Genomic DNA, 57,671 nt, shown 5'->3' with positions numbered 1-57,671 from the left:
AGCTACCCACACATTCGAGTTGCCCGTCGACCTCACCCAAGCCGCACGGTGCGCGTGAGGCCATGTTGACCGTGCCGGTCTCCGAGTAGTTGATACCGGCCATCAACGAACCGCGGTCTGACGTAATACCCCAAGCGAAATCGAACGACTTCTCTTCGCCATCACTTTCGAAGGTCTGTCCGTACCGCACCGCCGCCTCGGCACCGTCATAGTTCTTCTTGGTGATGATGTTCACCACGCCCGCCACGGCATCGGCACCGTAGATGGCTGAGGCGCCGTCCTTGAGGACCTCGATCCGCTCGATCAGCGCTACCGGGATAATGTTCAGGTCGACCGAGCTGTTGGCGCCGGTGCCACCATTGACCACACGACGGCCATTGAGCAGAACCAGCGTGCGGTTGATGCCCAGGCCGCGCAGATTGACCTGGGTAGTGCCGTAGCCGTTCTCGGCCCAGTAGGCATTGGATTGGCTGCCGGCGAAACCGGCCGAGGCCGGCAGGCGCTGCAGCAGCGTCTCCACCGACGTGGCGCCGGAGCGCTCGATGGCTTCGGCATCAACCACGCTGACCGGACCAACACCGGAGAGCTGCAGTCGCTTGATATGGCTGCCGGTGACCTGGACGGTGTCCAGCGTCTTGGCCGACTCGCTCGTGGCGCCCTGTTCAGCCTGCTGAGCCAGGGCCACCGTGGAAAAACCGGCGCACAGAAGGGCACCGACGGATACCGCCAAAGGATTGCGCTTGAAGTACATGGGTTCTCTCTCCCCCGAAGGGCAATGCATGCGTATGACCCTGGTGCCCCAGACGTGGGGGCCTATGCGACATCAGGGCGTGCGTAGACGTCGCCAATCAATGGCGACCAAGCAGCATTAGCCGATGGGAGGTCGGAACAGCCGGGATACCTGTCGTCGCAGCGGCGGCAACTCAGGCGTAGGTAGGTAGGTGCTCGTCAGGGCGTGCTGGGCGGCAAAGATGACCGGCACACGCCCGGCGAAGAAGGTGAGCACACAGCTGCAGTCGCAGGAGGTGGTGCTGCAGTCGCACTGATGATCGTTCTGATCACCCTGCCCGGCTTGCTTGCCACCGGGAAGAATTTTGTTGCAATCGTTACTAATTTTGGCGCGTTCATTAACACGCGCACCGCCATGCACCGAGTGAGTGCCGTTCACTGCACCTGGCGGAGGAATGTGCCGCACGGCCATCCGCGTAGTGGCCTGCGCGCTCAGGATCCCATCCGCGCAGAGCACGAGGATCAGGAACATACGCAGTAGCACGCGAAGCGACGGCATGACCGTGTGGCGAACCCGCAGGTTGTCTATACCACAGCAATAGCACGAGGAAATTCTTAGTGTCAACTGCTTGTGCAGCACAGCATCGAAAGTGGTTGGACTGGTTGTATAGACATGTAATGCTTGGGCCATGGACGAACCCAAGCCGCACTACCAGAAGCTCAAGCACTTCATCCTGCGTCACATCACCAACGGCGACTGGCCCGCGCGCAGTCGCGTCCCCAGCGAGAACGAACTGACCGCCAAGTTCGGCTTGTCTCGCATGACAGTGAATCGAGCGCTGCGCGAGTTGACCGATGCCGGCGTGCTGACCCGGGTTCAAGGTGTCGGCACGTTCGTCGCCGGCCCCAAGGCCGAATCGGCGATGTTCGAGGTGCGCAACATCCGCGAAGAGATTCAGTCCCGTGGCCAGACACACTCGGTCCAGGTACTGATCTGCGAAACGGTCGAGGCGCGCTCCAGTGTGACGACCAACTTCGGCCTGACACCCGGCACGGAGCTGTTCCACAGCCGCCTACTCCACCACAGCGATGACAAGCCCGTGCAGTTGGAGGATCGCTTTGTGCAACCCAGCGTGGCACCGGACTACCTGGACATCGATTTCCACACCGAGATTCCGCACCAGTACCTGATGCGCGTTGCGCCGCTGGAACGCGCCGAACATGTGATCGAAGCCGAGACGGCCAGCAAGCGTCTGGCCGCGCAACTGAAGATCAACGAAGGCGATCCGTTGCTGGTGCTGACCCGACGTACGTGGTCGCGCGGACAGGTGGCCAGCTTTGTGCGGTTGATTCACCCGGCATCTCGTTACCGCTTTGTGGGCACCTTCCAGGTTGGCGCCCCCCTGACTCCCTGAGGATTTGATGGATACCTTGGAACGCTCCGCTTCCCCTGCGCGTACCGTGCGCGCTCCGATCGGCACCCAGCTGCACTGCAAGAGCTGGCTGACCGAAGCGGCCTACCGCATGATCCAGAACAATCTGGACCCCGATGTCGCCGAGCGCCCGGAAGACCTGGTGGTCTACGGCGGCATCGGTCGTGCTGCGCGCGACTGGAAAAGCTTTGATCGCATTTTGGAAACGTTGCGATCGCTTGAGGACGACGAATCGCTGTTGGTCCAGTCGGGCAAGCCCGTCGGCGTGTTCCGCACGCACCCCGATGCACCTCGCGTGCTGATCGCCAACTCCAACCTCGTACCCCACTGGGCGACCTGGGAGCACTTCAACGAGCTCGATAAGAAGGGCTTGATGATGTACGGCCAGATGACGGCCGGCAGTTGGATCTACATCGGCAGCCAAGGCATCGTCCAGGGGACGTACGAAACCTTCGTGGAGTTGGGGCGCCAGCATTACGCTGGCAATTGGACGAACAAATGGATCCTCACCGCGGGGTTGGGCGGCATGGGCGGCGCGCAGGCGCTGGCGGCGACCTTGGCCGGGGCCAGCAGCATCGTGATCGAGTGTCAGGAGTCTCGGATCGATTTTCGTATCCGCACGCGCTATGTCGACCACAAGGCCTACTCCATCGATGAAGCCTTGCAGATCATCGAACACAGCCCGACGCCGGTATCGGTGGGCTTGCTGGGCAATGCCGCTGAACTGCTGCCGCAGTTCGTCGCGCGTGCGCGCAATGGAGGTCCCCGCCCTCACGCCGTGACCGATCAAACCTCGGCGCACGATCTGATCAATGGCTATCTGCCCGCCGGATGGACCCTCTCACAGTGGGAACAGGCCCGCAGCGGTGACGATGGTCAGCGACGCGAGCTGGCGCAAGCTGCCGCGGCCTCGTGTGCCACGCATGTGCGCGCGATGCTCGATTTCCACGCCATGGGCGTGCCGACGATCGATTACGGCAATAACATCCGCCAGGTGGCGCTGGATCAGGGCGTGGACAATGCCTTTGCCTTCCCCGGCTTCGTGCCTGCATGTATCCGTCCGCTGTTCTGCCGCGGCATGGGCCCGTTCCGATGGGTGGCTTTGAGCGGGGATCCCGAAGACATCTACAAGACCGATGCCAAGGTCAAGGAACTGTTTCCCGACAACACGCATCTTCACCACTGGCTCGACCAGGCCCGCGAGCGCATTGCCTTCCAGGGCTTGCCCGCGCGAATCTGCTGGCTCGGCTTGGGCGAGCGCCACAAGGCCGCGCTGGCCTTCAACGAAATGGTGCGCAATGGCGAGCTCAAGGCACCGATCGTCATCGGACGCGATCACCTGGACTGCGGTTCAGTCGCCAGCCCCAACCGTGAAACCGAAGGCATGCGCGATGGTTCCGATGCGGTCTCGGACTGGCCGCTGCTCAACGCGCTGCTGGCCACCAGTGGCGGTGCCACCTGGGTGAGCCTGCATCATGGCGGCGGCGTCGGGATGGGCTTCTCGCAACACTCAGGCGTGGTCATCGTGTGCGATGGCACCGAGCAAGCCGACCGCCGGTTGGCGCGTGTGCTGTGGAACGACCCGGCCACGGGTGTGATGCGCCACGCCGATGCGGGCTACGAGCAGGCACTGGCCTGTGCCCGAGAGCATGGCCTGACCCTGCCGGCCATTCTGGAGTGAATCGCATGCTCACCCTGACACCGGGCCAGCTGACGTTGGCCCAGCTGCGGCAGATCGCGCAAGGGGCTGATCCCATCGCCCTGGACGCAGATTGCTGGGACAACGTCCGCGCCTCTTCGCAGGCCGTGCAGGCCATCGTGGCCGCTGGCGAGCCGGCCTATGGCATCAACACCGGCTTCGGCAAACTGGCCAAAGTCCATATCCCACGCGAGCAACTGGAACAGCTGCAAACCAACCTGGTGCGCTCGCACGCCGTGGGCATGGGGCCATTGCTCGACGATGCCTGCGTGCGCCTGATCTTCGCCACCAAGATCGCTTCCCTGGCGCGGGGCTACTCGGGTGTGCGCGAGCACACGCTGACCACCCTGATCGCGATCTACAACGCCCGGATCTGGCCCTGTATTCCCGCCCAGGGTTCGGTCGGTGCATCCGGTGATCTGGCCCCCCTGGCGCATCTGACCTTGGCGGCCATGGGCGAAGGCCAGGTACGCATCGACGGGCAGATCCTGTCGGCCAGCCAGGCCCTGCAAAACGCCGGGATCGCTCCCATCCGACTGGCCGCCAAGGAAGGGCTGGCATTGCTCAACGGCACCCAAGTATCCACGGGCATTGCGCTGATGGCGCTGTTTGCCGCCGAACAAGTCTATGCGGCTGCCGTGCTAACGGGCGCGATGAGCGTGGATGCGGCGTGCGGCTCCGATGCGCCCTTCGATGCCCGCATCCACGCCGTGCGTGGTCAGCCCGGCCAAATGGCCGTGGCCGCGCACTACCAGCGACTGCTGGCCGGCAGTGCCATTCGCCAATCGCACCTTCACAACGACACCCGCGTGCAAGACCCTTACAGTCTTCGGTGTCAGCCTCAGGTCATGGGCGCGGTGCGCGATGTCATGCAGCACGCCGCCCACGTGCTGCTGATCGAAGCCAACGCAGTCTCCGACAATCCGCTGGTATTCACCGACACCGGCGAGGTGATCTCCGGCGGCAACTTCCACGCCGAACCGGTGGCCTTTGCCGCGGACCAGCTGACGATGGCGGTGTCCGAGATTGGAGCGCTGTCGGAACGGCGCATTGCCTTGCTCATCGATGCCACGATCTCCGGCTTGCCCGCTTTCCTGGTCGCCAATCCGGGCGTGAACTCCGGCTTCATGATCGCGCACGTGACCGCAGCCGCCTTGGCCAGCGAGAACAAGACCCTCTCCCACCCGGCCAGCGTGGACTCCCTGCCGACCTCGGCCAACCAGGAGGACCATGTCAGCATGGCGACCTTCGCCGCGCGCAAGTCGCGCGAGGTGGCCGACAACGTGCGCCGGATCGTGGCCATCGAGCTGCTCGCCGCCTGCCAAGGCATCGAGTTCAGGCGGCCACTGGCGTCTTCGCCGGCATTGGAAGCGGTGCATGCACAGGTGCGTAGCGTGGTCCCCCGCTACGATGAAGATCGCTATCTGGCCCCGGAAATGCAGGCGATGGAAGCCTTGATCGAGCGCGGCGGTCTGCGCCCGTTCCTGGACTGGCCGCTGCAGGATCTGCGCGCGTGAATCTGGCGTGGCACGGACGCGTGGACCTGCCGGCGAGCGCCGATACGCGACGCTGGCACCAGGGCGTGGCCTTGGACCCGCGTCCTGGCGTGCCCGGCATTGCCCTGCTGGGCTTTGCCAGCGATGAAGGGGTTCGTCGCAACGCCGGCCGACCAGGCGCCGCACAAGGGCCCGGTGCCCTTCGCAAGGCCTTGGCCAACCTGCCCGTGCTCCACTGCGCTCCGCTCTACGATGCGGGCGACATCACTTGCATGGATCAGGCATTGGAACTGGCGCAGGCCCGCTACTCCCATCGAGCGCAGCAACTGCTGGATCAGGGACATTGGGTGATTGGTCTGGGCGGCGGGCACGAGATCGGCTATGCCAGCTACGCCGCACTGCGTGGTCACCTAGGCGCATCCAAGGCTCGCATCGGCATTTTCAACTTCGATGCACACTTTGATCTGCGTGAGCAAGGCAGTGCGAGCTCGGGCACGCCCTTCCTGCAGGCGCTGGAGCATGCCCGCAGCAGTGGCTCCCCGCTGCAGTATCACTGCATTGGTGTAAGTCGATCCGGCAACACACCGCGTCTATTCGCCACGGCCGAGCGCGAAGGCGCCCATTACCTCACCGATGACGTGCTCTGCACCTGGAACTGGCAGGCACAGGCTGAGGTGCTGCGTGCGTGGTGTGAGGCGGTTGACGTGATCTACCTGACGCTGTGCCTGGACGTGCTGCCGCAGGCGGTGGCCCCGGGCGTGAGTGCCCCCAACCCACGCGGAGTGAGTCTGGAGGTCCTGGAAGCCCTGCTGGATCTGGTCATGGCCTCGGGTAAGGTACGTGTGGTCGACGTGGCGGAACTGTGTCCGCCCCTGGATCCGGATCAAGCTACCGCACGTGTGGCCGCGCGCTTGATCCACCGCATGGTCAGCGCGCAGGCGCAGTGGGGTGATACCGGCTGGCAAAAGGCAGTGAGCTAGCGGGAGCGCTCAGCCAACAGTTGCTTCATCTGCGCGATCTCCTGTGTCTGCGAGGTGATGATGTCCTGGCAGAGCTTCACCAACTCAGGGTCCTTCAGGCGATTCTCCTCGCACATCAGGATGGCGCCAGCGTGGTGGGGAATCATCGAACGGATGAACTGCTTGTCGGTGACCGCTGCTTGCGTGCGAATGCCCCACCAGCAGAACAGCATGAACGCGAGCGTCAGAGCAGCCAGAATCAGATTGCGTCGACGATCGGGGTACATGCTGGACATGAGCCACAGCTCGATCAGCAGCATGGGAGCGGCCATCAGGCCCGCCATGTAGAACTGGTTGACGTTGTTATAGACGTTGGCCCATTGATCGACCATGGCGTACATCAAGGCGTACATGGCCACGAAAGACAGGCCCATCATCAACAACAGGCGGCCGTAGTGGCCTTGATGCCCTTGCTGGGCCTGGTGGGCAGGTGGGTGTGAGGTGTGCGGTTTTGCGTGCTGGGATTGCGGGTCGTGCGCGTTTTCGTGCGTACCGTGCGAAGAGGACATAACAATCTCCGTGGGAATGGCAGAACGGCAGAAGAACCTGGGAGCCGCTGATGCGGCTCCCAAGCCGACAACACTTACATGCCCTTGCCGGCAGCGAATTCCTGCGGGCTCAGCTTGCCGTCCTTGTTGCTATCGAGCATGCCGAAGTGCGGCGCCAGCTTGTGCTTTGCCAGCTCTTCCTTGGACAGCGAGCCGTCCTTGTTGGTATCGAGCTTGGTGAAATCGGCATCGGCCGCGGCCGGCTTGTGCTGACCATGCTCCTGCTTCTTGTGATCCATCGGCTTGTGCTGGCCGTGGTCGGTGGTGGGCGTGGTGGTCTGGCCGCCGGCCAAAGCCGCGCCCGCCATCAGGAACAGGGCCATCATCGAGAGGGAGGCATAACGCTTCATTGCAGTACTCCTTGTGGGATATGAGCCATCAGTGACAGGAATGGCCGCGCGCAGGCTCATCGGCGCGGTCAGGGTGGGAGTTGGCAACAACGGTGGAGCCAGACAAACGCAAGGCATTGGTGACCACGGAAACCGAGCTCAGGCTCATGGCCAGGGCCGCCATCATCGGACTGAGCAAAAGACCGAAGCTGGGGTACAGCAGGCCGGCGGCGATAGGCACGCCGATGGCGTTGTAGACGAAGGCGAAGCCCAGGTTCTGCTTCATGTTGGCCACTGTCGAAGACGAGATGGCACGGGCTTGCACGATGCGCCTCAAATCACCCTTGACCAGGGTGAGCTGGGCGCTTGACATGGCCACATCCGTGCCCGTCCCCATCGCGATGCCCACATCGGCTGCCGCCAGGGCTGGCGCATCGTTGATGCCATCGCCGGCCATGGCCACACGACGTCCTTGGGCTTTGAGTTGCTGGACCAGTTCGGCCTTGTCCTGAGGTTTGACGCCGCCACGCACATCGTCGATGCCCAGCGTGCGCCCCACGGCCTCGGCCGTGGCCTGTGCGTCACCGGAGGCCATCACCACGTGCAGCCCATCGGCACGTAGCAGGTTCAAGGCAGGCAAGGTCGTGGCTTTGATGGGATCAGCCACCGCAATGGCGCCGGCCAACCGCCTATTGACTGCCAGGAACATCACGCTGGCGCCTTCTTTACGAAGACGCTCGGCGCTGCTCTGCAAAGGCGCTATGTCGGCGCCAACCGACGCCATCAGGCTTTGGTTGCCGAGCACGACATCCTGATCGGCCACGCGCCCGCGGACGCCTTGGCCGGTGAGCGAATCAAAATCCTGGGCGGCCACCAGGTCCAAGCCACGTCGTTGGGCTTCAGCCACGATGGCCTCGGCCAGGGGGTGCTCACTGCCCTGCTCCAGGCTGCCGGCCAAACGAAGGATCTGATCGGCGTCGAAACCGGCGTAGGAGAGCGTGTCGCGAAAGGCTGGACGTCCCTCGGTCAACGTACCGGTCTTATCCACGATCAAGGTGTCGATCAGACGTAGCTGTTCGATCGCCTGAGCGTCGCGGAACAGGACTCCGACCTGCGCGGCGCGGCCGGTGGCGACCATGATCGACATGGGGGTAGCCAAACCCAGGGCACACGGGCACGCAATGATCAGAACCGATACGGCATTGAGGACGGCAAAGGTCCATGACGGTTCGGGCCCAAACAGGCCCCATCCGAAGAACGTGAGCACCGCCGTGGCCAGCACGGCCAGGACGAACCAGTACGCCACCTTGTCCGCCATACGCTGCATCGGCGCGCGAGAGCGCTGAGCTTGGGCCACCAACTGCACAATCTGCGCCAATACCGTCCCGGATCCGACTTTGTCCGCCCGGATGACCAAGGCGCCCGTCCCGTTGAGCGTGGCGCCTATGACGTGGTCACCGACAGTTTTCTCCACCGGAATGGGTTCACCGGTCAGCATCGACTCATCGACACTGGTGCGACCTTCGATGACTTCCCCATCGACCGGCACCTTCTCGCCCGGTCGTACGCGAAGCAGATCACCCACATGCACGTGATCCAGCGCAACGTCCTCTTCGCCCCCATCGGGTTTGACGCGGCGAGCCGTCTTGGGCGCCAACCCCAGCAGGGACTTGATGGCTGCCGAGGTTTTGGAGCGCGCCCGCAGTTCCAGCAGCTGGCCGAGCAGCGTGAGCGAGACGATGACCGCCGCTGCTTCGAAGTAGACCCCCACCCGTCCATGCTCGCGGAAAGAGTCCGGAAACAGGCCCGGCGCCACGGTGGCCACCACGCTGTAGCCAAAAGCGGCGGCCACGCCGATGCCGATCAGAGTCCACATGTTGGGGCTGCGATTGCCGATGGACTGTAGGCAGCGCACAAAGAAGGGCCACCCCGCCCAGAGCACCACCGGGGCGCTCAGCACGAGCTCAATCCAGGTGCGCGCCTGCGTGGACAAGCCGGGCAGACGATGTCCCAGCATGGCCAGGACCAGGACGATCAACGTCAAAGGCAACGTCCACCAGAAGCGTCGGGTGAAATCACGTAACTCCGGATTGTCGTCCTCCTCCAGCGAGGGCATCTCCGGCTCCAGCGCCATGCCGCAGATCGGACAGGTGCCGGGACCTGGCTGACGAATCTGCGGATGCATCGGACAGGTATAGACCGTGGCATGGGTATCGCTGGGTGGAGCCACCGCTGCTGGGGCGGTCATTTCAACTTGCTGGGGAGTACCGTCCGTATAACGGTCGGGATTTGCTATGAACCGCTCTCGGCATTTGGCTGAGCAGAAGTGATACTTCGTTCCGCCATGCAGAGCGTGGTACGGCGTTCTAGCCGCGGAGACCTGCATACCGCATACCGGATCACGCACCGAGTCTGGACCATCGCTGGCACCCTGCGGCATCGCGGCGCCGGCTTCATCGTGGGAATGAGGGGACATGGATCACTCTGGGCTGGAAGAAGGGATCGCGAGCAAATTGTCAGCTGCGTTGACCGTGCAGGACGTAAGGCTGCGTGGTGCCATCAGGCAGTACAAATTCCACCGTATAGGGTTGAACACGTCCGTCGGGCATCTCCATGCCAGGAGAACCGGCAGGCATCCCCGGTAGCACTAATCCACGGCCTACCGGGCGCTCACGCAGCAGGCGCAGGATGTCCTGCACCGGCACATGACCTTCGACGATGTAGCCATCGACCTCGGCGGTATGGCACGAGCCGCGTCCATAGGGAACGCCCAAGCGCGCCTTGATCGGGTTGAGGTCTTCGCTGTTGTGCACCTCAACCGTAAAACCTGCTTTCTCCAGATGCTCCACCCACAGTTGGCAGCAACCGCAGGTCGCACTCTTATGTACTTTGACCAACGGCAACGGACGCTGCGGTTGAGCGACCTGCTGTGCAGCCGCCGATGTCGGAGATTGGGCGGCCGACGCCGCCTCTGAACTGACAGCCGATTCCGGGCGCGCGCATGCGGTCAGCGACAATGCCGTGGTCAGCAGAAAGAGACAGCTGCGTGAAGTGTTCATCATGCTTCCTTAAGAGATGCCCGAGCGCCGAGGCGCTCGGGCGTGGAGCCGGGGCAGCTCCATGAAGGGATCAATGCTGGTGATCGTGGCCGTCATCGGCCTTGGGAGCTGGCTCGACTGGTTTGGCTGGCATGGAGCCGTGCTGATCGTGCTCGCCCTCGGATTTGGCCTGCGCCGGTTGCTTGGCCGGCTCGGCCGCATGCACGTGCGTCTTGCCGTCGGCATGCACATGCGTGGTGCCTTCCTTAGGCTTGCTCATGTCCATGCCCATTCCACCTGCTTCATGACCCTGGCCATGGTCATCACCCATCTCTTCGCCATCACCGCTGCCATGGTGATCCGCACCCGCTTCCTCGCCATGCGAGTGCCCGCCGGTCTCACCGCCACCGTGCGAGTGGCCATCACTGCTGGCCACCAACGCCTGGTAGCCGGCCTTGTCCAGCGTGGGCAGCTTCTGCAAGAAGGCCGACATGTTCCAGATGAACTCATCGTCCATGCTGCCGCCCCACGCGGGCATGCCGCTGGCTTTGATGCCGTGCTTGATCACCCAGAACGCCTCAGCTGGACCCACCGGGTGCTTGCTTAGGTTCGGTGGCGCGGGGTACAGGCCCTTGCTCATCTCGGTGGCCGCCGCATCTGGCGAAAGATGACAGGTCACACACATAGCGTTGTAGTTGCCCGCACCCTGGCGGATACGCTCAGGATCATCCAGGTTCGTGGGTACCTGAAGCTTGGCGGCGCGCACCTCAATGGAACGCTCACGCGCCGTTTCAAGTAACGCATACACCGGGCGACTATGCGGATCATCAGCGGCCACGTTGTACACGCCCAGAGAGACCGTGGCGGTTGCGACCACCGCAACCAATGCCACGCCGGCGCCGAGCCATACCCACATCTTCTTGTTGGATTTCATTGTCAGTTCCCCTTAGAACCAGGTACGAAGGCCGACGACCAAGCGCGTGTCTTCAAAGGACTCGCCATGCTCGCGTCGCATGTCTGCGGTATTGCCAAACGCACGCTCGTACACCACGCCGATGTAGGGAGCGAACTTTCGGGTGAACTCATAACGAAGTCGCAGGCCCGCCTCAGCGGTACTCAGACCCGAACCTATTCCGCGCAGTGGATCGTTCTTGCCATACGCCGTGACCTCCACCAGCGGCTGTAGGATCAGCCGATTGGTCAGCAGCAGTTCGTACTCAGCCTCGACATTGGCGGCAGTCTGGCCGCCTTCGCCGAGATAGGCTGTGGCGGACACTTCGAACTTCATCGGTGCCAAGCCCTGTACGCCGATAGCGGCGAAGTTCTGCGAAGCCCCCGGCTTGAAGTCATGGCGCACACCGGCCACCACATCCCACCACGTGGAGATACTGCGGCCGTAGAGCACTTCCAGATCAGCCGATTCTGTCTGACCATCTGTGCGTTCGCCTTCACTGCGCAACCAGACGCGATTGAGGTCCGTACCGATCCAGCCCTGACCCTCCCAACCCAGCCCGGTTCCAGGATCGGCATCCCAGGCTTCCAGGCGATTGAGCAGTACATAGCTCTTGATCGAATTGTCATGCACCGGATGCGCGTGTGCGGGCGCGATGGCCGCCTGACGATCAGCCTCGGTCACCGCCGGAATCGGGGTGCGCGGCTGCGTTGGCGCTGCAGACCCGTGTCCCATCTGACTGTGGTCCATGCCTTCCATTGATTGCATACCCGCTTCTGGCGTAGCGGGTGCGGGCGAACCATGCCCCATCTGCGAATGGTCCATCCCCTGCATCGCAGGTGTGGTCATGGAGGTGTCGGCTGCAGCGGGCTGTGCCATCTGACTGTGATCCATGCCCTGCATCGACTGCGTCTGCGCTTTGGGCGCTACAGGCGTACTTGGAGGCGAGCCGTGCCCCATCTTGGAATGGTCCATCCCTTGCATCGCAGGCTCGGCTGCTTTAGCCGGTGGCGCGGGATGACCCATCGCCGCATGATCGATGGTCGCTTCGCTGGTCTTGGCCGGTGTTGCAGGCTTTTGGGTGGGCGCAGGTTTTGATGTCGGCGCCTGATGTGCAGAGTGATCCTGCGTCTGGGTCTGCGCGCTCTGCCCCATCGGCATGGAGCCGTGCTGCATGGATTGGGCGCTGGCCGCACTGGCCAGGGCCAGCGAGATAGCCAGCGTCAGCGCAGTCAGGGTGGTATCGCGTCTATTGATGTTCATTCGTCGACCCTCACCGTGCGCATCATTCCGGCTTCCATGTGATAAAGCAGGTGGCAATGGAACGCCCAGCTGCCCAACGCATCGGCACGCACGCGATACGTACGTCGGCTACCCGGCGGCATGTCCACCGTGTGCTTGCGCACCATGAAGTTGCCGTTATCGTCTTCCACATCGCTCCACATGCCATGCAAATGGATCGGATGGGTCATCATCGTGTCGTTGACCAACACGATGCGCATGCGCTCGCCGTAGTTCAGCCGCAGCGGCTCGACATCGGAAAACTTCTGACCATTGAAACCCCAGGAGAATTTCTCCATGTGTCCGGTCAGATGCAGCTCGATCTCGCGACCGGGGTCGCGTCCGTCAGGGTCTTCAAAGGTGCTCTTGAGCATGGAATACGTCAGTACATGACGGCCGTTATCGCGCAGGCCATTGCCCGGATCGTCCAAGCGCGAAGTCACGCTCATGGCTTGGTTGTCCAACAGGGGATTGTTGGTCTCGCTGGCAGGGTGTGATTGCATGCCCCCGTGCTGCATGCCGGCCATGGCACCATCGCCGGCGGCGGGCATCGCGTGGCCTGCATGGGCCGAGGTCTCGTTACCGCTGGCAGGTGGGGCCATGCCGGGCATACCCATGGCCGCACCACAGCCGCCTTCCATGCCCTTGCTGCCGCCAGACATATCCATCGATCCATGATCCATGCCCATGTCTGCCATCGTCAGCAGCGGCCGGGGATCCACAGGCGGAACAGGCGCGCGTAGTCCTTCGCGCACGGCGAGCGTGCCGCTGACGTAGCCGGTGCGACCGGAGTCCTGGGCAAAGATGGTGAATGCGTCCTGCCCGGAGGGCTCCACGATCACATCGAAGGTTTCAGCTACTGCAATGCGGAACTCGTCGACGGAAACCGGATGGACGTACAAGCCATCTGCCGCCACCACGGTCATCTTCAACCCCGGAATGCGCACATCGAAGTACGTCATGGCAGAGCCATTGATGAAACGCAGACGCACCTTTTCGCCACTGCGGAACAAACCTGTCCAGTTGCCCAGAGAGGTCGTGCCGTTCATCAGGTAGGTGTAGGTGTTGGCGTTGACGTCGGACAGATCCGTGGGCGTCATCCGCATCACGCCCCACATCTTGCGATCCTCCAACGTGGCCGACAGACCGTTGCGCTTCACATCGCGTGCAAAATCGCCGACCGTGCGCTTGTAGTAATTGTCATGGCCCGGCATCTTCTTCAAACGATCGAACAGGGCCGCCGGGTCCAGGTCTGTCCAATCGCTCAGCATCACGACGTAGTCGCGATCGAAGCTAAAAGGCTCTGGCTCCAGTGGATCGATCACGATCGGTCCATAAAGCCCTGCTTGTTCCTGGAAACCTGAGTGGCTGTGGTACCAGTAGGTGCCGCCCTGATGCAGGGTGAACCGGTAGTGGTAGGTCTCACCACGTCCGATGCCGTCAAAGCTCAGTCCCGGCACGCCGTCCATGTTGGCCGGCAGAATGATGCCGTGCCAATGGATGGAAGTGTCCGTGCCATGGAGGGAATTGGCCGGCAATGCATTGGAGACACGCAGGTTGACCGTGGTGCCTTCCCGCCATCGCAGCAACGGCGCCGGAACGGATCCGTTGACCGTGATCGCGGTGCGGGTCTTGCCGGTGAAGTTCATCGGCGTCTCGCCGATGGTCAGGTCGAACTCGGTGCCCGACAGTACGTTGGCTTGTCCCGGGCCCTTGAGCGCCCAACTGGCCTTGGGCCAGAACCCTAATCCTGCGACTGCGCCTCCCAAGGCCAAGCCCTGGACAAATCGCCGCCTCGAAGGCAGCAGCGGTCCACCGTGTGGACCACGAAAATCATCATGCGACATGAAAATGCTCCAAGCGTCGTGTTGCCACCGGCAGGCGGTGGTACAGAGCGGGTGGCTGGCCTAAACAGGCACGCAAACCACACCAACGGCGCCATTGCGGCGCCTAGGGACGCTTAGCCGATCGGTGGTCGGATCAGATGAGGCAAGGCGGGTGCCGGATGCCCCAACGGCAGCGGCATGACATCCAGGCCCAAGGCCAGTTGTACGGCAATATGCAGGCGCGCAGGCAATGCGCTCGCGCACGCGTGCACGCAGGCGCACCGGCACGCAGACGACTTGCAACAGTCGGGACCGGCATGATCGCCGTGCCCAGTGCCAGCCATTTCAATCGATGTGGCATCGGGATGATGCTCAGCACTGTGATGGGCGACGCAGTCCTCGTCGACTTGCACAGCGGCAGCCACTTCACTGGCCTGCTCTTCCATCACCGGATTCATACTGACCGACGCAAACGCCGACCACGCCCCGTTAAGCACGAGCATGGCGATCAGGAGCAGTCGCAGTAGAAGTGAGGAGGCTGACACGGGCGACATGGTAAATCACTTTAGACAAGGCGCGCGTGTATCGGTCGTGAACAAAATCTCAGGCAGGCCTGAGATGCCGCGCCCCGTTAGTCGCGCTCGCCGCGCCTACTGATGTTCCATCCGGGAGCGCTCCCAAGGACCGGGTTGAAGCGAAGTGCTGCCCATAAAGCGAGCGACCGCACGGCCTACTTCTCGGATGTGCTCTCGATCAGCTTCACCAGTTCGCGCTTCTGTTGCTTGCTGAGCGAGCCCCAGCGCAGGAGCAACTTGGCCAGCAGATCATCATCGGTGTACAGGAACGCGGCGGGGATCCCCAAGGCTTGAGCCAACCGCTCAGCGGTCTCCAGCTTCGGCTCGTGCTTGCCACGCTCGTACTGGTTGATTCGGGGGCTGGCCACGTGAGGATCCAGACCGGCCCGGATGCCCAACTCCTTCTGCGACAAGCCCGTGTGCAGGCGGGCTTGTTTGAGGCGTCGAGCGAAGGTCGGTGTTGAGTCGACGGACAAAGTCACGCGCGCACCCCATGGAGACCCCATAAGGATGGCGGATGTACCCTGCCTTGCATACTAAGATATTCTTAGCTTTGAGGCAACCGGCGACCCCGGTAGCGCTGCCATCGCCAGGAGCCACGCCGCTCCCTCACCCCCGGAACCCGCATGCCCGGAACCTCGTCAATGACGCCATCTGGGGTCGCCAGCATCGAGGAGTTGGGGCTTCGTGGCACCCTTTTCCTGGCCGCGCTGCTGACCGCGCAGCTACGACGCATACCGGTGGCGCCCACACGCCGCTCCACCTTGCTGGTGCTGGACGCCTTGCGAGACTTGGCCCTGATCCAAGTTCCCTGGCCAGCGGATCGATGGCAGATCCGACCCGATGCCGAGGTCACGCCCATCGAAGATCTGCAATGGGCTTTCGCCTGGTCTACCCATGAGCGCAGGCACCTGCTCCCGGTGCTGGAAGACCAACTCGGCGATATGGCACGCGATGTAGAACTGGCGGATGCGAAACTGGAGCTGTGGGATGAACTTGCACTCTGGGAGACCGAGCAGTTTCTAGAGCAGCAATTGCTCAAACATCACTTCGATCCAGGTTGGGCACGTGATGTGGGGTTCGTATTTCAATCCGGACCGCGGGGTCTGCCGATCGCGCAGTGGCGTTACTGTTGCTGGGCGGCGGTACGCCAAGGCGCGTCGGTGGCAATGCGTCTTGGCGTGCACGACAGCGCCCATGTGCGCGAGGCCATCTTTCAGGAGGTCAAGAAGCGCTTGCGCTACCTGATGACCAGTTCGCCCCAGCAAGGCATGTTCAAGCCCTACCATCTGGCGCCGGAGTCCTCAGTAGCAAAGCTGTTCGTAGACTGGGTGGTTCCTATGGAATGGGCGTACTGGACGGGGGAGCGCAACGCCGGCTGCTAGCAGGCAAACGAGTAGCCTCGCTAGTCCGCCCCCCCATCCTGCCTACTGCTTCGCCGGGGTTTCTTCACCGTGTTTTGTGCCGGCGTCAGTTGATTCAGCAGGGGCTCCAGCGCTTCAAGACGCGCGTTGGCACGCAACGCATCGGCTTCAGCGCTCTGGCGGCGCTCACGCTCCCGCGCAAGGGTGTCTTGGACTTGAGCTAGCTCGCTGCGCATGGCATCCAAGGCCTTGGCGTCAGTCTTCCAGCGCTCCTGCAGTGCCAAATGGTCCGTCGCGGTCTGGCGCAACGCCACGATCTCGCTGTGTTGGCCTTCGTGGACCTGTCGTAACTGGGCAAGCTCACGCTCAATCCGCCCGTGGCGCTCCAGCCATTGGCCATTGTCGCGGTTAAGCACCAACAGCTCCTGATTCTTCGCGCCCAAGGCTTCATTGGCCTGACGTAAGGCTACTTGCAGCTCTTGGATCTGATGCTCGTGACGGCGAAGCTCTTGCTCGCGCTGCTCTTTGGTTGAAGTGCGGTAGTGCTCGAGCGCTTCCCGGGCGTGGGCATGCTTGTCCTCCAGAGAGCGCGTATGCGCCTCGTGATCAGCCAGCCGCACCGTCATGCCGGCGATGCGCTCATTCAACTGGGCGATTTCCGCGACCTTTTCGCCCAGATTCTGCTGAATTAGGGCGTGAGCGGCTTGCTCTTGCGTCAAGCTGGTCTCAGTGCGCTGCAGCTGACTGCCCAGGGCAGCGGCTTCCTGTTGGGCGGTGGAAAGCGCTTGTTGCTGACGCTGGAGTTCGGCCCCATGGCGTTCTCGCTCCCTGGTGAGGATCGTCTCCGCTTCTTCTTGAAGTCGCGTAGCCAGGCGTGCGACCAAGTCTTGCAGGGCCTCACTCACGGCCACCGAACGTGCCGGACCGCCACCCTCCTCCTCTTCCAGTTCACGCAAGTAGCGATGGATCGTGGTCTTGGAGCCCGTGTTGCCCAGAGCCACCCGAACCGCGTCCACGGAAGGCTTCTTGCCCTGGGCCAGCAGCGCGTCACGCGCTTTCTGGACATTCCCCTTATAAAGTCCTGCGCGCGCCATGGTACCGCCCTCTAACTATTTCGTAATGTATTACATACCATGTAATTACATACTATTGAAGCGGACAGATGACCGTTCGTCGGCTGAATATTTAATACGGGATAATGTTGAATTATCCCGCGTGATCGGCCGCCAGCCGCCTCCGGGGTGTCTCACCCGTACGAAATCCGGCCCACTGGCCCGGTTTAGTATGAACGCCATGCCGGCGTGTCCGGATGGCTCCGGGCGCCGTGCTCGCGCTGCAGTCGTACAGGGATGAACCATGCCGATCGAACGAGTCGTCATCGAGAACTTCAAGGCGTTTGGCCACCTGGATTTGCCGCTCAACCCCCACATGAACCTGATCGTGGGCAACAACGAGGTCGGCAAGTCCACGCTATTGGAAGCTATTCATGCTGTCGTGACCGGCCAATTGCACGGACGAGGCATCGCCTACGAAATCACCCCCTACCTGTTCCACCAACCGGCTGTCGACGAGTATCTGGCACGTCTGCGGGATGGACAGCCTGGTTCGCCTCCGCGGATCGTGATCGAGGCTTACCTCGGACGGGATGCCACCCTGGCTTCATTGCGGGGTACCAACAACTCCCTCGGCGCTGACATGGCCGGCATTCGGCTGCTGATCGAACTCAACGAAGACTATCGCCCCGAGTTCGATGCCTATTTGCGCGAGCACCAGGGGGGCAGCTTGCCGGTGGAGTACTACACCGTCCGCTGGTATTCCTTCGCCAACAATGGCGTCACCGCCCGCAGCATCCCATTCGACTCCACGATAATCGATACCACCAGTGCCAAGACCTTTTCAGGCACGGATCGCTACATCGGCAGCATCATCGACCAGGTGCTTTCTCCGGCTCAGCGCGTGGCCTTGTCGCTGAGTTATCGCCGCATGCGGCAGAGCTTTTCCCAGGAAACGGACGTGGCGGCCATCAACACGTTCCTGGCCGAAAATGCGGGCGATGTCAGCAATAAGACGCTGACCGTGGGTGTGGACACCTCGGCGCGGTCGACGTGGGAGGCCAGTCTGTCTCCCTACCTGGACGATCTTCCTTTCACCCACGCCGGCAAAGGCGAACAGAGTGCGGTCAAAATGAAACTGGCCATGCGCGCGGCCGGTGCTGCGCACGTGCTGCTGGTAGAAGAGCCCGAGAATCATCTGTCCTTCTCCAGTATGACCCAACTGATCGACAAGATCGCAGCTCTGTCCACCGCCCAGCAAGTCATCATTGCAACGCATAGCAGCTTCGTGTTGAACAAGCTCGGCGTGGACAACGTGATCCTCTTCAGTGCACGCGGACACATAAAACTGGACCAACTGCCGACCGATACGCACGACTACTTCATGAAGCTGCCGGGTCATGACACCCTGCGGTTGATCCTGGCCAAGCAGGCGATCCTTGTCGAGGGCCCCTCGGACGAGTTGATCGTCCAGCGAGCCTTCAAGGATCACCACGGCGTGTCGCCGTTGGCCCGTGGCGTGGACGTGATCTCGGTCAACTCCCTGGCCTTCAAGCGATTTCTGCAGATCGCCCAACGCCTGGATATCCCAACCGCTGTCGTTACCGACAACGACGGCGACGTAGCCCTGCTGCAGGAACGCTACGCTGATTTCCTGAACTACATCTACTATGACTCCGATGAGGACGCACCCTCGCTGGAGCAACAATTGATCAAGGCAAATACGCTGGCGCAATTGAATCTGGTGTTGGATAAAACGTTCGCCGATGAGGCGGCGCTGTTGAAGTTCATGAAGGGCAACAAGACCGATACAGCGTTGGCCATCTTCAATAGTCCCCACTCGATCGTGTTTCCGGACTATGTCCAGCGTGCCATCGCCTAATCAGGTACTGCTCTCGGCGGCCGGTTCGGGCAAGACGACGATGTTGGTGCGCCAGTCCCTGGCGCGCCCGCAACGCCGGATCGCCATCCTGACCTACACGCTTGAGAACCTGGAAGAGATCAGGCGCGCGTTTGAACGGCAGGCTGGCGCCGTGCCGGCGCACGTGTCGCTCTACAGTTGGTACAGCTTTCTGCTGCGCGAGTGCATTCGGCCCTATCAGGCGGCGCTGTGTGCCCAGCCCCGCGTGGAGTCCATCCTCTTCGTTGAGGGCAGGACCAACAATCGTGCTCCCCGTAGTCAGGTGGCTCGTCACTATCTGGCCGGCGATCGAATATATTCCGATCGCGCCGCTGACTTTGCCGTGCGCTGCGATGAGCTTACCCAAGGCCGTGTCATCGAGCGTTTGGCGGCCATGTACGACGAGCTCTACATCGATGAGGTCCAGGACTTGGCCGGCTACGACCTGGACCTGGTCGAGCGCCTGCTCTCCAGCGGCATCGAGATCACGCTGGTGGGTGATACCCGCCAGGCGACCTACGCCACCAACCATTCTCCGCGTCACCAGCAATACCGTGGTGTGGCCATGATGGGGCTTTTCCAAGCCTGGCAGGCGCGGAACTTGTGTCAGATCCAGCATCGGGTGATCAGCCACCGCTGTGCGCAGTCGCTGTGTGATCTGGCCGATGCGCTGTATCCGCAGATGCCGCGCACCGAGTCAGGAAATAGCGAGCTGACCGGGCATGAGGGCATTTATGTGGTGGCACCCACTCTGGTGCAAAAATATGTACTGCAGTTCGCGCCCACCGTCCTGCGTTACGACCGGCGGGAAGCCTGCGATGGCTATCCTGCGGTCAACTTTGGACAAGCCAAGGGACGGACATACTCCCGCGTGCTGATCTATCCCAATGGCCCCCTGGCCCAGTTCCTGCGCACCGCTGACGCCTCCCGTATCACCTCACCGGCGAAGTACTACGTGGCGTTCACGCGGGCCCGGCAAAGCGTGGCCTTTGTCCTGGCAGGCGCCTGCGCCTGGCCAGGGCACCAAGTCTATGAGTCCCGAGACTAGTCGGGTGCTGCTCCCACGCTGCCGGCGCGCCCGGTGGGCTGCACAAGGCGTTGGTGTTCGGCCTGGCCTTTGGCCTGCTGGCGCTCTCTGGCGCACTGCTATGGCGAGCACGCGCTCCTCCGTGCCCAGCCGACCCCAGGCTGGCCGCCACCTGCACGCGATTGCGACGGATCAGCGTTTGGGTTGTGGGGCGTAGCAGCGCTCAGCACGACCTTGGGAACGGTGTTTGCCTTCGGTTGGATTGGTTGAGGGTTCGGAGGGCGGCAATGCCGCCCTCCGCTTTACCTCTTTTCGATAGGCCCACGGGTCGGTTGCGCCGGTGCCGGCCCGGGATCGTTGAATGTCAGGTGTAGTTCTGTTACGCCGAACTGAGTGGCGAGAATCTGGCCCACGACGGCCTGCACTGTGGCCAGGTCCACCGCCGATGAGGCCACTGTCACCGTGGCCTGAATGCCCAGCCCGGATGCGGCAGGCATCCACCGCAGATCGTCGACCGCCTTCACCCCGGGATCGGCGAACATCGCCGCACGCACAATTTCCAGGTCAGGCTTGGGCATGATGCTGCCTCATGCGAGCGCCGTGGTCGGGAGAACGGGCCGGTCGCGCTCTCGGTGTAACCACCGGTACAGCACGGGCAATACAAACAGGGTCAAGGCGGTCGAGGACAAGATGCCACCGATCACCACGGTCGCCAGGGGCCGCTGGACTTCCGAACCCGCACCGACATTGAGAGCCATCGGCAAGAAGCCCAAAGAAGCCACCAGCGCGGTCATCAGCACCGGACGCAGCCTGCCGAGCGCACCATCGCGCACGGCCTCATCCAGCGGATCGCCTTGTTCGCGCAGGCGTCGGATGAAGGCAATCATGACCAAGCCGTTCAACACCGCCACGCCCGATAGGGCGATGAAGCCCACGCCGGCGGAGATGGACAACGGAATTCCGCGCAGCGCCAGCGCGATGACGCCGCCGGTCAGCGCCAGCGGTACCCCGCTGAACACGATCGCAGCGTCCTTTGCCGACCCAAAGGCCATGAACAGCAGAGCAAATATGAGAGCCAAGGTGACCGGAACGACTACGGAAAGGCGCTGGCTGGCGGAGATCAATTGCTCGAACGTGCCTCCATAGGCCACCCAGTAGCCTTCCGGCATCTTCACTTCCTCGCCGATTTTGGTGCGCAAATCTCCCACGAAACTTCCCAGATCGCGTTCGCGCACATTGGCCGTGATGACCACGCGTCGCTTGCCGTTCTCGCGGTTCACCTGGTTCGGTCCACGCTCGACTTGGATGGTAGCGACCTCACGTAACGGCACGGTCCGAGGGCTACCGCCACGCCATGTCGCCTCACGGCTGGACTCATCGGGACTATTGTCCTCGGGCAACGGAATCGGCAGGTCTGCCAGCACCGCCGGATCTGAGCGCAATGTTTCGGGTAGCCGGACCACGAGAGCGAAGCGACGATCGCCTTCAATGAACTGGCCCGCTACCTGACCACCGATAGCGGTGGCCACCGTCTCCTGCACATCTCCTGGATTCAATCCATACCGTGCCAGCGCTACCGGGTCTGGGGTTACCGTGAGCAACGGCAGTCCGCTCACTTGCTCAGACTTCACGTCCTCAGCACCAGGCACTTCACGCATTGCCCGCTCGATGCGGCCAGCAAGTCGTGCGAGCTGATCCAGATCATCGCCATAGACCTTGATCGCCACGTCCGAGCGGACGCCGGAGATCAGTTCGTTCGTGCGCATCTGGATGGGCTGGGTGAACTCATAGTTGCTACCGGGGATTTTCTTGGCGGCTTGCTCCAGTTCTTCGATCAACTCTGCCTTGGGCTTGCGGGGATCTGGCCACTGATCCCGCGGCTTGAGCATGAGGAACGTGTCGGCCATCGAGGGGGGCATCGGATCGGTGGCTACCTCGGCGGTACCGATCTTGGAGAAAATGTTGGCCACCTCGGGAAACTGCGCCAATCGCTTCTCCAATGTTTCCTGCATCGCCACCGATTGCTCCAGACTCGTGCCTGGAATCCGCATCGGCTGCAGCGTGATGTCGCCCTCATCCAGGCTGGGCACGAACTCCGATCCCAGCCGCGTGGCCAGGATGCCGCACGCGACCACCAGTACCGTGGCGCCGCCCAGTACGGCCAATCGACGGCGTAGCGCCCAATCCAGCAGCGGCGTGTAGCGAGCTCGTGACCAGCGCATCAGTCGGTTATCGTGCTCGGCCACGCGTCCACGCAGGAAGGTTGCAATGGCCGCTGGCACGAACGTCAGCGACAGCATCATCGCGCCGGTCAGCGCCAGGACGACGGTAATGGCCATGGGGTGGAACATCTTCCCCTCGACGCCGGAGAGGGCAAAGATCGGCAGATAGACGGCCGCGATAATGCCCAGGCCGAACAGGCTCGGTCGAATGACTTCCGCCGTTGCCGAAGCCGTCAGGTCATATCGCTCTTGATCGTTGAGTTGCCTGCCCAGCGCATTCTGCGCCTCGCCGAAACGACGCAGGCAGTTCTCGATGATGATGACCGCACCATCCACGATAAGCCCGAAGTCCAACGCGCCCAGGCTCATCAGATTGCCCGATACGTTGCCTCGCACCATGCCGATGATGGTGAACAGCATGGCCAGCGGGATCACAGCTGCGGTGATCAACGACGCCCGGACATTGCCCAGTAACAGGAACAACACCACCACCACCAGAAGCGCGCCTTCGATCAGGTTCTTGGCAACGGTCCCTATGGTGCGATCTACCAACGCCGTGCGGTCATACACCGCCTTGGCGTGCACACCTTCGGGCAGACTGGCGTTGGCAGCCTCCAGCTTGGCCACAGCGGCCCGAGAAACGTCGCGACTGTTGGCGCCAAACAGCATAAAGGCCGTACCGACGACCACCTCATGCCCGTTCTGCGTGGCCGCGCCGGTGCGCAGCTCCTTGCCTTCGCCAACGGTGGCGACATCGCGCACGCGGATTGGGACGCCATCACGACGATCCAGCACGATGCTGCCGACCGCGTCCACATCCCGTAGCTGGCCCGGTACGCGCACCAGGAACTGCTGCCCGTTGCGCTCGATGTAGCCGGCTCCCACGTTCTGGTTGTTGCGCATCACCGCGCCAACAACGTCTTGGAGCGTGAATCCCAGGGCTACCAGTTGCGCTGGATCGGGAGTGATGTGGATCTGCCGTTCAAAGCCACCGATGGTGTTGACCTCGGTCACCCCAGGCGTGGTGCGCAGTTGCGGGCGGATCACCCAATCCTGCAGCGTCCGCAGGTCCGTGGCCGTGTACGGGGAGCCATCGGGCTTGCGGGCATCGGGCTCGGCTTCCACCGTGTACATGAAGATCTCACCTAGACCGGTAGAGATCGGCCCCATCTCAGGATCTAGCCCCTCAGGAAGCTGAGACGTGATTTGCTGCAGGCGCTCGGCGACCTGCTGGCGCGCGAAGTACAGGTCCGTCCCATCCTTGAAGACGACCGTCACCTGCGATAACCCATAGCGAGACAACGAGCGGCTGTAGTCCAACTGGGGCAAGCCGGCCATCGCCGTTTCAATGGGGAATGTCACCCGTTGCTCGGCTTCCAGCGGCGAGTAACCTGGCGCCTGGGTGTTGATCTGGACCTGGACGTTGGTGATGTCGGGCGTGGCGTCAATGGACAGCTGACGATAGCTCCACACGCCGAGCGCAATAAGCGCTGCGGTCAGTACCAGCATCAGCCAGCGATGGCGAATGGAAAAATGGATGAGGCGTTCGAGCATGGCGGGCCTCACTCTTCTTCTTCGACGGTGGACTTCTCGATGTCGGCCTTGACCAGGAAGCTCTGGGCCACCACCACCTGCTCACCGGCCTTCAGGCCTTCTAAGACTTCCACCCGTTCGGCGTCGCGTCGGCCTAGCTTCACCGAGCGCGTGTGATAGACCTCGCCCTGTTGCACGTACACCACGTCCCGATCTTCGGCGGTCTGCAGCGCGGTCACGGGGACTACCAGATCCGCTTCTGCGCGATCAACGGTAATGCGTGCTTTAACGGCGGAACCTGGCCGCCAGCGTCCATCGGCATTGCGCAAGCTCGCGCGTGCGATCGTGCTTTGGCTGGCCGTGGCGGTGCCGGGCAGCACGCGTTCCAAGGTCGTCTGCTCGGAAACGCTATCACTCAATCGGCTCACGGTCACCGGCACACCAGCTTCGATGTGCCCGGCGTCCCGTCCGAAGATATGCAGATCTACCCACAAGGTGGACAGATCTGCGATCTCGAACAAGGGCGCGCCTTCGGCGGCAGACGTGCCGACCGAGGCGGTCCGCGCCATCACCACGCCGCTTATGGGGGCGGTAACGGAATAGGTCGTCAGGCTCAAGTTGCTCTCCACCGTCGCGAGCACCTGTCCTGCCTTGACCTGGTCGCCCACGCCTACGCGAACGGCACGCACAGGACCGGGGAAACGTGCAGTCACCAGGGCGATGCGACCTTCGACCGGCGTAAGCAGCCCTTGGACTTCCTGCTCATCGGCGATCTGGCCAGGACCCACGCGGGCGGCGCGGATGCCGGCGGACTGTGCCGTTTGGGCCTCGATCGTGGTCTGTTGGGGCAGTTCTTCGTGCTCGCCTTGTTCTTCGGCCTCATGGCCTTCTTCGGCCTCGCCACGGGCATTGGGTGCCGGGCCACTACAAGCCGTCAGGGCCAATGTCAGGGCCAGCGCGATCCAGGGGAAACGGCTCATGGGGTCAACTCTCCGGAGGTGGCGGCAGCGGCAGAGGCAACCATGGCCTGGCCGGTGAGCCGTTGGATTTCGATGAGGGCACGTTGCGCATCGAGCGCGACGTCCAGTTGTTGCTGCAGAGCTGCGGTCCTTTCGGACTGCAGCTGCGCCCATTCCAGATAGCTGATGGCCCCAGCGCGATATGCACGCTCGGCCGCTTGCTCAGCCTTGGTCAGCTTGGGCAGCACATCGTCTTGAAGACGGGCCACTTCGTCACGGGCGACGGTGTAACGGCCGTGGGCTTCGACCAGGGTGGAATACAACGCCATTCCCTGCGCCTCACGTTCGATCGAAAGCACTTCCAACTCCGCCTCAGCGGCACGAATCTCTGGTTGCGCCCGGCTTCGAGCACCCAAAGGCAGCGAGATGCCCCCCACGAGCGCGGTGTCGCTTGTGTCCTGCATCCGACGCACGCCGACTTGCCAAGCCAGATCCGACGTGCCTGCTGTGCGAGCCAGATTCAAACGTGCTTCGGCAATGCGCCGCTCGTCGACAAACTGGGCCAGCTCGGGAGAACGCTGCAGTTCTGAGGAAAGGGTTTCCAGAGAACCGATCGCCGGTAGTGCGAGCGGGTTGCCAGCGACCGGCGCCGACACGGGTTCACGCTCCCCCCAGAGGGCGGCCAGATGCTGGCGTGCAGCGCTGGCTTGCTGGGAGGCCCTTGCTTGGGCCAGCTCGGCTCTTGCCAAGGCAGCCTGTGCAGTCAACAGCACCGACTCGGGTGAGGCGCCGGCCTGCACACGTTGACGAGCAGCGGCCACGGTACGCTGGCGCTGTTGGATATCGACTTGGGCAATCTTGGCGGCCTTGTCCGCTGCAACCAATGCCAGATAGCGCCGCGCCGTTTCAGCCAACAGATCCAGCCGACGAGCTTCCCGCTGAACAGCCTGCGCATCGATGCGGCTCTGCGCCAGGGCCCTGCGCGCATCCAGTTTCCCGCCTCGCTCCAGCACCGAGCTCAGACTCACGGTGAACTCGGCGCTGTCCAAGCCTCTCGCATCTCCGGTACCCAGGGCATTCTCCACCTCGGCACCCAATGTCCAAGGCGGGCGCTGATTGGCGCCCTCGTGCTCGGCCGCCAGTACCGCGGTACGTGCCTGCACCAGGCGCAGGTCTGGATGGGCTTGGGCAACGCGGTCGAATGCGTCGTCCAATGTCATGGGGTCGACCGCCCAGGCAGGTATCCCTGCACCCAGCAGCAACCAAGCGGCCAGCGCCGCACGTCGCACTTGCATAGCAACACTCCAGAAGTTCAGACCAATGGTTAAGGACTGGCCTACGCCAGCGCTTGGCCCGCAATAGGCGGTCGGAACGGATCGACCAATGGCCCTGTGGGCACCGTCTCCACCGCGTGTGGCTCTACGGCCTGCTGCTGCGGAGCAGGAGGTGGCGCCCAAGTCATCGCCGGAGCGGCGACTGCGTGCGCGCAGCAATGCGCGAGTTGATGTAACTGATGGAGCGATTTGCCCAAGGCGCTCTCATCAGCGGCCGCGTGGGACGTCATCAGCACTGCGTGAGCGCCGGACCACGTATGGGCTGCCTCGTGCATTTCGCCCACCGCCGTAAGCACCGGGTGCCATATGGCACCCAGTGCCAGGCTCAGCGCCAGCAGCCAGCGGAACGCGGGCAGAGCTCGCACACGCATCTTCACGCGGTCGGCTTGCCCACTTGCGTGCTGGCCCGACGTGCGTCACGCAGGATCTCGATGGCTTCCCTTATCACGTACAAACCGATAAGGGTGCCAATCACATAGTCGGGATAGGGATTGGCCAGCCACCACACCAGTACGCCCGCAAGAATGACGCCGATGTTGGCCACCACGTCGGCTCGGGTAAACAGCCACGTTGCTCGCAGATGGACCTCCCCGGACTTCAGCGGCGAGAGCATGCGCAACACGATGACGTTGACTACAAGCGATAGCAGCGCGGTGCCGATCATCCATCCGCTGAGTGGTTCGGCGCCCTGTAGTACCCGTCGTCCGACCTCCACCAGCACGCCAATACCCAGCACCAGCAGAATGCTGCCACTGAGCCAAGCGGCATTGGCCTTGAAGCGGGCCGTGCGTCCGATGGCCACCAATCCAATGGCGTACGCGGTGGCATCAGACAGCATATCCAGCGCGTCAGCCAGCAGACCTGTGGAATGGGCAATCCAGCCGGCGATGCCACCAATGACGGCCATGGCCGCGTTGAGGACCAAGGCAATCCACAGTACACGTCGCTCCTGGGCGTTCTTGGCCTCGTGATGGCAGCCACAGTCACTCATCGGGTGTTCTCCATGTAATTACGCAGTTCTGAAGGAATCGGCATCGTGCGCAAGGCGTTTACCCGAGCGCCACCGGTATTGCCTTTAGGCATCCACACCCATGTCAGGGTCGCAGCGGCCATCAGGCGCAGCAGTTGTCCAGCCATTTCGCGCATGTCGTGGGCTTGCCACGCCCATCTTGCGAACGCCCAATGACTACGCACGTGCAAGCGCGTGCGGTGCTGCGAGAGCACGTGGGCCAATTCGTACCGTTTGTAGGCCGTCGTGAGATCGCCTTGTTGTAGCGCTTGATCGCCTTGCCAAAGATATTGCGCAAAGGCCGTATCCCGTTGATCTGGAGCCTCGTTAAACGGCCAGCACATCTGCGCCCAATAGCTGGCAGGCATCGTTTCCTCGCGCAACCCGACCTCGCCGGCGCGCAGCGTTTCAGGGCGATCAAGGAAGGTGCCGCACAGACGATCCCAGATCATGAAGAACTCGCCGAAGTTGACCTGGGCATCTTCATAGTCACGCTTGTGATGCCACCGATGTACTTCGGCCACGCCTAGCCAGCGACGTAGCGGGCCAACGCGGTAGTCCAAGTTGGCGTGTTGGAAAGCCAGTTGAACACTCATCAGTGTCAGCCACGCACTGATCACCAGCGGCGGCGCACCCAAGGCGACAGTCAACCCCAAGCCCGGGCCGGCCATCAGCAGTGCACTCAACGGGTGACGACGTTCTCCATTGAGCCAATACAAGCGCTCAGCGCTGTGGTGGATAGCGTGCAGTTTCCATGCCCATCGCACCCGATGACTGAAGCGGTGCATGGCATACAGGCCCAAGTCGATCACCAGCCCCGCCAGCAGCATCTGCCCGATCAGGGGCCACTGGGTCGGCCATAGGCTGCCGGCGGGCAGCAGGCCGCGAAAGGCATGCAATCCATAGGCGGTGCCGGCCAGCAGGCCAAAGTTGACGGCGCCATGCATCAAGTCGGCTTTGAGGTCGCCTTGGCTATGGCGCCAAGACGGCTCGTAGGGCTGCAGCCACTCCAGCAGCGCCACCATGGCAATGCCCGCGGTCGCCAGGATCGCCAAGGTTGGCCAAGCCGGCAGGCCATCGGCCAATACTGCGGCCGTGCCGGCCAGAACCGCGCCCATCAGGGCGGGATACGCGGCATACCGGATCAGGCGTGAGCGCAACATGGAGAGCTCCGGACACGGGTAGAGGCGCGCGGGCGGGAGGCTGGCGGCTGGACAGGGGGCAAGGTAAAGTCCGTAGCTACTACAGAGTCAAGTCGCCACATGAAGATCAGTCAGGCCGCCGAGGCCAGTGGGTGCCATCTGGAAACCATCCGCTATTACGAGCGGATCGGCCTGTTACCCCAACCTGGTCGCACCGGCAGCGGGTATCGCGTTTACGAGCCTGCCGATATCGAGCGTTTGCGCTTCATTACCCGCGGCCGGGATCTGGGTTTCAGTCTGGAAGAGATCCGCAGCCTGCTGCAGTTGTCCGGGGACGACCAGATGTCCTGCATGGACGTAGATCGGCTGGCACGCAGTCATTTGGCTGATATCCAGGCCCGGATGGAGGATCTGCGCAGGATGGCCCGGGAACTGGAGCGGGTGATCGCCAGTTGCCATGGCGGACAACGTGCCGAGTGCACGATCCTCTCTACGCTGCGACAACCGGCCGGTTGCGCGTCGGCGGAGTGCTGCCAGGCGTGAGCGATGTGGACCGCTACCTCGAAGCGGCCACGCGTCAGAACACGCAGCGCAGCTATGCCTCGGCGCTGCGCCACTTCGAGGTCGAATGGGGTGGCCATCTGCCGGCGACGCCCGATAGCGTGGCCCGCTATCTGGCCGAGCAGGCCCCCAAGGCAGCAATCAACACGCTGAAGCAACGACTGGCAGCACTGGCGCATTGGCACGCCGAGCACGGGTTCGTCGATCCCACGCGTACGCCGCTGGTACGCAAGGTCCTCAAGGGCATTCAGACGCTACACCCCCGAATCGAAAAGCAGGCCACGCCGTTGCAGCTGGCCCAGCTGACCCAAGTAGTCGGGTGGCTGGACCAAGCCACGCTGGCGGCCCAGGAGCGCGCCGACCACGCGTATGCCTTGCGTGCCATGCGCGACAAGGCGCTGGTGTTACTGGGCTTTTGGCGAGGATTCCGCGGCGATGAGTTGATCCGGCTGCAGATTGAGTACTTGGAACTGGTACCCGAGCAGGGAATGATCTGCTTCCTGCCGCGCAGCAAGGGCGACAGACAGTCGGCAGGCAATACGTACAAGGTGCCCGCTCTGTCGCGCTTGTGCGCGGTCAGTGCCACGCAGGCCTGGGTGCAGGCAGCCGCGCTAACTCAAGGCCCGCTGTTCCGGCGTGTCGATCAATGGGGCAACGTCGGCAGCCAAGGGTTGCATCCGAACAGCCTGATCCCCTTGCTGCGCGACCTGTTTCAGTCCGCAGGTCTGGAGGCCGTGGGAGGCTACAGCAGCCATTCCCTTCGCCGGGGCTTTGCGGGCTGGGCCAATGACAACGGCTGGGACGTGAAAGCCCTGATGGAGTACGTCGGATGGCGAGACGTGCACTCGGCCATGCGTTACATCCAGGGCCGCGATCCGTTCGCCCGCCAACGCGTTGAAGCCGGCCTCCAGGCCGCGCCGCCCCCCGCGCTCGCCTCGGCGGCGCTGCCAGCGCCGGCCGCGACCGTGAGCCTGACGCTGCGCCTGCTAGTGAGCCCGTTTACGCCCCGAGGCAGGGGCGCTGGCCGCGCTCGGGCACGCATTGAGGCGATGTGCCTATCCCCGTTTCAAGCCCATCGGCTTGATGCCGAGGGAAGCGAGTACCGACTCACGATGCCGGTGGTCGACGCCGCGGACATGGACGAGAGGATGGCCATGCTGCTGGATGAGATGCATCGCGTTGCCGATAACCACCACTGCTTTCTGGAAGCCTCCGTGCGCGCCGAGGACGGGCGTCACTGGGATTGACCTCAACCCTGACCAGGGCACTGCATGGCGACGCTGCACGAGACCGCGTATCCGCGCCTGAAACCTGATCCCACGGCCAAGGAACTGGACGAGATTTACACGCCCAGCGGCGGCGAAGTGCGCCTCGCACGTAGCATGGCGACCCAGCCAACCACTCAGTTGGCTGTGCTCATTCACCTGAAGATGTTCCAGCGGCTGGGCTACTTCGTGATCCTAGCCGATGTCCCAGAACGGATTCGGCAACATATTGCCCAGGCAGCCGGGCTGCGCCGGGCGCTATCCATCCGAGACTTGAATCGCTACGACGTCTCCGGCGCTAAACGCGCCCATATGGCGCGCCTGCGAAAGTTCCTGCGCGTTCGTCCGCTGGATGTCAGCGGGAGGGAATGGCTGGCAACGGTGGCCCAGGCCGCCGCTCAAACCAAGCATGTCATCGCCGACATCATCAACGTGCTGCTGGAGGAGCTGGTTCACCATCGCTTTGAGCTGCCGGGCTTCAGTACGCTGGAGAAGATTGCGGTTCAGGCCCGCGAGCAGGTGCATGAGCAGTATTACCGCAGCATCAATGAGGCCTTGACCGCGCCAGCCAAGAGCTTGATCAAGGAACTGTTGGCCGCACCGGCCAATGCCACATATACCGGCTGGAATGCGCTAAAGCGCGAGCCCAAACGGCCCACCAATAAGGAAGTGCGCTTTTATCTGCAACATATCCAACGCCTGCAACATCTGGCCCAGCAGTTGCCGGCCGTGGATATTCCGGTTCCGAAGCTGAAGCAGTTCCGAGCCATGGCGCGTGCGCTCGATGCCAGCGAACTGGCCGAACTCAAGCCGGCCAAGCGCTATGCCTTGGCGACGATCTTCATTCGGTCCCAGTACGCCAAGACATTGGACGATGCGGCCGACCTGTACATCCGGCTGATGCAGAACCTGGAGAACACGGCCCAGCAAAGACTGTTGGCCTACCAAGTAGAGCACGGCAAGCGTGCTGATACGCTTATCGCGCAGCTCAAGGAGATCCTGCAGGCTTATCAGATCGACGGAACGGACACACAGCGTGTGGATGCCATCGGACTGAGTCTGGTGGCGGACATTTCCACACTGCTGGCCGAATGCGATGAACATATGGCGTACGCAGGCCGCAACTACCTGCCATTCCTGATCCAGCCTTACAGCGTTGTCCGCCCGTTGCTGTTCAACTGCCTGGAGATCATGCAACTGCGCTCCACCAGCCAGGACGCGGGCATGGAACGCATGATCGCTGCTCTGCTGTCGCTCCGCGGTCAGCGGCGGGACATGATTGAGGCCAGCTCGATCGGTCTGGATGTTGAAAAGGATCTGGGCTGGTTGTCAGTCAACTGGCGCAGGCACGTCTTCGGCCGCAAAGCGGACTCGCTGGGGCCGGGCTGGGTGCATCGCAAGTACTTTGAGCTAGCTGTGCTGGCCCAGATCAAAGACGAACTCAAATCCGGTGATCTGTTCATTCCCCACGGGGAGCGCTACGACGATTACCGAGAGCAACTGGTGGATGAGGCCACGTTCGCCCAGGAACTGGAGGCCTACGGTGAGGTATCTGGTCTGGCCACCGAGGCCAGCGAGTTCGTGCGCCATTTGCAGCAAGAGCTGAGCTCACTGGCCGACACGGTGGATGCACGTTTTCCGGAGAACGTCCACGCCGATGTGGTGGATGGGCGCCTGGTGCTCCGGAAGCTGCAACGGCCTGAGATCTCCAGCGCCATTGCCACGGTCGATGCTCTTATCACCGAGAGGCTGCCGGCGATGAGTATCGTAGACGTGCTGATCGATGCGGCTCAATGGCTCAAGCTGCACCGTCATTTCCGGCCGATTGCGGGCACCAATGCGCGCGTGGACGATCTCATGCGCCGGGTGATCACTACGCTGTTCTGCTACGGGTGCAACCTGGGCCCGACCCAGACTGCGCGCTCAATCAAGGGCTTCAGTCGGCGCCAGATTTCCTGGCTTAACCTCAAGTACGTCACTGAAGACACGTTGGACAAGGCGATCGTGCAGGTGATCAATACGTTCAACAAGTTCGATCTGCCTGGCTACTGGGGCTCGGGCAAGAGTGCGTCGGCCGATGGCACCAAGTGGAGCATGTACGAGCAGAACCTGCTCTCGGAGTACCACATCCGCTACGGTGGTTATGGCGGCATCGGCTACTACCACGTCTCTGACAAGTACGTGGCGCTGTTCAGTCACTTCATTCCGTGCGGTGTGCACGAAGCGATCTACATTCTGGACGGATTGCTGGCCAACACGTCTGATATCCAGCCTGAAATCGTGCATGGGGATACCCAGGCCCAGAGTTATCCGGTCTTTGGTTTGTCCTACCTGTTGGGCATTCAGTTGATGCCACGTATTCGCAACATCAAGGATCTGACCTTCTTCCGCGCGGAGGCGGGTCGCCCGTACAAGAACATCCAGGCGCTGTTCGGCGACAGCATCGACTGGGGCCTGATCGAAACGCATCTGCACGACATGCTGCGGGTCACGGTGTCGATCAAGTTGGGCAAGATCACCGCTTCGACGATCCTTCGCCGGCTGGGAACCTACAGCCGGAAGAACAAGTTGTACTTCGCCTTCCGGGAGCTTGGGAAGGTCATTCGCACGCTGTTCTTGCTGCGCTACATCGATGACGTGGACATGCGTCGGACTATCCAGGCGGCCACCAACAAAAGCGAAGAGTTCAATGGCTTCGTCAAATGGGTTTTCTTCGGCGGAGAAGGGATCATTGCCGAGAACGTGCTTCATGAGCAGCGAAAGGTCGTGAAGTACAACCAGCTCGTGGCCAATATGATCATCCTGCACAACGTAGACCAGATGACACGCACGTTGGCCAGCCTGCAGGAGGAGGGGATGGAGTTGAATCCCGAGGTTCTGGGCGGCTTGTCGCCGTATCGGACCAGCCACATCAATCGGTTCGGAGACTACACGCTCGACCTGGAACGTAAGGTCGCGCCTCTCCAATTCACCGAGATCGTTTTGGAGCCCCACTGGACGCAGATCGCCGAGCCGAGAGGGTAGCGGACTCTGTCTATTCAGTTTCGACGCGAAGTGCTAATAGGCCACTTCGTGGCCTCAGCGGCGTATGAAGAAGAAAAGCACGCAACATCAAAAACTTAAAGCGGATTCGGCTGTATTTCTCACGAATCCCTGCCGACCCTCACCTTAGTCATTTGATTCTGGTTGAGTGCGTGTCAGCCTCCCGTAAATTGATCTAGCCATAGTTAGAGGTCTTCGGGCACAGGACCTGCGCCGCATCGGTGAAGACGCTTTCATCTACCGGCTGGAGCGCAGCAAAACCAACAGGCTGGTCCGAGCGCCACTGCCACACACCCGACGACCTCGTGTTGGGCCGCGCAGGGCGCGCCCTGGCTGCCTGGCTGAGCGCGGCCGACATCACAGGGGGCCCTTTTCTTTCGCCGCCTGTGGGGTGAATGAGTCTGTCGCCCAAGGCGGCCGGTTGCAGCAATCGTGCAGCGGCGGGCATTGCAGGCGGGGTTAAACGGGGACTTTGGCGGCCATAGCTTGCGCTCGGGCTTTATCACCGAGGGCGGTCGCCAGGGCATCGCCCTGCCCGCCCTATGGCGCTGACTGAGCACCGCTCCGTCGCGCAGACAATCGGCTACTTTCAGGTCGGTGACGCGTCAAGCAACCCAGCGGCTCGACTGCTTGATCTCTAACACGCGGGCCAACGAATCATCGGCCTTTGCGCGGCTCCCGCTTCGTCGGAGTTTTCTCAAGGCTTTTGAGCAGATCCTTCTTCTGACGAACGGATAGGTCGTTCCACTGCAGAAGCAGTTGGGCCAGCAGCTCGTCTTCGGTGTAGAGAAACGCCGCGGGTATGCCAAGCACCTCAGCCAACTGTTTGGCTGTCTTGATCTGGGGTTCGTGCTTGCCGCGTTCGTACTGGTTGATACGTGGAGAGGCCACGGCGGGATCCAAGCCGGCAAGGATGCCGAGCTGCTTCTGAGATAGCCCGGCTCGTTCGCGCGCCTGTGCTAGCCGCAGCGCAAAAACCGGATGTTCTGCCGTCCGCCTATTCACTTTTACCCCCTCAAGAGGGGCTAAGGATGGCGGAAGTGACCGGCGCTTGGATACTAAGATATTCTTAGATGCCATGGCAACGGTCAGTAGGCAGCCCGCAGCCCTGGGTCGACCGCCTTGTGTCCTTCATCGAACAAATGAACAACTCAAAACCGCAGTCTTGGGATCCAGGGCGTCCCGATGCCCCAACCATTGGCGACGTCCACCACCTGGGCGGCCGTGGTGCCCTCTATCTACTAGCTCTGGTACAGGCGCACCATGCAGGGGTACGTGTGGCACCCACCTTGGAGGGCACGCAGAACGTCCTTTCGGTACTGGATGCGTTGGGGGTCATCCGGTTCGATAATCAGGCCTTTCCGGAGAGCAATACGGTTGCCGGGGACAAGCTTGCCTGGTCATACACATGGGCACATGTCCCCTTCGCAGAACTGGATGCGCGACTCAAGGACTACCTGCGAACTGCGGCTCAAGAGCCTACCTATGCAGAGACTTGGTTGCGCGTTTGGCAGGAGCTCGTCCCACAGGAAGTGACCGCCTACCTCCAGCACCAATTGCGCATCCACCACTTCCCCGAAATCTTCCTGGGGGAGTTGGTTGGTCTTCTCATGCCATACGATTCGCGATACAGCTTAGGACACTGGCGTTATGCGTGCTGGGCGGCCGTACGGAGCATGGCATCGATTTCTCTGCAGTACCCAGGCAACGTCGAGATCTTGAAATTCACGTTGAGTAGCGAGCTGCCACGTCGGCTAAAGCTCACGCAGGGTAGCCTCGAGGGAAAGCTCTGTTTTTCCCCATCCTATTCACTCCCGGATTGTGCGCTTACAGCGGTGTTTGCCGGCATAGCGACCGGCCTCGGTGACAGGTACTGGATTTCCCCCCCGGCACTTGAGTTGATCTAGCCCCCGCGTACCTGTGTGCCAATCTGCGACTACTGCCATCCAGCGCCTTACTGGTCAACTGCTTGGTCGAAGCCCCAATAGCCTACATCTGCTGCAACGACGTTGATTGAGCTTCGTCGGATAGCTGCGCCGGACACTCATGTGATTTCACACCTATCCATGGCCGCAGATGGTTTGAAAGAGCTCTCCAAACCCGCCCGAGTAAGTGCCCAGCCGCCTCCTCATCAGCGTAGGTCACAAATGTGCCTAGAACGGTGATGGGGACCGCTGGGCTTATAAGACAATCGCGTGCCCCAGGTTATTAGGAGCCGCAGTTCAGTCAGCGCGCAGGCTCTGGCATCCCGATCTGGATGGACTTGGCGGCCAAGCGCTCGGGCTAGCCCTGACTCAGTCAGGATGTAGCGATGACGTCAGTGCCATGCGCGCTGGCTGAGCTAGCGTGCGATGCCAAGACCAGACCTAGGCGTCGCCGGCACTCTCGAAAGGCCAGTGCAGATGCGGGCATGTCACACGAATCAAAACTTTGTGCTTGCGCATCCCAAGCTGCCATTAACAGTTCCAGGTCGCTGATCAGCCCTTGCATTGACGTCCCTTTGTACGCAGACGGTGTCCGCACTCATAGCCTGGCTATGAGCAAGCCCACCCAGCCGATATGTCGGTATGGTTAAGCTCGCTATGCGATTTATAGCGGACACTACCGTTCAGGACAAGCGGTTGCCTTTGCTGGGTTTGGCGGAATGATGTGTCCGCTCAAAACGCCAGTGGGCCCAGGAACCTGGGCCCACATTGGTTGGGTCAAAACTCCTGCCAACCTGCGCCGTCCGTTAGGCCAGTGATAGGCTCGAGTTTGCGTGGTGCCCGGTGCGGAACAACCTTTGAGGGTGTCTTCAGGGGACCTGCCGCTTTCCTGCCGCCAGAGCTGGCAATGGCGGATCTGGCATGACCCGCACCGACCGGGAGAACCTTCCCCTCTTCGATCTTGAAGACCGCCACTGCCTCGGCGAGCTGCGTGGCTTGCTCTTCCATGGAACGGGCCGCCGCCGTTGCTTCCTTAACCAAGGCCGCGTTCTGCTGTGTCGCTTCATCCATCTGAGTGACGGTGGTATTGACTTGTTCGATCCCTGCCGACTCGACGTCCCCCCGCCCTGAGTAGCGGTCGGGTTTAGAGCCCGGGGGTGGGTCAGTCGTGAAGCAAGTCAGGTATCGGGTGCCACATAGTTACGTCCTGCTCCCTAGGTTTCCAGGCTCGCCGAAGGAGGCAGCGGCAAAACTTTGCCGAACATGGCGGATCGATGCTGCCATGAACTTTTTCCATCAAAAACAGTCAAAGCGAGCTGGGCAATCAAGATTGGAGAGTGGGCGCCGTTGCTGTAAGTCGCCGATGCCAGGGAGGCAGCCCCGCTGCCAAGACAATTTCTCTTTATTTATTGAGTACCAATCAATGCGCCTCCTCAACAGGGACGAAATGCAATGCGTGGCTGGCGGACAGTCCTACCGTACGCCCGGCGGTAATACAGTCAATGTCTCAGCCAACCTCTCGGACGCACAAGTTACGACGGTAGGTAAGATAGTCGATTACGGCTATAGCCACCGCATGCTTCCCGACGAGGTAAGCACAGCTGTCAATCAAGCGTTCTATGAAAGCTCGCTTGGGGCCATCACGAGCAATCCATCGAACCCGAACGTGCAGGGCTTGTATCAATACGATGCCACTACTTGGGACAGCCTCGGACACTCTGCATTGAATAGGTCAAGCACTGACGATCAGATAGCCGCAATGTATTCTGATATCCGCAGCTTTGAAATCAGATGGGCAGCAGGAAGGCAAGCAGGATCTATTCCAACGTCGTTACTGCTAGAAGATTACATTGAAATAAAGCACCACTTAGGCAGTAACAGCACAAATTGGTCATCACCTGTCCTCAATGATTACCACGGAAAAGTCACAGTTCTTGGCTTTACATCAGTGTCTAACAATGGAACCAGTGGAGGCGGTGCAGAAACAGGGGGGAGCGCTGGGTCCGGATCAAACACAGGTGGCGGAGGTGCCGGCGGCGGGACAACCGGCCCTGGAACTGTGACCGTTGGGCCTCCAAAACACATTGAGCGATAGATTTGCCCGTTCTTAAACTTGAGAATTTTGATGAAATACTTATATCATTTCATTGTTGCCGCAGCCTGCTCGCTGACTGCAACAGTACACGCCGCAGAATGCAGCAAAGACGTCGCATACTATGTTTACTCTAGCCAGCCCTCACTCCACGCGAAATTGGAGTCCATCAAAAAAGATGGTCAGCCACGTGAAGTAGGCGTAGAGATTAAAGATTCTACGCACAATCTCAACTATTGGTTTTTAGTGGACAAGGGCGCTGGCTATTACGCCAGTCTAATATCAACAACCAATTACGCCCTTCCAGATTGGAAACACCCCGATCCAGACGGCCCCCGCAAGCTCCGGGACATGGAGATCTATGGCTGGGACAAAAGAATGAAGATGTCTGACGACCTCCGAACCGACCGCCCTTTGCCAGACTACATCTTTGTTCCGGCACTGGCCGAATTGGTCACCCACGCAATACCTGAATCCTATCACCTCCCGCCAGGATTTTTTAAGCGAGCGGCTTGCAACATCTAGAAATCGCGGGGATGCCATAACAGGCGTCCCCTTTTTATAAATCATTTAGCACAACCTTGACTGGACCATGGAACTTTTTCGTAAGGAAGCGGCGGAAGCTTCGGTTTTGAATAGTGGACAGGTTGTCATACAAACACCCAGAGCCCACCACGCCGCAGGATTGGCAGCGCTCGCCATTTGTATAGGAGCAGGACTATTTATAACATTTGCCAGTTACTCAAGGCGCGAGCAGGTAGCCGGCCATCTTGTGTCAAGCAATGGAGAGATTCGAGTATTGTCCAGAAGAAGTTCCAGCGTGTCTAAGATATACGTTCATGAGCTGCAGCATGTAAAAAAAGGCGATGCCCTTGTTCGACTCTCAGAAGAGATTACGACCACAGACGGAGGCGTTCACGCCTCAACCCAGCGCCATATAAAAACTCAGATAACCCAGATTGACAGCAGCATCTCAGCTACTGAAGCAAACTTGGATTCAGAAAAAACCCAACTCAAGACGAAGATATCTTCTATTGAGACTCAACTAACCAACCTAAGAGACCAAATTACTTATCAGTCTACCGCCGTCTCACAAAAAAATAGGACGCTGAGCAAATTAAAGCCTCTTCTAAAAGATGGCTATGTAGCGGAGTATCAGGTCCAAGAAATCGAGTCGGGACTGCTAGACTCTCAAACCCAAGTCTCTGCACTTAAACGTCAGCTTGCAGAAATGGAACAGGGACAGAGAGAAGCACAGCAAAGACTTGCTTCCATAAATGCCGAATCTCTTATAAAAACCAATGAGCTACAGCGTGAGCGTGAACGGCTAGAAGCCACTCTAACTCAAGATCAAAGTGATTTAGAGATCATTGTAAGAGCGGAAGAGGATTCAATGGTAAGCACCTTGCTTGTCCAGCAAGCTGCAGCCATTAACCCTGGACAGGCCATCCTGACACTAGTTCCAGAACCGTCCACCATCATCGCAGAAGTCTTTATTCCCAGTAGCGCAATTGGATTCATCCACCCAGGCACCAGAGTAGCTCTACACTACGCTGCATTCCCCTATCAGAAATATGGCGTTCAATACGCATCCATAGAAAGTATCTCCCAAACTCCAGTATTGCCATCACAAGTATCCGATTTGTTAGGACAAGCTCCTCCGCCCCAGCCGCTTTATAGAGCAAAAGCCAAACTAGAAAATCAAAAAATCTACGTCGAGGGTTCTTCTAAACGTCTAAATCCGGGCATGCAACTTGACGCAGAGCTCCTACTTGAGCGTCGTTCCATTGCATCATGGCTTTTCGAGCCTATAAGTGCTTTCCATGCATCTGTCCAAAACTAACATGCAAGATCATGCAGTCACATTAGATACCACACCGACTTCTTTGCTGAGGGCATGGATGTCACGTGCCACGAAAATCGTTTACCAATCTGAGGCAAATGAATGTGCGCTTGCATGCCTTTCAATGATCTTACACAAGCATGGGAATCAGGTCAGTTTAGAGGAGTTGAGAACAACCGCTGGGAACTTTGCCCAAGGCATGACGGTAAGTGACATAGCAAACGCAGCTGAGCGCAACGGATTGGTATGTCGCCCACTCAGGTTAGAGCTAGAAGAGCTTGGCCAACTTACACTTCCGGCGATCCTTCACTGGGACATGGATCACTATGTCGTGCTTGAACGCGTGCACCGTACAAGCATTGTGCTGCTTGACCCAGCCAGGGGTCGCGTCAGCGTTAGAAATGATCAGATAGGAAGGCACTTTACGGGAATTGCAGTAGAGCTTCTTAAGGGTCCGAACCTCAAGCGACGAACAGAGAGAAAGCCATTATCGCTTACTGCACTTTTCGGCCCAGTTCGCGGATTGCGATCGGCCCTATTGAATTTAGGCATGCTTTCACTTGGATTGGAGCTGGTAGCACTTGCATCGCCTCAGGCATTCCAGATCGTCGTAGATCGTGTATTGGCGGACGGAGATCGCGGTCTTCTTCCGGTGGTGGTGGTGGCCATGGTGATACTTGCAATCACTCAAGTTGTTTTTTCATTGATACGAAGCTGGGCCATCGTCTGGATTAGTAGTCAAATCAGTATTGGCTGGAGCACAGGACTTTTCTCCCGCCTACTCAGGCTACCGCATACTTTTTTTCAGAATCGGTCACTGGGAGACATAAGTTCACGATTCAGCACACTCTATACAATGCAGCAAGCCGTAAGCACCCAGCTTGTAACAGGAGTTTTAGATGGCATCATGTCGATCGCAACGGGAATAATGCTATTCATATACAGCCCCAAGCTAGCGTTATTCACTATTTTTGCGTCGGCAACTTATATTGCAGTTCGATTGGCTTACCTTAGCCGACTGAAGCTAAACACGGTATCCGCTTTGATTGAAGAGGCTAGACGTCAGTCGTTGCTCTTGGAATCTATTCGCGGATCTCAAACGTTAAAGCTCTTTGGCAAAACCGCTTGGCAAGCTTCGCGATATGCCAATCGAAGTGCAGCTTCAATTGGCGCATCCGCGCTCGTACAGAGGACAACTGCTGCTTACAGTGCAATGGGTACTGTCACGCTGTCAACGGCGCGAATTGGGGCGATAGCGATCGGAGCCGTATTAGTTTTTAAAGGAGACTTCACAGCAGGCATGCTCGTAGCCTATGCATCATATGCAGATCTATTTGTCGGTCGACTCAGTAGTTTGGTGGAATACGGAACTCAACTCTCTTTACTGAGTGCACAAGCTGAGCGCGTGGCAGACATCGCTCTGGCTCAACCCGAAAAAGAGCCAGCCGTCCCTACAAGGCTAGGCAAAGAAAAACTTCAAATCGAGTTTAGAAACGTCAGCTATCGATATTCCGACAACCAGCCGTGGATCCTTTATGACGCCAGCCTTCTCATTCCAGCCGCCTCTACAACGGCTATCTGCGGGCCGTCAGGTAGCGGAAAGAGTACCCTTGCAAAGTTACTTCTTGGATTAGCGGAAGCCCAACAAGGTGATGTGCTGTTCAATGGCCGGACCATTCGAGAGATGGGACCGTCAGAAGTCCGGGCCCAGCTTGCTTGCGTTATGCAAGACGACGTGTTGTTCCAAGGCAACCTTGGAGAAAATATAAGTTTTTTTGATGAGAAGCCAAATCAGTCGATGATCGAAGAAGTTGCAAGTCTGTCTTGCATCCACGGCGATATATCCTGCATGCCGATGGGTTATCGCACCATGGTCGGAGACATGGGGTCATCGCTATCGGGCGGGCAAAAACAGAGGATATTGCTCGCTAGAGCGCTGTATCGAAATCCAAAAGCCCTCCTCTTGGATGAAGCTAGCAGCCACCTTGACCAAGAGCGAGAGACCTCCATCATTCGCAATCTTCGGTCACTTAAAATGACGGTTATCCAGATCGCGCACAGGAAGGAAACGTTAGATTCCGCCGACCGCATTTTTTTAGTGCAAGATGGCAAAATCAGGTCTTTACGCTAATCTGAGATATAAAAATAAGTTGAAATAATAGAACAAATACAAATGACCAAAATTCGCATGAAAATTAATCGCACTGATTATAATGAAATGACAGGTATGCCCGAGATAGATCGATCAGCTGTCGCCAACCGCATAAAGGCAACCAGAACTAAACTTGGTTATTCTCAGCGTGATCTTGCCGACGCCTTGGGGGTAGGCCGGTCAACGGTTGCCCACTGGGAGCGTCAATCAGGCTTTTTACCATCGACATCCCATCTGAACAAATTAGCAACGTTGCTTCAAGTCAAAATCGACTGGCTAGCTTTTGGCACGCCGATAAACGCTTTTGAGCCAAGGCAGCAGCAACCCATGCGTCGCAACGATATAGAAACAAGACTGGTTAGCGCTTCACGTCACATCCCTGTGACGCTTTTGTCAATGATTATTGCGCTATTGGAGAGTATCGGCGAAGCAGCCTGAAATTCAGGGCGTGCCTTTATGGACTGGAGTTGGGCCACCTACTGTCACACTGCCGGAACTGCCGCCGGCACTTCCACTACTGCCCGGAGATCCGCCACCGCCGCCTCCACCGTTACCACCGCCAGTAGCTCCACCATGTGCTGGTCCTTGCACGATAGTCGTCAAGCCGAGAATAGTAACCTTACCTTGGTAGTCATTGATGACCGCGCTATTCCAATCAGTGCTATTACTGCCAAGATGATGCTTTACCTCAATATAATTTTCAAAAGTCAGCGTGGAAGGAATCGCGCCACTACCAATTCCACTATTGTATCTTGAATGAAATGCGACTATGTCCGAATACATGGCTGCCACTTGATCTGAATCACTAGCGCGATTTAACGCGGAATGGCCTAAGTCGCTCCAAGTGGCTGCATTATATTGGTAGAGCCCCTGAACTGATGAGTTCGAAGGATTCGATTCCATCGTGCCAAGAGAGCTTTCATAAAATGCTTGATTGACTGCAATTTTAATGTCACTGAAAAGAAACCCGTGGGACAATCCATAGTCAACAATGGTAGCAGCTGTATTGCTCTGAGCTTGAGATAAATTAGCGCCGGTAGCGTAACTATTATTTCCGGGCGTCGTATAAGCGCCACCACCAGACACCAAATGCATTTCCTCCATTTTAAGCGCGCGCATCTTTTCCTTCACCCTGAATTAAATGGATCCGATTTTTTTTAAACTTGCTTAGTATTCTCAACTAGGCATTGACAGTAAATAGCATTGCCGTGTGTTTTTGCAACCTAAAGTGCTTCGGATTGCACACCCCGCTTCTTACTGCACACACGCAGATCGCTAAATTCGCCAGATTGTGGATGAGGGTAATCAGAATTCGACCAACGCATCAACTCGCAAAGTTGTTGGTAGGCAGGCAGCTAGATCGCTATCGCGACTTCCAATTTCTCAGATAGATTGATCTACAGTAGTTGTAACCAAGCGATGTATTTCTTAAAACGACGAGTGGCAACCGTTCTTCGATGGGAGGATTCGACGTGTAGGTGTCACTAAGTCGTGGAAATTTGCCACCTTCCCAGTACGAAGATCCACTCAGAAGGGGATGCGGTCCGGGCGGACGAAATCTTTCCTCTCTGGCTAATCAAGCGCTGTCGACGCCATGAGTTAGGTTTCATGCGTGTGGTTGCCGGCACCGCATTAGAGGGGCAGGATTCTGCCCCCCCTGGACGTGTCGTCGGCAGCAACGCTCTACTTCCTGATCTCAATCAGTATGTTGGTGCTCAGGAGGCCAAGGCCCTGGGACGGCCTATCAAATATCTGTTGATTGGCGAGAGGAACGTTTCGGAAAGGTGCGGCTGTTCTGGGACATCGAAGCTGGCCCACTCCTTCGTCCCCAATCTCCAAACCGCATCGCCGCGTGTGTTGGAGCGGGCGGCGGGACAGCCGCCCATACATCACACCGGTAAGCGGTGTTAGCGCCTTGCAGCGACACCTATCTGATCCATGATCCAGCTCGCATCTGCGATCACATCGCTTTGGACATAATGCGATGATCGGCGTCCCGCAGTGGACAACCTCTCCCTCAGGCTCATCACCTGATTACTGACATGACAGCAGTGGACGGCAGACCATTGAAAGATGTGGGAGACAAAGGCTCTCGTCTCGGAGATGTGCTCGCTACGGGGGCCGGGTGATTGTGTCTCTGAGGGAAGATCCCAGAACGCTAGCATCATCTCATGGGCGGAGGTCTTCCCCATAAGCTGTGCCTGCACGTGTGCTAGCCAACTCACCGACAAACACAAGCCCAGATGTGAACTTTCATATGCCAACAGATTGATATCGTCCGACCAAGGCGCGCTGTTGTTTTGCCCGCGCCGAGTGCGCAAAAGCCACAGGGAGAATCCGATGCTGCAGGGGCATGCAAGCTGATGTTTGCCTGATCCACCAGCCATGCCTTGCATACACGCATGGCCAGACTTTTGCGCCAAGGTGTGCGCCTGCGCAGCAACGCGAGAAATGGCTTCTTCGTGGGTACGAACATGGGTCGTGGCTATTTGCCAATGCGGGATGAGGCGGAAGTACTGGCTGAGCACCCGGCTTTGCGGGGAAAGCTCTGCTGCGCGCATCTCCTCCGCCGCATAGATACGGACATCGTGAGGCGAAATACCCAACGCACTAGACGGTCCGGATGACCGTGGAAGGCCGGCAATCCAGACCCGCTCAGCTAGCTGGCAGGTCGGTTGATCCTCGACCGGGGATGCTTTAGGTGCGGCGGGCTGCGATGTGGTGCCGTCATCCACGCCATCCAGACGACATCCGCATCCGCCGCAACGCAGCGGCTCCCGATCAAAGAAGACACGATAGCCATTGTGCTGGCCACAATAGTTGCAGAACTGTTCAAGGCGGACGTGATGCTCAGGGCAAAACCAGAGTGAGCGATGCTGATGGATCGCCTTGTGATGATTCCGCTTCATGCACTGGGGGCACCAGGAGACCGAAGCTCGATACCATTCCAAGGGCACTTCAGTGAGGTCTTGCCGCGCCTTGGCGATCACGCGACGAAGGAGCGGATGCGTGATTTCGTCACTCGCCACCTTCAGTTGCGCCACCCAATTCATGAATTCGAATAGGTGGGTGGTCGAAGGCGGACGATACGGTTGGAGCGTGCGTAAGGGCCGCTCGATGAGTTTGGCAATGTCGTATGCGCGGCACAGGTTGAATCGGCCGATCGCCGCGTATGCCCCATAAAGGGAGTTTTTCTCCCAATGCTCTGGAAGATGGGCAACAAAACCCACCGGCGCCGAGGCCTCAGATGACATCAATCTTCTGAAGCAGTTCCGACGTGATCTTCAGCTCCGCACTGTCTGCACCACGAAGGTGAATGAAGAACGATGCCAAGAACCCGGCCACGCTGGACATGGCCACGACGGTCCCCACGCCAGGCAAGCGTTGCTGTTTTAGTTCGCGCCAGAACAGCGCACTACTGCTGGCAAGCCGCCCCCCTCCCTCATAGAACCTGGGCAGTAGGAGTTGCAGGTAGCTCATGCCCGAACCCACAGGGAACTCAGAACCGGCGTCAATCGCCGCCAGCAGCGGCTCCAGTTCCGCGGCGTTCTGAATTCCCCTGAATTCGTTCAACGTGGACATGAAACGCTTTTCCAGATCCGAGCGTGCGGCCTTCAATTGTTGCCGTTTCTCTTTGAGCTCGACCTGCCCGAACAAAATGACCGTGACCTTCACGCGGTCTCGCACCAGGCGATTGATGACCGACTTGAGCCAGGCAAACTCGTCACAGCTCAGCTCCTGGGCTTCATCGAAGATCAGAAAAAGGTGCCGGGCTTCCCCTGAGAGGGCCAGCAGAGCACGATGCACTTGGGTACGCTTGCCGGCCAAGTCTCTGGCGATCTTGGGCGCATAGTCGATCTGGTTGAGGATTTCGGAAAGTAAGCGCCCTTCGGCCGGATTGGTGTCTTCGACCACCTCAAAGATCAGCACGCCGCAACCAGGCTTTTTTCGCTTCATTTCTACCAACAACAACTCGGCACATGAACTCTTACCCGACAGCGGCTGGGCGAAGAAAGCAATGGAACCCCTGCCCTTACGGCCAAGCGCCCAAACACGACCCAGGACGTCCTTGGCAGCAAGCGTAGGCAGCACCGCTCGCTCGATGATCACCGGGTGCTCATCCCATACCTGATCACGCAAACGCAGTATTTCCTCAATAGTCATGACGGTCTCCGTTGAAGGCACCTATCTCATCCCACTGCATGTAGTTGGAACTTTTTGATTCGCTGGCCCGATCTAGCAGGTCCGTCACCGCGACCTCAGCCTGCTGCACCTGAGTGGAGTTGGTGGGGGCGTCACCGGGCACATCGCGACGGGCGTTGTGATCGCCTACGAGTCGCATGGCCGACTTGGCCGGCTTGGATTTAGCCTTGGCAATGGCATATTCGTCCGCCACCTTTTTCAGGAACGCGGCCACGACATCGTCGTTCCTGTCGTTCTCGATGTAGCCTCCGCGAAGGAGCTGATTGATCTGGCGCCGCAGATCGATCGAGTGATCGCTCCAACGCCAGCGGCCACCCGCCTGACAAGTGCCCAAGGGGCGCTGACGGCAGAAAGCATCAATGAATCGGACATTGGTTCGTGCCACATGCAGTTCTAGGTTGACCTGCTCATCCAACAGCGCCCAATCCTTCGCCATGGCCGGGTTCGTATAGTCGACCTCCAGAAAAGAAAAATAGGGGCGACGCCCAGTGGCTTTGTTTCCCCGAATTGGTACGGTAATGATCGACTTGGACAGATCTGCCTCGCCTTCCCGAAGCGGGGGTAGAAACGGAAACTGGTACTGATCGCGTTCGGGTCCGCAAATGAGCGCATGCATGCGCTGGGCGGGGCTGGCCGCCAAATTGGCTTTGCCCATCTTCTCGTTGAAGTTGCGCAACAGGTTCGATACTAGTTCCACAATCTCGCGCTCTGGCAGCACGCACGCGCGGGCGGCCTCTTCGGCCTTCTGCCGCCTAGGATCCTGTGGTCCAGCACCGGTGGTTTGGGGGAGCCGTTTAAAGCCTGCGCGTTCCAGTTCGTTGAAGACGCGCTCTACTAATTGGCGCCGGGCTGGCGTTTTTACTGGGCCAAAGTTCACCGCGCATCCGCTCAGCGACATCACGCGTGAGACCAGTTCGTCAGCCAGATGGATAAGCGCGTTGTCCAGCAACAGGCAATTGAACCCACACCAGCCGAAGCGGTCGTCCAGGTCGGCCAAAGGGCGCGTGGCCAGCTGACCGTCCTTGCGATGGGCCCAGTCCGGTTCGCCGATTATGCCCGCGTGAAGCACGTCCATAGCATCGCCGGCGTTAGCCGCCTCGCGGAAGATCACCTTGAAGGCCATGATCCAGCCCTTGTGGCGATCTACCAGCAGCAAAAGAGTCATTCGGCCTGCATCCAAAAACCGGAAACCCTCAGGCGTCTCGATCCTGACGGTGCCGATGCAACCTATGGCATGCTCGTCCATCTCGACGATGTCCATTGGCATACAGGCCACGAGGCGAGAGACATGGCCGTTGCCGGCCTTGGCTTTGGTCGCGGCCTTGTCCCCATATTGGGTAGCCACGATCGCGTCGTAGTGCTGGATCAGAAAGGCCTTGGTGAACTCCCGTACGGCCCCCGCCCCACGCCGACACGAGGTAAAAGGCCAGGACTGCATGTCGGGATCCTTGGCCTCGCATAAACGCAAAAATTCCATGTGGACCGACTTGTGTCGGACGCCCGCCTCTCCGCCGGGCTTTCGTCTGGCGTTGAGCAGCAAGTACGACTCCAAGGCTGCGGAAATGTCGCTGTTCTGGCGTAGGAACTGCGCAAGTGCCCCCGCTAGCCCTTTGCTTTGATGCGTCGGCAGGGGCTTCCGTCGCTGCCGCGGCTGGATCTCCAAATAGGGCAGCAGCCCTATCCAGCCGATCGGCATGCCTTGCCCATCAAGCGCGACACACTTGTCATAGGCGCGATAGAACACCTCTTTCCAGATCGATTGGGCTTGCAGCAGGCGCGTGATCCGTGCGCCGTGCACGTAGCCGGTAATGGCCTCCTTGAGCGAGTAAAACCGTTTCCTCTCCGCCGCACCCAGGCCTTCCAGTGATGGTATGGCCCAGCTGGCGAGAACCAAACGCTCGGGAGGCGTCGTCTTCAGAGTCAGGCGGCTACCCATGGCGATGGGTCCGCAGCACAGTACCGGGACCCCATAGGCGGGTATCCACGTCGCTCTCGACCTCGCGCGAACGCAGCAGCGTGGCCACCGCGCCTGTGATCAGCGCGGTGCTTTCGGAGGGGAGCTGCTGGCACAGATTCCGAACCGCTAGCTCGCCATGTTCTTCCAGCAAATGTCGGCAGCGAATGATCAGCGGCCCCAAGGAATGCGATCGGCACCGGTTGATCGTGGGAACGATGGCCCGCCAGCTCTGGACACGCACCTTGGCTGCGTTGAGCATCGCCAGGCTGATCAATCGCCGGCCTGCCGCCGATGCCTTGTCGGCCTCAAGGGCCAGGTCGACGTCGAGCTCGGTACCCTCCAACGTGGTGACGGTAGCGAAGTGCCGCCGCCCCGGGTGCGAGTGCGCTCGCCCGTGGCGCAGGGGGGAGTAGTCGACGAACGCCACATCCGGTGAACCTTCCAGATAGAAGAAGGCCTCTAACTCGATGTCCGAACTCAGCGTCAGCGGGAGCGCCTGCGTGTCCTGCGGGGGGCTGACAAACCACAGGTTGTGGCCGCTGGCTCCTCTGGCACGCACAGAGGCCAGGTATTGGTTGCGCTTTTTCTGCGCCGGTGTCTTACCCATTGGCTTGCCCACGCAGAACAGCAGCGTCAGGCAAGCCGGTGCGACCTTGACCCGCGTAGCGGGAAGGGGTGTATAGTCTATTCGGCATCAACAGGTCCTCCAAGCGACCTGGCCTCAAGAGTCCGACCATTGCAGTGGCGGGCTCTTTTTTGTGAACTAATTTTTAATTCTGGTAATGCTGGTGTACAGACTACCTGCCTGACAGACTACCTGCCTGGAAGGTCGTCAGATCCAATGCCCAGCCGTGGTTTGATTTTCAATCCTCGCCCGAAGAGCCCCGATCATGGTGCTGGACTGTGCTAGCGGATTTCGTCAGATAGGCGCATGGGTGTGGACCCGATACCTGTTGAAGTCGTTGGAATGCGACGTCGCATGGTTGAATCGAACCTTGCTTCTGCCCTGCGAGGGCTTCACGGGAGCGATCTATGAGGGGCTGATACCTCGGGTCTTCGAAGAGATCCACTACGCGGGCAAGAACCCCGACGGTGCCTACTGGAAAGAGATCAAGGACAAGACCAAGAAGTTCAACCTGCTCGAACGGGTATGCGAACGTGTTCCGGCGTCACGCGCCTGGTTGCTGCGCGATTTCAACCGCTACATGCAGCTTGATCCGCCCTCATTGTTAGACTCACGCGAGCAGTTGCTGGTCTACACCAACTCGCGAGGTCTTCTGCTGGTACCTGGGCGAGTCATGGCTGCCGTGAAGTACCTTGATCCGGCGCTGTATGCCGATCTTGAGCACCGTTGCACTAGCGCGCTGATCAAAGCAGCCACTCCCAGCACGCTGCTCTTCGTCATCGCCTTCCTGCATGAGGTCACCTGGCGCAGGCACCGAGGGACACGGGCGGCAAAGGAATTAGCTGACAACGCGGTTACCGCATTCTCCGCCTCAATGCACGAACGCGCCTTCGAAGACGGCCAGCGACTTGGCGAACAGCTTCAACCTTACTTGCAAGACGCCGTGGCCAATGTCTCGGTATGGGGTGTCCGATCCGCGCCTTCAAAGCTCCCTCGGGCACTGGGAGACCTTTGGGCACTGCCTTTCCTGGTGAAGAAGAACCAGGGAATGCTCGATGCCTGCGCTTGCCTACATGCGGCCGGTGAAGCATGGTACGAGCGCATAGACCATCCTTTGCCTGAGCGATACCGAGATGGCGCCCTTGGAGTAACAGTCGAGGGCTTGACCTCGTATACACCCGCCCAGACGAGCATTAAAGCGGCACTTCTTGCGCTACGACTGGGGTTGCTCAGAACGCATGGCGATATCTCGCTTGAATACGATCAGTCGCTGTTGATCACGGCACGTACTAACCCTGGCGCCCATGCAAAGTCGTCTAGCAGCTCTCGCGCTAGTGGTAGCACCCATTCATCTCGTTTATCCTCGCGTGCAAAATCGGCATAGAGATCGCCGCACGCTGGCGTGCACCGTATTCGCGCTTCAGATTCTTAGCTTCATGTTCCGCACGTATTTTAGCAAGTACAGGCTCTTGCAATGTGTCATAACTTTCTATGCAGTGAGCCGAAACCAACTGCCATCTCGCTTCATCGTTAAGGTGTAAAGCTTCACATACCTCGGAAAAATCGACGTCTTTTATATCTTGCCAGAGTATCGCAGGTATATCTTCACTTGTCCTAGATGCTTGCCAACGCTCAAAGCTTGTGGGCAATTTACTTGCTAACCAGCCTGACAGTTCATCCGGATCACTTCTCAGGAAGGTCGAAATGGAACTCATCAGACATGCCTTCTCAAGAACGTAAGAACCAAATGATCGCTCGGCCGTGCTCTTAAGCCCCCACGCGTCCCAGAGTTCATAGGGAAGCCTCTCATGTACACGGTCAAGGTGGCACATCTCCCACGCCACAAACCCGTTTCCTATGCAACAAAGCTTATGTGCGGTCCGAGCAGGAAACTGCCCAAACGTTTTGCGCTTGATCACCTCTCGCGAGGTTGCGATACAGGTAAGGTGATCGGAATACCGCTGAAGCAGCCAGGCACCCGCTCGTAATTGGGCAGTTCGATGGATGACGGTACGACTCTCCTTTTCGATCGAGCAAGGTTCTTCGGCACGGTGGCTTTTTAAGATACGCTGGATAGATGGCTGCCCCCGATGGTTGGGAACGACTTTGATAGCGGCGAATCTCGGTACAAAAGAAAGCTCCTCGGAACGTTGTCTATTGGACTCCAACATCGCTGTTGTAGCTTCCTTGACGCCCGACAACGTGCCTCGCCTGCCAAACCGCCTTGTCACCATGGAATAAATCGGTGCGCAAGCATTCATCGCCCCAACCAGCTCCTGATAGGCGTGTGAAATCCGCCATCGGACGCGCTGATTCGCACACACATTGGTCATATCGGCATCCAACAGAGAACCACCGCAGCTGTCACAGCTAAATGCTGGGCGGGGTACGGCGGCGGCGTATTTCATTTGCCGCCCGCAGACCGGGCAGTGCGAGATCAGTCGTCGTTGGTGATAAGGACAGAACTCAATAAACTGCAGTTGGCAGACCGTAAAGTGCATTCCAAGCGCGACGCATTCTGTGCAGAAGCGGAGACACTCTTCTTCCCATGCCCCGTCAGAGTAGTCCTTCAGCATCAAGAAATCCGACTCGTTGAAGTACTCCCCTAGCCTCCCTTGCTGGATTGGCCACAGATACCTATGCGCCTTACTGCTCCATTCATTCACTACCTCCGCGTAGTCGATCCGGCCTGGCTTGTGGGGATACTGATTTTGCTCGTTGATGCGAAGATCACGCATCAGCTGAAGTGGGCCCGTTACCGCGAACCAACCCAATTTGTTCAGAAATGCATAGGTTGATTCTCCTGGGAGCAAAGCGTCGCGCACCCAAGGTATGTACGGCTCGAACTTCTCATCGCTCAAGGCCCTTCTCCAAGCATGACTTGGGGGAGATTGTTGATCGCTTTTCCTAAGAATTCAGGGGATCGGGAAAGTCACAGCTTTGGTGTTCACCCCAAAATAGTCACAGCTTTACTGGTCATGTTGTTACAGTGACACCGAATCCAAACCCAACCTTCGCCCATCGATAAGTGATTGTTTATATGGGTCGAGACGATAGAAGTGTGGTCACAGGTCTACCGAGCCCGGTTCTATCAATGCTGGTCCCTTGTCAGTTTTTTAAATTAGTGTCCTTTTTCCTCGGATCGTGCCCCTCATTGATTTCTAAGGACTTTTTCTCTCCCGCGGGACACGATCCTAAGTAAGGCCTGGGTGCTCTCAGCGTAGTCGACACGACACCATTCCTTGCTTGGCATCAGGGAGCCGCTTTGCCGCGACTTCGCTTAGACCGCAACATCGCCTTGCGCGTGTTCTAGCGCTTCCTCAAGTCGGCGCTTATCCAGCGCTGCCTCTCGCAGGCTGGCAGCTAGCTGCTGCTTGGCCTGCTTGGATTCCTGACGCGCATGATCGATCTCCGCATGTGCCCGGTCTTCAGTGGCCCGCATATGCTGGGTCAAGGTGTCGCGCTCGGTACGCGCTGCATCCTGCAACTCCTGGAGTTGGACCCGTAACATTTCATTGGCGCTTTCTGCGCCGAGGGCGCGTCACGCTGCTGGCTAAGTTCGGCCAGCTGACGCTGCAGCTGCTCGACAAAGCGCTCTAACTCGGACGTCCGTGCGGCGGCGAGTTGTTCGGCTTGCTGAGCAGCGTGGGTTACGCTATCTAGTCGGGCAAGCTCGGCCTGCATAACGTGCCGGTCTCGCTCCAACGTTTCTCGGGCGTCTAAGAGGGATGCACGATCAGAAGCCATTGCGTCATCGGCCTGGGCTCGGGCGTGGTCTAGCGCCAACGTCCACCACTGCCCTGCCAGGGCTGCGACGGCCTCGGGCACATTGGCCGTTGCGATCCGGACCTGACGGTCCGTTGCCAAGCGAGGCCCCAAACCTTGCCACCAAGTCTCCAGCCAGCGCACAACTGTGTTCGGTGACCCTGTACCCAGATGGGCGCGGATACGCTCAACCGTAGGTCGTTCGCCATCTGCAACAAGTGCATCGGCAGCGCCGTGCACGTCAGATTCGGTGATGCCTCTGGCCATCAAAAGCGTCTGGCCAATCCCTGCGAGTCGCCGAGCGTGCGTATCCTGCTCAGCCGCGCCCGCCGCGCCTCCGTCAAGCGCAGTGAGCGGCCAAACAAGAAGACCGCCATCACGCGACCAGAGCTGGAGGCCATGCTGGCCACCTGCGATGACTCTCTAGAGGGTCTGCGTGACCGTGCCCTGCTCTGCTTTGGTTTCGCCAGCGGTGGCCGCCGGCGCAGCGAAATCGCAGCCGCCGATATGCGCGACCTGCGCAAGGTGGGCGACGATGGCTACATTTATCGGCTGGAGTACTCGAAGACCCAGCAGGCCGGAGTGAAGGCGGACTCGACGCCGGATAAGCCAATTCTAGGGCGAAGCGCTGAGGCATTGGCGGCTTGGTTGGAGGCGGCCGCGATCCAGGAGGGAGCGATCTTCCGTCGAATCTGGAAGGATCGGGCGGGGCCTGCCCTACTCCCTGGTTCGGTCGCTACAATAGTGAAGCGCCGCGCGCAGTTGGCGGGGCTGGAGGGAGACTTTGGAGCGCACAGCTTGCGGTCGGGGTTCGTCACCGAGGCGGGGAAGCAAGGCGTTCCATTACCTGCGGTAATGGCGATGACGGAACACCGGTCGGTAGCGAGCGTGGTCGGGTACTTCCAAGCAGGTGCGGACGAGGACAACCCTGCCGCAAGGCTCCTTAAGTAGACTCACATGCAGTGCGGGCGCAACCCCAGTCGCCGGCCTTCCTGTGGTCAGATAACCTAGCTGCGCCACGTTTTGTCAGGGCAGCCGCTGCTGAATCGGGGCGCGACAGGCGGAGAGCCGGGCGAGCATGGCTGGACCCGGTCCGCAAATGGGTGATTGCCTTGCTAAAGCTGCAAAAATTGGTTGAACCGCCCGTCGAATGGCCGATGCCAACGAGGAATAAATGTCAAATGCGCGTCTGACGGAGATCGCCGTCGAAAGGTTCAAGAGTCATGGAACAGAAACGAGAGTTGGACTTAGTCCGCTCACGGTTCTTGTGGGTCCCAACAATGGCGGCAAGAGCACTATTGTTCAGGCCCTGCTTCTGTTGCAGCAGACCCTGCACTTCCCGCGCGTTGAGGTGCCACTTCATCTCGCGGGGGCGGTCGATGCCAACTCATTGCGAGAGCTGACTTATGACTGGCCGACCGGTGAAGACTTTATAGGGCCGCGCTTCCAGATCCATTGGGCTTCAGACGTCGAGACGGAATCAGTTCTAGAGGAGATAGGGGACGGGCCATTCTCAGTTGCTGCTGAACGGATTGGTGGCGACTGGCTCCGCCAGTTTTCTACTGAGTCAATCTTTTCGACAACTACGAGTATCAGCCTACAATTCTCTCAAATTTCTGGAAAGCTCTCACTTACCCACATTGAATTGGCGGCATATGCGAACCAGGCGGTCGCGCCACGATTGATATTCGGGTTCAAGCTCCTAGATGATGGGGCTTACGAGGTCTCCTGTAACGGTGAGGCTGGAAAGAGTATCAAGGTTAATCTCGATCATTTCATTCCGTACATCTCGATTAATACGAGGAACATTGGGCCAAGGGATAGGCAGCGTGCGTGGGTGAACGCTTTCAAGGCAGTCTTCTTGCAACCACTCGATGATCTGCAGGGCATTCTGAGAAACCTCAACTATCTTTCCTCGACACGCGACATTCAGCCAGCAATTTACCGGTCTGCATCTATCGCGCCGGAAGGTGTTGGTGTGTCTGGGGAGCTGGCTGCGCAGCTCCTTCACGCGAGTCAAGATAAGAGTGTCTTATACAATCCTCCGAGCTCTGCCGCGTTGCATGAAATTCCGACGCCCGTTATCTCCACACTTCAGGAGGCTGTGGGAAATGTCTTGCACGAGCTGGGCATCAGTGCCCCGCTATCCATTCAGAAGATTGGCGACCTCGGCTTCAGGCTGTTGTTCGGCAACGCCACCCTGCAGCACGTTGGGCGTGGCCTTACATACCTGTTGCCAATCGTTGAGATGGGACTTATTGGAGATCCCACGCTTTTCTCAGCTAAAGACCGGCAGTTAACTTTCAAGCGAGCCAACTTCTCAGTATGTGCGTTTGAGGAGCCCGAGGCGCATCTTCACCCAAAACTGCAAGCAATGTTAGCGGATTGGTTTGTAGCATTGGCCAACGGGAAAAGACAAGTAATAGTCGAAACACATAGCGATCACTTGGTGAGGAGGCTTCGGTCCCTCATCGCTCAAGCCAGTCCCGATTCCCCGATGGAATCGTGGCTTCGGTGTCACGTGTCGATCGTGGAGGTGGAGCAGGTTGCTGGAATTAGCAAGGTTGCCGTGTCTCACTTGCAGAAGAATGGTGACCTCGAGACCTGGCCTAAGGATTTTATGGGTCAAGCTCAGTTGGTTGAGGAGGTCATATATGTCGCTGGCCTCGGGAAGGACGACGACTCGGAGGGCCAGCTTCCAGAAGTGGCTCATTCTTCAGAGGATGAGCCCTATGAACGTCCTGATTGATCCTGAGCTGCTCGCTCCTTTTCGGAATGCCCGTCACTGCACTGAGGCCGATGTGGCCGCGCTCAAAGAGTCTCTGGAGCAGCTCACCAGGTTCACCACCAACTACGATGCGAAAGTTGTGTCGACAAAGCATCTATGGCGCATTCTCCAGGAGCTGTACATCGCTCCCGTAGTTGATGCTTTCAATGAGCCCGCAGTGCGAACTCCGTTGCAACTGTTGCGAGGGCGGCTAAGGGTTGTCGTCCCTGACGTGAATCGGCCTCTACTTGCATGGGGCTTCGAGCAGATGCTTAGTCGCAATGACGGGCAGGATTGGCCAAGCGGGTATGCATCAGTAGCGGCCGAACTGCAGGCTGCCAACGAGTCAGTGGTGCTCTTCACTCGCTACCTAGAAGGTCGGAACGTTACGACTCACAAGGCCGCGCATTCGATACTCGTGGAGAAGACACGCTGGCGTATGCACGTTGGTGCGCCTAGTCTAAATGGAATTGTTTCCGTGCCATGCGTAGCGTCATTGCGGAATGCTGACGTTTCGTGGACTACTCGCTTCGACGACGCGTTGCCGGACACAGCCCCCTCGGAGGGAGCTGCATTCCAGCCTCCATTTAACTGGCACCGAGGGTATGTAAAGCCCTTTCGCGTTCATCAATCAAAGTTTGCGTGGACGGACTCAGCCGGTAACGGTTGGTCCGATCCGAACACTCCAGGGACTTCGTATCACTGGGACGTTCACTTTGTGGTTGCATCGGATAGCCCGATTGGAATCTCGCCAGCGAACATTGTCCGCTGGGGGGCGCCTAGGAAGGAAGGTATTGCTGGCGGGATACACCACGTTCCGCGCCTGAAGCGTGCCCGGGTTGTTTAAGCCTCTGGCCACCTTGCCTGTAATCAGGCCAAGGTGGCTCAAGCTTTAAGTGGCTCGCTCTGCGCAGTTAGCGCTGGCGTAGTCGCCTTTTGCAAGCGAATTTTTTGGGGATATAATTGACATGCTCTTCTCCTCACTCATGAGTCTGAGCTATGCAGAATCCGGCATCATTGAGCTTGATGCGCTACGTCAGGCGCTTCCGTCCAGTCCTGAGGACGTCCTCAATCAATTTTATGCAGACCACGGACGCAACTGCGCCTTCCAGAATCAGTACGGACACCTCGACATTAGTCGCATCGAGTGGCAGCTAGAACGTGTGCCTGCCGAGCAAATTATTTCCTGTACAGTGTGGCGAGAATTTCAGAACTGGTGCGATAGTGTGGCTGAGCGAGTCAATGGCTTTGCCATCAAGGGCTGGAACTGTATCGATGTCCGGTCTGACGTTCGTCTTAGCTGGGAGTGCGAGCGTACTTGGATTCGGCCTCCTATCCTTCTGAGTGGAGCTTTTGCTCCCTCTGCCTCAGGGCTACATCTTGTCGAAGGACATACTAGGATCGGATTGCTTAGAGGGCTCATTGCGGCGGATGTGCTGTCCGGTACGTCAGAGCACCTCGTCTGGATTGGAAGAGTGCGCGGCTCTTAACTGCGCCTTATCAATACATTGCCCGCTCTTGGTCTCGAGTGGCCTACTGCCCTACCCCCGATAAATCTTCCTAATCGACAGCCACATTTTCTCCCCAAGCTGTCCTCCTCAGCTACGCCCGTTTACTGTCGGGGAATCACCAGGTAAAGCTGCCGACTCGTGGTCTCCTTGACTGCAGCATGGCATCATCCCGTCCGGGAGAACACCTTACGGGGAACTACATGGAAGTTGATACTGCGCCTGGCGCGGCGGGTTTTTGGCGGCGGTCTGCTGCGTTCTTGGTCGATTGCCTCGTGCTTGGCGTGGCCGGCGCGCTGGCTGGCTGGGCGTTGCTGGATGTGTTCGTGCGGATGGGCGGTTATGGGCGTTTGTTCGGATTCTTCGTTGCACTGACTTACTTCGGTGTCATGAACAGCGTGCTTTGCAAGGGGCAGACGCTGGGCAAGCGCCTGCTGGGCGTGCGCGTTGCTAGCAGGGACGATGCCCTGCTGGCACTTCCGCAATCGCTGCTGCGTTATTCGGTATTGGGTGTCCCGTTCTTCCTCAACGGCGCACAGTTCGATCGCGATGTGTTGCTCTCGCCGCTGCAGTATGTGTTGACGCTGCTGATCTTCGGCGGGACGCTCTCGATCCTTTATCTGTATCTGTTCAATCGCCGCGGTCGCCGGTCGTTGCACGACCTTGCGGTGGGAAGTTCGGTGGTGACCGCGCAAACGCCGCTCGCCGCCGTCAGGCCGATGCCGGTGTGGCGTGTGCACTTGGTGGTAGTCGCTGTGTTGATGATCGCAGCCGCAGCAGTCCCGGCGTTTACCGGGCAACTTGCGCAGAGTGACTACTTCAAGGACTTGCTGGCGGCTCATGAAGCCGTCAGTGCCGAGCCGGGCGTGCAGTCCGCGCGCATCGTGCACAACACGGTGTTTGGCACGCCGAATGTCGAATCTGTGGTTGTGCAGGTCAACCTGTCCGAACGGCGCATCGACGACAAAGCGTTGGCGGAGCACCTTGCCAGGGTCGTCCTCGCCAACGACAAGAAGGCGGCCACCATGTCGGCCATCCACGTCACGCTGGTCTATGGCTATGACCTGGGCATCGCATCGTCCTGGCGCTCGATGGGGTATCAGTTCGCGCCGAAAGCGTTGGCGGCGGCCGGTGAAAGCGATGCCGCAGCGAGAAGCAGAAAGTAGGGCCTTCTGTCCTGCCGAAGGCAATCCCTGCAATCCGGCGTGAGAGGGGTATCGAGAGGCTTTGAGCGGCCGCGCACCGCCGGTGGTAGCCCAGCCTGCAGGCTACGCGTCGCCGTGAACGTGGGCACCCCACTCCGCTGAAACGAGCTGGTTTCCCGGGCAACGCGGCTGCAGTATTCCTGCAGCCGATTACACATGCGCTTACTTATCCGCACCTGGTAACGGGTGCAGAGACAGGATGGGGCAGCTTATGTGGCTCACCGCATCTCGGAACGACGCCCGCCTCAACCCGCGATGGTAAAGACCGATCCCGAATCCACCCGGATCCCGGCG

General features: G+C 59.5%; 46 protein-coding genes and 2 pseudogenes (2 of these 48 running past the window's edge). 19 read left to right on the top strand and 29 right to left on the bottom strand.

The genetic code is table 11. The features are described from left to right. Together DYQ94_RS17380 and DYQ94_RS17375 are read right to left on the bottom strand one after the other, a co-directional pair. On the bottom strand, window positions 1-751 hold the 5' portion of the coding sequence (locus tag DYQ94_RS17380; protein ID WP_046932598.1) for a TonB-dependent receptor. The gene continues 1,970 nt to the left of window position 1, outside the view; 751 of the gene's 2,721 nt are visible here — the first part of the coding sequence; its start codon is at window positions 749-751; its stop codon lies beyond the left edge, outside the window. A 117-nt stretch (window positions 752-868) separates the two neighbouring features. Continuing rightward, complete coding sequence (locus DYQ94_RS17375) at window positions 869-1,261, bottom strand: CopL family metal-binding regulatory protein (RefSeq protein ID WP_046932595.1); 393 nt, start codon at window positions 1,259-1,261, stop codon at window positions 869-871. 157 nt (window positions 1,262-1,418) lie between these two features. On the opposite strand from DYQ94_RS17375, the gene hutC reads away from it, so the two are divergent. The 4 genes from hutC to hutG are packed head-to-tail and all read left to right on the top strand — an operon-like array spanning window position 1,419 to window position 6,337. After that, complete coding sequence (gene hutC / locus DYQ94_RS17370; protein WP_046932594.1) at window positions 1,419-2,144, top strand: histidine utilization transcriptional repressor HutC; 726 nt, start codon at window positions 1,419-1,421, stop codon at window positions 2,142-2,144. Window positions 2,145-2,160: 16 nt separating this feature from the next. Then, window positions 2,161-3,843 (top strand): urocanate hydratase, encoded by a 1,683-nt coding sequence (gene hutU / locus DYQ94_RS17365; RefSeq protein WP_197046137.1) that lies wholly within the window; start codon window positions 2,161-2,163, stop codon window positions 3,841-3,843. Further along, window positions 3,840-5,378 carry a histidine ammonia-lyase gene (gene hutH, locus DYQ94_RS17360; protein WP_197046136.1) on the top strand — a complete coding sequence of 513 codons (1,539 nt, stop codon included), beginning with the start codon at window positions 3,840-3,842 and terminating at the stop codon, window positions 5,376-5,378. Before hutU ends, hutH begins: the two co-directional genes overlap by 4 nt. A gap of 20 nt (window positions 5,379-5,398) precedes the next feature. Further along, entirely contained in the window at window positions 5,399-6,337 is a 939-nt protein-coding gene (gene hutG, locus DYQ94_RS17355; protein ID WP_202397443.1) for a formimidoylglutamase, read from the top strand. Here the strand turns inward: hutG and DYQ94_RS17350 are convergent. The 9 genes from DYQ94_RS17350 to DYQ94_RS17310 form a co-directional block, all read right to left on the bottom strand. After that, a complete protein-coding gene (locus DYQ94_RS17350) occupies window positions 6,334-6,885 on the bottom strand; it encodes a DUF305 domain-containing protein (protein ID WP_046932588.1) in 552 nt (183 codons plus the stop codon). The genes hutG and DYQ94_RS17350 overlap by 4 nt on opposite strands. A gap of 74 nt (window positions 6,886-6,959) precedes the next feature. After that, complete coding sequence (locus tag DYQ94_RS17345) at window positions 6,960-7,274, bottom strand: hypothetical protein (RefSeq protein ID WP_046932587.1); 315 nt, start codon at window positions 7,272-7,274, stop codon at window positions 6,960-6,962. Between the two features lie 28 nt (window positions 7,275-7,302). Beyond that, a complete protein-coding gene (locus DYQ94_RS17340) occupies window positions 7,303-9,729 on the bottom strand; it encodes a heavy metal translocating P-type ATPase (RefSeq protein ID WP_372567754.1) in 2,427 nt (808 codons plus the stop codon). 40 nt (window positions 9,730-9,769) lie between these two features. Next, window positions 9,770-10,312 carry a DUF411 domain-containing protein gene (locus tag DYQ94_RS17335; RefSeq protein WP_080948167.1) on the bottom strand — a complete coding sequence of 181 codons (543 nt, stop codon included), beginning with the start codon at window positions 10,310-10,312 and terminating at the stop codon, window positions 9,770-9,772. Window positions 10,313-10,382: 70 nt separating this feature from the next. Beyond that, entirely contained in the window at window positions 10,383-11,225 is an 843-nt protein-coding gene (locus DYQ94_RS17330; RefSeq protein WP_229014274.1) for a c-type cytochrome, read from the bottom strand. A gap of 12 nt (window positions 11,226-11,237) precedes the next feature. Further along, complete coding sequence (locus DYQ94_RS17325) at window positions 11,238-12,506, bottom strand: copper-binding protein CopB (RefSeq protein ID WP_046932584.1); 1,269 nt, start codon at window positions 12,504-12,506, stop codon at window positions 11,238-11,240. Next, window positions 12,503-14,371, bottom strand: a complete 1,869-nt coding sequence (locus DYQ94_RS17320; protein WP_046932582.1) for a laccase-like oxidase CopA — start codon at window positions 14,369-14,371, stop codon at window positions 12,503-12,505. Before DYQ94_RS17320 ends, DYQ94_RS17325 begins: the two co-directional genes overlap by 4 nt. Window positions 14,372-14,484: 113 nt before the next feature. Beyond that, the gene (copL, locus tag DYQ94_RS17315; protein WP_046932580.1) at window positions 14,485-14,904 is read right to left on the bottom strand and encodes a transcriptional regulator CopL; all 420 of its coding nucleotides are present in this window, start codon (window positions 14,902-14,904) and stop codon (window positions 14,485-14,487) included. Window positions 14,905-15,080: 176 nt separating this feature from the next. Next, a complete protein-coding gene (locus DYQ94_RS17310; protein ID WP_046936731.1) occupies window positions 15,081-15,431 on the bottom strand; it encodes a helix-turn-helix domain-containing protein in 351 nt (116 codons plus the stop codon). Between the two features lie 120 nt (window positions 15,432-15,551). Between DYQ94_RS17310 and DYQ94_RS17305 the strand changes: the two genes are divergently transcribed. Next, window positions 15,552-16,310, top strand: coding sequence for a hypothetical protein (locus DYQ94_RS17305; RefSeq protein ID WP_223866275.1), 759 nt, complete (start codon window positions 15,552-15,554; stop codon window positions 16,308-16,310). 20 nt (window positions 16,311-16,330) lie between these two features. Here DYQ94_RS17305 and DYQ94_RS17300 read toward each other — a convergent pair whose 3' ends face one another. Continuing rightward, window positions 16,331-17,383: a DNA-binding protein gene (locus DYQ94_RS17300; RefSeq protein WP_046932571.1), complete on the bottom strand. Its 1,053-nt coding sequence runs from the start codon at window positions 17,381-17,383 to the stop codon at window positions 16,331-16,333. 262 nt (window positions 17,384-17,645) lie between these two features. On the opposite strand from DYQ94_RS17300, the gene DYQ94_RS17295 reads away from it, so the two are divergent. Beyond that, the gene (locus tag DYQ94_RS17295) at window positions 17,646-19,223 is read left to right on the top strand and encodes an ATP-dependent nuclease (RefSeq protein WP_046932181.1); all 1,578 of its coding nucleotides are present in this window, start codon (window positions 17,646-17,648) and stop codon (window positions 19,221-19,223) included. Then, window positions 19,201-20,289: a UvrD-helicase domain-containing protein gene (locus DYQ94_RS17290; protein WP_046933399.1), complete on the top strand. Its 1,089-nt coding sequence runs from the start codon at window positions 19,201-19,203 to the stop codon at window positions 20,287-20,289. The genes DYQ94_RS17295 and DYQ94_RS17290 overlap by 23 nt, the downstream gene beginning before the upstream one ends. Window positions 20,290-20,570: 281 nt before the next feature. On the opposite strand, the gene DYQ94_RS17285 is transcribed toward DYQ94_RS17290, so the two are convergent. The 6 genes from DYQ94_RS17285 to DYQ94_RS17260 all read right to left on the bottom strand — a co-directional run bounded on the left by DYQ94_RS17285 (window position 20,571) and on the right by DYQ94_RS17260 (window position 28,488). Further along, the gene (locus DYQ94_RS17285) at window positions 20,571-20,846 is read right to left on the bottom strand and encodes a hypothetical protein (RefSeq protein WP_046935218.1); all 276 of its coding nucleotides are present in this window, start codon (window positions 20,844-20,846) and stop codon (window positions 20,571-20,573) included. A 9-nt stretch (window positions 20,847-20,855) separates the two neighbouring features. Further along, window positions 20,856-24,044 (bottom strand): efflux RND transporter permease subunit, encoded by a 3,189-nt coding sequence (locus DYQ94_RS17280; protein ID WP_046935219.1) that lies wholly within the window; start codon window positions 24,042-24,044, stop codon window positions 20,856-20,858. 8 nt (window positions 24,045-24,052) lie between these two features. Further along, window positions 24,053-25,003 (bottom strand): efflux RND transporter periplasmic adaptor subunit, encoded by a 951-nt coding sequence (locus tag DYQ94_RS17275; protein ID WP_080955612.1) that lies wholly within the window; start codon window positions 25,001-25,003, stop codon window positions 24,053-24,055. Beyond that, window positions 25,000-26,277 (bottom strand): TolC family protein, encoded by a 1,278-nt coding sequence (locus tag DYQ94_RS17270; protein ID WP_046935220.1) that lies wholly within the window; start codon window positions 26,275-26,277, stop codon window positions 25,000-25,002. The genes DYQ94_RS17275 and DYQ94_RS17270 overlap by 4 nt, the downstream gene beginning before the upstream one ends. A 412-nt stretch (window positions 26,278-26,689) precedes the next feature. Then, window positions 26,690-27,307 carry a cation diffusion facilitator family transporter gene (locus DYQ94_RS17265; protein WP_046935221.1) on the bottom strand — a complete coding sequence of 206 codons (618 nt, stop codon included), beginning with the start codon at window positions 27,305-27,307 and terminating at the stop codon, window positions 26,690-26,692. Then, window positions 27,304-28,488: a DUF3703 domain-containing protein gene (locus DYQ94_RS17260; protein ID WP_127170488.1), complete on the bottom strand. Its 1,185-nt coding sequence runs from the start codon at window positions 28,486-28,488 to the stop codon at window positions 27,304-27,306. Before DYQ94_RS17260 ends, DYQ94_RS17265 begins: the two co-directional genes overlap by 4 nt. 99 nt (window positions 28,489-28,587) lie before the next feature. On the opposite strand from DYQ94_RS17260, the gene DYQ94_RS17255 reads away from it, so the two are divergent. Genes DYQ94_RS17255 through DYQ94_RS17245 form a run of 3 tightly spaced genes read left to right on the top strand, consistent with a single transcriptional unit; the run spans window position 28,588 to window position 33,317 of the window. Then, entirely contained in the window at window positions 28,588-29,010 is a 423-nt protein-coding gene (locus tag DYQ94_RS17255) for a MerR family transcriptional regulator (RefSeq protein WP_046932166.1), read from the top strand. Further along, entirely contained in the window at window positions 29,007-30,275 is a 1,269-nt protein-coding gene (locus tag DYQ94_RS17250) for a site-specific integrase (protein ID WP_046932193.1), read from the top strand. Before DYQ94_RS17255 ends, DYQ94_RS17250 begins: the two co-directional genes overlap by 4 nt. A gap of 24 nt (window positions 30,276-30,299) precedes the next feature. Beyond that, window positions 30,300-33,317, top strand: coding sequence for a Tn3 family transposase (locus DYQ94_RS17245; protein ID WP_046933271.1), 3,018 nt, complete (start codon window positions 30,300-30,302; stop codon window positions 33,315-33,317). A 675-nt stretch (window positions 33,318-33,992) separates the two neighbouring features. Here the strand turns inward: DYQ94_RS17245 and DYQ94_RS17240 are convergent. Then, window positions 33,993-34,415 carry a helix-turn-helix domain-containing protein gene (locus DYQ94_RS17240; RefSeq protein WP_237474905.1) on the bottom strand — a complete coding sequence of 141 codons (423 nt, stop codon included), beginning with the start codon at window positions 34,413-34,415 and terminating at the stop codon, window positions 33,993-33,995. A gap of 44 nt (window positions 34,416-34,459) precedes the next feature. On the opposite strand from DYQ94_RS17240, the gene DYQ94_RS17235 reads away from it, so the two are divergent. Further along, window positions 34,460-35,242 (top strand): hypothetical protein, encoded by a 783-nt coding sequence (locus tag DYQ94_RS17235; protein ID WP_237474906.1) that lies wholly within the window; start codon window positions 34,460-34,462, stop codon window positions 35,240-35,242. 795 nt (window positions 35,243-36,037) lie between these two features. On the opposite strand, the pseudogene DYQ94_RS17230 reads toward DYQ94_RS17235, so the two are convergent. Further along, window positions 36,038-36,373, bottom strand: a pseudogene (locus DYQ94_RS17230) (methyl-accepting chemotaxis protein); the annotation flags it as partial. Window positions 36,374-37,385: 1,012 nt separating this feature from the next. Between DYQ94_RS17230 and DYQ94_RS17225 the strand changes: the two are divergent. From DYQ94_RS17225 to DYQ94_RS17210, 4 genes are all read left to right on the top strand, one after another. Further along, window positions 37,386-37,877, top strand: a complete 492-nt coding sequence (locus tag DYQ94_RS17225) for a hypothetical protein (RefSeq protein ID WP_160954709.1) — start codon at window positions 37,386-37,388, stop codon at window positions 37,875-37,877. Between the two features lie 67 nt (window positions 37,878-37,944). Further along, on the top strand, window positions 37,945-39,195 hold the full coding sequence (locus DYQ94_RS17220) for an HlyD family secretion protein (protein ID WP_160954710.1): 1,251 nt from the start codon (window positions 37,945-37,947) through the stop codon (window positions 39,193-39,195). A gap of 1 nt (window position 39,196) precedes the next feature. Continuing rightward, on the top strand, window positions 39,197-41,326 hold the full coding sequence (locus DYQ94_RS17215) for a peptidase domain-containing ABC transporter (RefSeq protein ID WP_228434291.1): 2,130 nt from the start codon (window positions 39,197-39,199) through the stop codon (window positions 41,324-41,326). A gap of 42 nt (window positions 41,327-41,368) precedes the next feature. Then, entirely contained in the window at window positions 41,369-41,785 is a 417-nt protein-coding gene (locus tag DYQ94_RS17210) for a helix-turn-helix domain-containing protein (protein WP_160954712.1), read from the top strand. 3 nt (window positions 41,786-41,788) lie between these two features. Here DYQ94_RS17210 and DYQ94_RS17205 read toward each other — a convergent pair whose 3' ends face one another. From DYQ94_RS17205 to DYQ94_RS17185, 5 genes are all read right to left on the bottom strand, one after another. Beyond that, entirely contained in the window at window positions 41,789-42,478 is a 690-nt protein-coding gene (locus DYQ94_RS17205) for a hypothetical protein (RefSeq protein WP_184429137.1), read from the bottom strand. Between the two features lie 776 nt (window positions 42,479-43,254). Next, window positions 43,255-44,601, bottom strand: a complete 1,347-nt coding sequence (locus tag DYQ94_RS17200) for a hypothetical protein (protein ID WP_160954714.1) — start codon at window positions 44,599-44,601, stop codon at window positions 43,255-43,257. Next, window positions 44,591-45,511 (bottom strand): ATP-binding protein, encoded by a 921-nt coding sequence (locus DYQ94_RS17195; RefSeq protein ID WP_160954715.1) that lies wholly within the window; start codon window positions 45,509-45,511, stop codon window positions 44,591-44,593. Before DYQ94_RS17195 ends, DYQ94_RS17200 begins: the two co-directional genes overlap by 11 nt. Further along, the gene (locus DYQ94_RS17190; RefSeq protein ID WP_160954716.1) at window positions 45,501-47,486 is read right to left on the bottom strand and encodes a hypothetical protein; all 1,986 of its coding nucleotides are present in this window, start codon (window positions 47,484-47,486) and stop codon (window positions 45,501-45,503) included. The genes DYQ94_RS17195 and DYQ94_RS17190 overlap by 11 nt, the downstream gene beginning before the upstream one ends. Continuing rightward, window positions 47,479-48,114, bottom strand: coding sequence for a hypothetical protein (locus DYQ94_RS17185; RefSeq protein WP_160954717.1), 636 nt, complete (start codon window positions 48,112-48,114; stop codon window positions 47,479-47,481). Before DYQ94_RS17185 ends, DYQ94_RS17190 begins: the two co-directional genes overlap by 8 nt. 346 nt (window positions 48,115-48,460) lie before the next feature. Between DYQ94_RS17185 and DYQ94_RS17180 the strand changes: the two genes are divergently transcribed. Beyond that, window positions 48,461-49,516: a hypothetical protein gene (locus DYQ94_RS17180; RefSeq protein WP_160954718.1), complete on the top strand. Its 1,056-nt coding sequence runs from the start codon at window positions 48,461-48,463 to the stop codon at window positions 49,514-49,516. Here DYQ94_RS17180 and DYQ94_RS17175 read toward each other — a convergent pair. The 3 genes from DYQ94_RS17175 to DYQ94_RS17165 all read right to left on the bottom strand — a co-directional run bounded on the left by DYQ94_RS17175 (window position 49,464) and on the right by DYQ94_RS17165 (window position 52,164). Next, window positions 49,464-50,993: a hypothetical protein gene (locus DYQ94_RS17175; protein ID WP_160954719.1), complete on the bottom strand. Its 1,530-nt coding sequence runs from the start codon at window positions 50,991-50,993 to the stop codon at window positions 49,464-49,466. The two genes, DYQ94_RS17180 and DYQ94_RS17175, sit on opposite strands and share 53 nt — an antisense overlap. Window positions 50,994-51,412: 419 nt before the next feature. Next, complete coding sequence (locus DYQ94_RS17170; RefSeq protein WP_237474908.1) at window positions 51,413-51,586, bottom strand: hypothetical protein; 174 nt, start codon at window positions 51,584-51,586, stop codon at window positions 51,413-51,415. Then, the gene (locus tag DYQ94_RS17165; protein ID WP_237474909.1) at window positions 51,583-52,164 is read right to left on the bottom strand and encodes a DNA-binding protein; all 582 of its coding nucleotides are present in this window, start codon (window positions 52,162-52,164) and stop codon (window positions 51,583-51,585) included. The genes DYQ94_RS17170 and DYQ94_RS17165 overlap by 4 nt, the downstream gene beginning before the upstream one ends. A gap of 3 nt (window positions 52,165-52,167) precedes the next feature. Between DYQ94_RS17165 and DYQ94_RS17160 the strand changes: the two are divergent. The 3 genes and pseudogenes from DYQ94_RS17160 to DYQ94_RS17150 form a co-directional block, all read left to right on the top strand. Continuing rightward, window positions 52,168-52,848, top strand: a pseudogene (locus DYQ94_RS17160) (site-specific integrase); the annotation flags it as partial. Between the two features lie 223 nt (window positions 52,849-53,071). Beyond that, the gene (locus DYQ94_RS17155; protein ID WP_160954720.1) at window positions 53,072-54,646 is read left to right on the top strand and encodes an AAA family ATPase; all 1,575 of its coding nucleotides are present in this window, start codon (window positions 53,072-53,074) and stop codon (window positions 54,644-54,646) included. Between the two features lie 1,729 nt (window positions 54,647-56,375). Beyond that, on the top strand, window positions 56,376-57,338 hold the full coding sequence (locus DYQ94_RS17150) for an RDD family protein (RefSeq protein WP_160954721.1): 963 nt from the start codon (window positions 56,376-56,378) through the stop codon (window positions 57,336-57,338). A 284-nt stretch (window positions 57,339-57,622) separates the two neighbouring features. Here the strand turns inward: DYQ94_RS17150 and DYQ94_RS17145 are convergent, their stop codons facing one another. After that, window positions 57,623-57,671: the 3' portion of an SDR family NAD(P)-dependent oxidoreductase gene (locus DYQ94_RS17145; RefSeq protein WP_024939964.1), read on the bottom strand. 755 nt of this gene lie beyond the right edge of the window; only the last 49 of its 804 coding nucleotides appear in the window; the start codon falls outside the window, past its right edge; it ends in the stop codon at window positions 57,623-57,625.

The organism is Xanthomonas sp. LMG 8993 (assembly GCF_009835065.2).
In the GTDB taxonomy this organism is placed as follows: Bacteria; Pseudomonadota; Gammaproteobacteria; order Xanthomonadales; family Xanthomonadaceae; genus Xanthomonas; species Xanthomonas arboricola.
Note: the sequence above shows the minus strand (reverse complement) of the source record. Positions and strands in the feature narration are given on the sequence as shown.

Bases quoted from the DNA above. Each gene is read 5' to 3' on its own strand.
- DYQ94_RS17375 (WP_046932595.1), bottom strand. From the start codon at position 1,261: ATGTTCCTGATCCTCGTGCTCTGCGCGGATGGGATCCTGAGCGCGCAG.
- hutC (WP_046932594.1), top strand. From the start codon at position 1,419: ATGGACGAACCCAAGCCGCACTACCAGAAGCTCAAGCACTTCATCCTG.
- DYQ94_RS17350 (WP_046932588.1), bottom strand. From the start codon at position 6,885: ATGTCCTCTTCGCACGGTACGCACGAAAACGCGCACGACCCGCAATCC.
- DYQ94_RS17345 (WP_046932587.1), bottom strand. From the start codon at position 7,274: ATGAAGCGTTATGCCTCCCTCTCGATGATGGCCCTGTTCCTGATGGCG.
- DYQ94_RS17340 (WP_372567754.1), bottom strand. From the start codon at position 9,729: ATGTCCCCTCATTCCCACGATGAAGCCGGCGCCGCGATGCCGCAGGGT.
- DYQ94_RS17335 (WP_080948167.1), bottom strand. From the start codon at position 10,312: ATGAACACTTCACGCAGCTGTCTCTTTCTGCTGACCACGGCATTGTCG.
- DYQ94_RS17330 (WP_229014274.1), bottom strand. From the start codon at position 11,225: ATGAAATCCAACAAGAAGATGTGGGTATGGCTCGGCGCCGGCGTGGCA.
- DYQ94_RS17325 (WP_046932584.1), bottom strand. From the start codon at position 12,506: ATGAACATCAATAGACGCGATACCACCCTGACTGCGCTGACGCTGGCT.
- DYQ94_RS17320 (WP_046932582.1), bottom strand. From the start codon at position 14,371: ATGTCGCATGATGATTTTCGTGGTCCACACGGTGGACCGCTGCTGCCT.
- copL (WP_046932580.1), bottom strand. From the start codon at position 14,904: ATGTCGCCCGTGTCAGCCTCCTCACTTCTACTGCGACTGCTCCTGATC.
- DYQ94_RS17310 (WP_046936731.1), bottom strand. From the start codon at position 15,431: ATGGGGTCTCCATGGGGTGCGCGCGTGACTTTGTCCGTCGACTCAACA.
- DYQ94_RS17305 (WP_223866275.1), top strand. From the start codon at position 15,552: ATGCCCGGAACCTCGTCAATGACGCCATCTGGGGTCGCCAGCATCGAG.
- DYQ94_RS17300 (WP_046932571.1), bottom strand. From the start codon at position 17,383: ATGGCGCGCGCAGGACTTTATAAGGGGAATGTCCAGAAAGCGCGTGAC.
- DYQ94_RS17295 (WP_046932181.1), top strand. From the start codon at position 17,646: ATGCCGATCGAACGAGTCGTCATCGAGAACTTCAAGGCGTTTGGCCAC.
- DYQ94_RS17290 (WP_046933399.1), top strand. From the start codon at position 19,201: ATGTCCAGCGTGCCATCGCCTAATCAGGTACTGCTCTCGGCGGCCGGT.
- DYQ94_RS17285 (WP_046935218.1), bottom strand. From the start codon at position 20,846: ATGCCCAAGCCTGACCTGGAAATTGTGCGTGCGGCGATGTTCGCCGAT.
- DYQ94_RS17280 (WP_046935219.1), bottom strand. From the start codon at position 24,044: ATGCTCGAACGCCTCATCCATTTTTCCATTCGCCATCGCTGGCTGATG.
- DYQ94_RS17275 (WP_080955612.1), bottom strand. From the start codon at position 25,003: ATGAGCCGTTTCCCCTGGATCGCGCTGGCCCTGACATTGGCCCTGACG.
- DYQ94_RS17270 (WP_046935220.1), bottom strand. From the start codon at position 26,277: ATGCAAGTGCGACGTGCGGCGCTGGCCGCTTGGTTGCTGCTGGGTGCA.
- DYQ94_RS17265 (WP_046935221.1), bottom strand. From the start codon at position 27,307: ATGAGTGACTGTGGCTGCCATCACGAGGCCAAGAACGCCCAGGAGCGA.
- DYQ94_RS17260 (WP_127170488.1), bottom strand. From the start codon at position 28,488: ATGTTGCGCTCACGCCTGATCCGGTATGCCGCGTATCCCGCCCTGATG.
- DYQ94_RS17255 (WP_046932166.1), top strand. From the start codon at position 28,588: ATGAAGATCAGTCAGGCCGCCGAGGCCAGTGGGTGCCATCTGGAAACC.
- DYQ94_RS17245 (WP_046933271.1), top strand. From the start codon at position 30,300: ATGGCGACGCTGCACGAGACCGCGTATCCGCGCCTGAAACCTGATCCC.
- DYQ94_RS17240 (WP_237474905.1), bottom strand. From the start codon at position 34,415: ATGGCATCTAAGAATATCTTAGTATCCAAGCGCCGGTCACTTCCGCCA.
- DYQ94_RS17225 (WP_160954709.1), top strand. From the start codon at position 37,386: ATGAAATACTTATATCATTTCATTGTTGCCGCAGCCTGCTCGCTGACT.
- DYQ94_RS17220 (WP_160954710.1), top strand. From the start codon at position 37,945: ATGGAACTTTTTCGTAAGGAAGCGGCGGAAGCTTCGGTTTTGAATAGT.
- DYQ94_RS17215 (WP_228434291.1), top strand. From the start codon at position 39,197: ATGCAAGATCATGCAGTCACATTAGATACCACACCGACTTCTTTGCTG.
- DYQ94_RS17210 (WP_160954712.1), top strand. From the start codon at position 41,369: ATGACCAAAATTCGCATGAAAATTAATCGCACTGATTATAATGAAATG.
- DYQ94_RS17200 (WP_160954714.1), bottom strand. From the start codon at position 44,601: ATGTCATCTGAGGCCTCGGCGCCGGTGGGTTTTGTTGCCCATCTTCCA.
- DYQ94_RS17195 (WP_160954715.1), bottom strand. From the start codon at position 45,511: ATGACTATTGAGGAAATACTGCGTTTGCGTGATCAGGTATGGGATGAG.
- DYQ94_RS17190 (WP_160954716.1), bottom strand. From the start codon at position 47,486: ATGGGTAGCCGCCTGACTCTGAAGACGACGCCTCCCGAGCGTTTGGTT.
- DYQ94_RS17185 (WP_160954717.1), bottom strand. From the start codon at position 48,114: ATGGGTAAGACACCGGCGCAGAAAAAGCGCAACCAATACCTGGCCTCT.
- DYQ94_RS17165 (WP_237474909.1), bottom strand. From the start codon at position 52,164: ATGGCCAGAGGCATCACCGAATCTGACGTGCACGGCGCTGCCGATGCA.
- DYQ94_RS17155 (WP_160954720.1), top strand. From the start codon at position 53,072: ATGTCAAATGCGCGTCTGACGGAGATCGCCGTCGAAAGGTTCAAGAGT.
- DYQ94_RS17150 (WP_160954721.1), top strand. From the start codon at position 56,376: ATGGAAGTTGATACTGCGCCTGGCGCGGCGGGTTTTTGGCGGCGGTCT.